Genomic DNA, 43730 nt, shown 5'->3' on the forward strand with positions numbered 1-43730 from the left:
TAAATGAAAATTTCAAAGTAGTATTCCAAAAACTATTTGGAGGAGGACATGGAGAGCTAAGGCTTACAGATCTTTCTAATATATTAGAATGTGACATAGAAATAACAGCTCAGCCTCCTGGTAAGAAATTAAAGAACATAAATCTTTTATCTGGAGGAGAAAAAGCACTGACAGCTATATGTATATTATTCTCTATAATACTTGCTAAGCCAACACCATTTTGCATACTAGATGAGATAGAAGCACCATTAGATGATGCTAATATATATAGATATGGAGAGTTCCTTAAAGAGTTATCTTCTAAGACTCAATTTATAACAATAACTCATAGAAGAGGAACTATGGAAGCTTCTAACTATATATATGGGGTTTCTATGCAAGAAAAAGGCATATCAAAAATAATAAGCTTAAAAATTCAAGATGCACAAAAATTCATAGATGAAGAAGTTATTTAGGAGGCAAAAATGATAAAAAAGATATTTGATAAGTTTTCAAGAAAAGACAAAGAAGTTGTAGAGGAAGTTGTCCAAAGTGAAACTGAAGTACTTGAAGAAGAAATTACAAAAGAGGAAGTTATAGAGCCTGCACCTGAAGAAGTGATTCAAGAAGAAGTTGTAGAAGAAAAAGAAGAAACTTCAAAAGTGAATTTATTCCAAAGATTAAAGGAAGGATTATCAAAAACTAAAAAAGGAATAACAGATAGAATAGACAATGTTTTAAAAGTATATGTTAAAGTAGATGAAGAATTATTTGAGGAACTAGAGGAAATATTAATAACTTCTGATATAGGTGTAAATACAACTATGAAAATAATAGAAGAATTAAGAGATAGAGTAAAATCTAAAAAAATAACAGAAGGATCAGGAGTTAGAGAAGAACTAAAAGATATTATTACAGAAATGCTTGAAGGTGAAGAAGAAAAACTAAAAGTAGATCCATCTCCTGCAATTATATTAGTTGTAGGTGTAAATGGAGTTGGAAAAACTACAACTATAGGAAAACTTGCTAACAAATTCAAAAAAGAAGGAAAATCTGTTTTATTAGCAGCAGGAGATACATTTAGAGCTGCAGCTATAGATCAACTTGAAATATGGGCAAATAGAGTAGGAGTTGACATAGTAAAGCACTCAGAAGGATCAGACCCTGGAGCTGTAGTATATGATGCTATAAAAGCTGCACAATCTAGAAAAGCAGATATACTAATATGTGATACTGCAGGAAGACTACACAACAAGAAAAATCTTATGAGTGAACTTGGAAAAGTATTCAAAATAGTTGAAAAAGAATACGAAAATGCGACAAGAGAAGTTTTACTTGTAGTTGATGCAACAACAGGACAAAATGCAGTACAACAAGCTAAAGTATTCAAAGAAGCTGCAAATATTACAGGAATAGTACTTACTAAATTAGATGGTACTGCTAAAGGTGGAGTAGTGCTAGCAGTAAAATCTGAACTAGATGTTCCTGTTAAACTTATAGGAGTAGGAGAAAAAATGGAAGATCTTCAAGAATTCAACGCAAAAGAGTTTGCAAAAGCATTATTTGAATAATAAATTAATAAAAAGGTTGACAAGATATATCATCTATTATAGAATACTTGTGTAAAGGTTAAACACTTTACACAGTATTTCTTCTTTCATAAAGACTTTTAGGAAGTGGTATCTTGGATATAGACAAGTTAGTAAAGATAAACATATTATTTGATTTTTATGGAGAGCTTTTGACTGAGAAGCAAAAAGAAGTAATAAGCCTGTACTATAACGAAGATTACTCCTTGAGTGAAATAAGCGAAAACTTAAACATATCAAGGCAGGCTGTCTATGACAATTTGAAAAGATCAGAGAAGATACTAATAAGCTATGAAGAAAAACTAAAGCTTGTAGAAAAATTTGAGAAAAAAAACAAGCAAATTGAAGAAATATATACAGGACTTGTCGAAATAGAAAAGCAAATTGTATCCAAACAATGTAGCGAATATGTCCCTAAGATTAAGAACTTAAAAGAAATTTGTAGGGAGTTGTTAAAATGATTTTTGAAGGATTATCTGAAAAGCTACAAAATGCCTTAGGAAAATTAAAAGGAAAAGGCAAATTAAGCGAAAAAGACGTTAATGATGCTATGAGAGAAGTAAAACTTGCACTTCTTGAAGCAGATGTTAACTTTAAAGTAGTTAAAGATTTTATAAGTAAAGTAAAAGATAGATGTGTAGGACAGGATGTAATGGAAAGTCTAACTCCTGGTCAACACGTAATAAAAATAGTTAATGAAGAGCTTACATCTTTGATGGGAACTGTTCAAAGTAGAATAAGTTTTGCATCTAAGCCTCCTACAATAATAATGCTTGTAGGACTTCAAGGGGCAGGTAAAACTACAACAGGTGGTAAGCTTGCTGGATACCTTAAAAAACACCAAAGCAAAAGACCTTTATTAGTTGCTTGTGATATATATAGACCAGCTGCTATAAAACAGCTTCAAGTAGTTGGTTCTAAATTAGATATACCAGTATTTGATATGGGAGATAAACAAAATCCTGTGGATATAGCAAAAGCAGGTATAGAACATGCAATAAAAAAAGGAAACGATCTTGTTATAATAGATACAGCAGGTAGACTTCATATAGATGAAGATTTGATGAATGAGCTTAAAGATGTTAAGCGAGAGGTTAAGCCTCATGAAATTTTACTTGTTATAGATGCTATGACAGGTCAAGATGCTGTAAATGTAGCTGAGAACTTCAACGAAGCATTGGGAGTAGATGGAATAATACTTACAAAGCTTGATGGAGATACTAGAGGTGGAGCGGCTCTTTCAGTAAGAGCAGTAACACATAAGCCAATAAAGTTCATAGGTATGGGTGAGAAGTTAGATGACTTAGAACCATTCCATCCAGATAGAATGGCATCTAGAATACTTGGTATGGGTGATGTACTAAGTTTAATAGAGAGAGCTCAAGATGCAATTGATCTTAAAAAAGCAAAAGAAATGGAAGATAGAATCAAAAGTCAACATTTTACATTTGAGGATTTTCTAGACCAACTAGAACAAGTTAAAAAATTAGGTCCATTGAATGAATTAATAGGAATGATTCCAGGCCTAGGAAATGCAAAAGAATTAAAAGATGTAGACTTTAATGATAAAGAACTAGTAAAAATACAGGCTATTATTCAATCTATGACAAGAAAAGAAAGAAATAATCCTGCTATATTAAATGCTAGTAGAAAAAGAAGAATAGCTAATGGTAGTGGAACTAAAGTTCAAGATGTTAATAGACTACTAAAGCAATTTGAACAAACAAAGAAAATGATGAAGCAATTTGCAGACATGGAAAAAGGCATGAAAAAGGGAGGAAAGTTAAAGCTACCTTTCTTTGGAAGATAAATATTAACTTTATGAGGAGGTGAAACAAATGGCAGTTAAAATAAGATTAAGAAGAATGGGTGCACACAAAAAACCTTTCTACAGAATAGTTGTTGCTGATTCTCGTTCTCCAAGAGATGGTAAGTTCATCGAAGAGATAGGATACTACAATCCTGTTTCAAATCCAAAAGAGATTAAAATAGATGATGAGAAGGCTGTTAAATGGTTAAATACAGGAGCTCAACCAACTGATACTGTTAAGTCTTTATTCAAGAAAAACGGTATAATGGAAAAGTTTGATGCTTCTAAAAAGGCTGAATAATTGTCCTTTTTTAGGAGGTGAATGTCATGAGAGAATTGGTAGAAAAAATAGCCAAATCTCTAGTTGACAACCCAGATGAAGTAACTGTTTCTCAAGAAGAAGAAAACGGCTCTTTAGTTATAAAACTTAAGGTTGCACCTTCTGATATGGGAAAAGTTATAGGCAAACAAGGCAGAATTGCTAAAGCTATAAGAACTTTAGTAAAGACTGCTGCAGTTAAAGAAGACAAAAAAGTAATAGTAGAAATTCTCTAATTGAGAATACTAAAAAGGATTAGGTATAGCCTAGTCCTTTTTCTATAATTTAAAAGTAGGTGATGTTATGCAAAAACATTTCAAAATAGGACAAATAGTAAATACTCAAGGACTAAGAGGAGAAATGAGAGTATATCCACTCACGGATTATAAAGAAAGATTTGAAGAGATACAGTGGGTATACATAGGAGACGATTTTAATAATAAGCATTTCATCGAAAAAGTAAGATACAAAAACAGCATGGTAATACTTAAAATAAAAGGTATAGATGATATAAATCAAGTTGAAAGACTAAAAAATAAGTACCTGGTAATACCTAGAGAAAATGCAAGAGAACTTGAAGAAGACACTTATTTTATAGCAGATCTTATAGGTCTTGAAGTATACACAGTTAATGGAGAGTATGTTGGTATATTAGAAGATGTAATGCAGCCAGGAGCTAACGATGTTTATGTAATAAAAAATGGATCGAAAGAATACCTAATACCTGCTATAAAACAATTTGTACCACACATAAACATGAATGAAAGAAAAATTATAATAGATCCGATAGAAGGAATGATATAATGAGATTTCATGTTATGACACTATTTCCAAGTATATTTGAAGCATATATGAATGAAAGTATAATGAAAAAAGCAATAGAGAGCGAAAAGATAGAAGTTAATATATATAATATAAGAGATTTTTCTACAAATAAACATAAGAAAGTAGATGATTATCCTTTTGGAGGAGGGGCAGGTATGGTTATGACTCCCCAACCTATATATGACACATACAAGCATATAGTACAAAAGTATAATATACAAAATCCTAGGGTTATATACTTAACTCCAAAAGGAAAAGTATTCAATCAATCTATGGCACAGGAATTTTCTAGTGAAGAAGATATAATACTTCTTTGTGGACATTATGAAGGAATAGATGAAAGAATAATAGACTTAATAGTTACCCATGAAATATCAATAGGAGATTATGTTTTGACAGGAGGAGAACTTCCAGCACTTATAGTTATAGACTCAATATCAAGGTTAATTCCAGGAGTATTAGGTCAGGAAGAATCATTCACTGAAGAAACATTTAAAGATAATCTATTAGAGTACCCTCAGTACACTAGACCAAGAGAATTTATGGGACATACAGTTCCAGATGTTCTTTTATCAGGTAATCATAAGATGATAGATGAGTGGAGAAGAAATAAGTCGATAGAAATAACGTTAAAGAGAAGACCAGACTTAATAAAAGAAGCAAAATTAACGGATAAAGAGAAAAAATATGTAGAAAAATTATAGGAATCTATTGCAAATTAATGGCATAAGTGCTATAATCTAATTTGTTGAAAATAACGGGCGTTCCTCTGGTATTTGAATATTTAAGAACGTCTAGGATCAGGAGGAGTAAAAATGGATATAATAAGAGCTATTGAAAACGAACAATTAAGAAATGATTTACCAAGCTTCGGAGCAGGAGACACTGTAAGAGTACACCTTAAAGTAAAAGAAGGTAAAAGAGAAAGAATCCAGATATTTGAAGGTGTAGTATTAAAAAGACAAGGTGGAGGAGCTAGAGAAACTTTCACTGTAAGAAAAATATCTTTCGGTGTTGGAGTTGAAAAAATACTACCAGTACACTCTCCAAAAATCGAGAAAATCGAAGTAACAAGAAGAGGTAAAGTTAGAAGAGCTAAGCTTAACTACTTACGTGATAGAGTTGGTAAGAAAGCTAAAGTTAAAGAAGCTATACTTCCTAGAGAAGTTAAATAATTTAAAAGATATTGGGGGCTGCTTTGCAGTCCCTTTTCATATATATTAAGGATGTGGTTGATATGCGTAAAAAGAAAAAAGTAAACAAAAGAGAAATAGATAAAGTAGAAAAAGTTCAGGATCCTAACTCAATGCATATTAATTGGTTCCCAGGGCATATGAAAAAAACCAGAGAGCTACTAAAAGAGAATTTAAAATTAGTAGACTTAGTTGTTGAACTTTTAGACAGTAGAATACCTTACAGTAGTAAAAACCCTGAAATAGACAAAATAATAGAAGGAAAACCTAAAGTAGTAGTTCTTAATAAGGCTGACCTTGCTGACCCTCAAAATCTTAAGTTATGGAAAGATTATTATGCAGATCATAACATAAAAGCTGTTGCGGTAAATACACTGACAGGAGAAGGAATAAATGCCCTTATAGAAGAGTGTAAAAATGCGACAAAAGAAAAGATGGAGGCTTTAGTTAGAAAAGGTAGAAAAGAAAGACCTATAAGAATTATGATAGTAGGAGTTCCAAACGTAGGAAAATCATCTATAATAAATAGACTAACAGGTAGAAAAAGTGCACAAACTGGAGATAGACCTGGGGTAACCAAAGGAAAACAATGGGTTAGATTAAAAGGGAATCTAGAACTTTTAGATACACCTGGAATACTATGGCCTAAGTTTGAAGATGAGAGAGTTGCACTAAACTTAGCATTTACAAGAGCAATAAAAGATGAAATACTAGATATAGAAACATTAGCACTTAAATTTATAGAAAAGCTAAGCAAAGTTGCTCCTGAAAAACTCATAGAAAGATATAAAGTAGAAATAGGAGAAACTCCTCTTGAAACTATGGAGAATATAGGAAGAAAAAGAGGATGTATAGTTTCGAAAAATGAGCTAGACTACACAAGAATAGCAAATATAGTTTTAAATGAATTCAGAGAAGGAAAAATAGGAAAGGTTACACTTGAAGTTCCATCTGATATAGAAGAGAAAGAATAATTCTTTCTCTTTTTTTTGAAAAAACACGTGAAAGTAGAGGATAAAACATGTTAGAAAAATTAAATGTAAAGCAAATAAACGAAATAATAAACAATCTAGAAACTCATGAATACCTAAAATATATAGATATATTAAAAAATGATAAAAGAGCATCAGTACAAAAAATAGCACTCAAACTTGCAAAGAAATTAGATGATATAAGAAAAGAAGAAATAAGAATTCAAAACATGAAGATATTTGAAAATGAGGGCTACAAAAGAGGATTTAGATACATTGGAGGAATAGATGAGGCTGGAAGAGGACCACTAGCTGGACCCGTAGTTGCAGCTGTAGTAGTATTAAGTGAAGATACAATAATAGAAGGAATAAATGACTCTAAGAAACTAAGCCTAACAAAAAGAGAAGAACTATTCGATATAATAAAAGAAAAGGCGATAGACTATGGAATAGGAATTGTAAATAGTGATGAAATAGACGATATAAATATATTAAATGCCACATATAGTGCAATGAAAAAAGCTATAAACAATCTAAAAAATACTCCTGACTACCTACTAATAGACGCAGCTAAAATACCATCTATAGATATACCTCAAAACTCAATAATAAAAGGAGATAGCAAATCTATATCTATAGCTGCAGCAAGTATTTTAGCAAAGGTAACAAGAGATAGAATAATGGAAGAATATGATAGTGTTTACCCACAATACGACTTTAAAAAGCACAAAGGGTATGGAACTAAAGAGCATTATGAAGCTATAAAGACATATGGAATAACCCCTATACATAGAAAATCATTCCTAAAATCTATAATAAACGGTGATTAATATGAAAATTACAAGCAATACACATTATTGCTTTATTCCAAATTCTAACATATCTACAGAAGATACAAAAGCATTAGTAGAAAAGCACAATTCTAATGAACAAATAGATTTAAGTCTAAATAAATTAATAAATGATCTTAATGTGCCAAATACAAAAGAAAATGAAGAAATCATAAAACAAATGATAAAAGAAAACATTACAGTTAATAAAGAAAATTTTAAAACAATAAAAGAAAATCTATCTTCATTTAAAGCTTTATCAAAATTCAGTAACGAAGAAATAAAACTTTTAAATGAAAGTATAGACGATATAGAAAACAAAGAAGTTAGACAAGTATTAAGAGAAATATACATAAACAAAAATGGCAAAAATATAGAAAATATATTAAGTGATTTAAAATCAATAAATTTAGAAGAAAAGGACTTAATATTTCTATTTAAGAACAATCTTAAACTAAATTACCAAAATATAAAAACACTAGATGATTTTCTTAAAAAAGGTGAGAATCTAGAAAAAACTTTAGATAAACTATACCAAATAGTAAGCAATTCTAAAGAAACTTCCAAATGTGAAATAAAAGCAATAATAAAAAACATAATAAAAGATTTATCTTACAGTAAGGAAATTAATTTAAATGAAATAAAAAACAACTTAGAACTGCTAGCTAAGAAAATAAATATAAAAGAAAGAATATACAGTGATAAAGAAGAATTAAGTCAAATAAACGACAGACTAAATTTCCTAAACACACTATCTAATGAAAGTATGTACTTTCAAATTCCATTTCAATATAATGGATACAAAAATTTAGCAGAAATTACGCTAAGTAGTAAAAAGAGCAAAACTTCAAAGAACAAGAAAGAGATAAGTATATTTATTTCCTTAAATACCCATAATCTAGGTAAAGTAGAAAGCTTATTAGGATATTGTGATAATAGATTAAATATAACATTTTCATCAGAAAATGAAAAAATAATAAATATGTTTAAGAAAAATGAGTCTAAACTAATAAATAATATAAATTCAATCGGAATAAAAGATATAAATATAAACTACAAAGTAAAGTTAAAGGATAGATTCAACATATTAGAAGAAACAAAAATAGACTACGCAAACTTTGATATACGGGTGTGATGATATGAACAAAAAAGATAAAATTGCAGCAGCACTAAAGTATGATATAGATAAAGACAGTGCCCCAAAACTTGTAGCTAAGGGGAAGGGGTTAGTTGCAAAAAACATAATAGAAAAAGGAAAAGAAAATAATATAACAATATACGAAGATGATAAACTAGCAACACAACTACAAAACATACAGCTTCAAGAAGAAATACCAATAGAACTATATGAAGCAGTTGCAGAAATACTAGTATTCATATCAAAGATAGACTCTCAAAAGGTGAAATCTAATGAATAACAAAGAAAAGGGTGCATTAGGAGAACAAATCGCAAGCAATTATCTTTCAAGATGTGGATTTGAAATTATAGAAAGAAACTACAAAACAAAATGTGGAGAAATAGACTTAATAGCAAAAAAGGAAGCTACAATATCATTTGTAGAAGTTAAATCTAGAAATAGCCTAAATTATGGATATCCTTGCGAAGGGGTAAATATAAAAAAGCAAAATAAAATAAAAACTGTAGCCAAAGAATACATACTTAGAAAAAATCTAAAAAACTTTGACTATAGTTTTGACATAGTAGAAGTATATCTAAAAGATAAAAAGATAAACTATATGAAAAATGCTTTTTAGGAGATGGTAATTTGTTCTACAAAGTTAGTAGTGCAGGAATATTGGGAATAGATGGGTTTATAGTAGATGTTGAGGTAGATTTAAGTAGAGGAATACCAATGTTCAGCATAGTAGGGCTACCAGACACATCTATAAGAGAAGCTAAAGAAAGAATAAAATCAGCAATACAAAACAGTGGATATGAATTTCCTAACAAAAGAATAGTTATAAATCTATCCCCTGCTGACATAAAAAAGGAAGGATCTCACTTTGATCTTTCAATGGCAGTAGGTATATTACATAATCAATATACAACCGTTGAAACTGATATCAAAGACATATTATTTTTAGGAGAATTATCTCTAGATGGAAAGTTAAAGAAAGTAAAGGGAATTCTCCCTATAATAATAGAGGCCAAAAGAAAAAACTACAAAAAAGTGTTTCTACCAGTAGATAATCTAAAAGAAGCATCATTCATAGAAGGAATAGACCTTTATGGTTTTGATACTTTAGATAAGGTTATCAAATTTTTAAACAAAGAAACAGATATAAGTCCATACAAAAGAGAAATAAATGTAACCATATCACAATATCAGACATTAGATATGGCAGATATAAAGGGAAACTATTCTTCGAAAAGAGGAATGGAAATAGCCTGTGCAGGAGGTCATAATGTTCTGATGATAGGCCCACCTGGATCAGGAAAGACAATGATAGCTAAAAGGTTAGAGACTATACTTCCACATCTATCACTAGATGAATCTATAGAAATAAGCAAAATATATAGTGCAGCAGGACTCATAGATGAAAATGAAGGAATAGTAAATAAAAGACCATTTAGATCACCACATCATACTACTACCAAAACTGCTTTAATAGGTGGTGGAGCTGATGCAAGACCTGGAGAAGTTGTTTTAGCACACAAAGGGGTATTATTTCTAGATGAGCTACTAGAATTTGATAAGAAGATACTAGAAACACTAAGACAGCCAATAGAAGATAAGTATGTCAATATTTCAAGAGTAAAGATGAATCTAAAGTACCCATCAGACTTCATGCTAATAGCGGCTATGAACCCTTGTCCATGTGGATACTACAAAGACATAACTAGAGAATGTAAATGCAAAATGAATGAAGTAAATAAATACCTAAATAAAATATCAGGTCCAATGCTAGATAGATTCGATATATTTATAGAAATGTCTGCATTGGATTATGAAGACTTTGATAGTCAAACTGATACAGAACCATCAATTGAAATAAAGAAAAGAGTAGATGCTGCAAGATATATTCAACAGGAAAGGTACAAAAACAGTAATATAAAAACTAACAATCAACTCAGCACAAAAGATATAGACAAATACTGCTACCTTGATAAGACTTGCAAAGATTTCTCAAGACAAATACTTAGTAAATATAAATTAAGTTCACGAAGTTACTACAAACTACTAAAAACTGCCCGAACAATAGCAGATCTAGACAGTAGCGAAAATATAAATATAAGTCATTTAGCTGAGGCTATATCCTTTAGAAAAGCATACTTTACTTACTGGGGATAAGCCTTGATATTAAATCCCTTACCATATCAGTAAGGGATTTAATGTCTTTCAATAAATCTAACCTCTCCCTTATCGTTAATTAGAGAAAACTCAACAAATGCCGTACTATGAACAACAGAGCCAGACTCTCCTGTATTATTACTTTTTATATCCCCTGAGAAAACTGCCTCAATCTTCTTTTTTTCTTTACCTTGTAATACAAATACCTTATCAGTTTTAAGGTCATATTCTTTAGCTACAAGCTCATTTTGTACGATTAAATACTGGTAATAATCTGGTATCGTTATTTTAAGATAGAACTGTTGTGGTATGTTGCTACAGTTTTCTAATTCTAATGTATAGCGTATAAACTCACCATCTTGCCCTGTCTGTATATCTAAAGTATTAGACTTATTTCTAATATAATATATTGAGTTTAGGTCAGTAGACATACTCTTAATAAACTTAACACTATAATTATTCAAAGGAATAGTAAGTTGAAAAATTAGTATAATAGCGATAAGCTTTGCACCCTCACTTTTAAACTTCTTAAATTGTATTCCTGAAAGTCCTACACTAATTAATATTATGCAAAGAATACCTCCATAATACAAGGTTCCTCCCTTGAAATTCACTGGCTTAAATATTCTATTGACAAAAGGAGTCGGATCATTATTTGTATTGAACGAAAGAACAACTCCAATTAGAATTAGCAGTATATATAGTAGTTGTTTATTCTTTCTAGATAAATTTATTTTCATATCATCCCTCCTAATCATGACTTAATAAAAGTATATTCATAAACTTCTACATAAGGTATACAAATCCTCCAAAAGTTAAATCACAAGTGTTTTTATCCTCCATTCTATTACACATATAGCATATAGTGAGAACTACAGTAGATTTATGTGTTTGAATATGCAAATCGGAGTGTATATGACAAAAAAATGAAAGAAATGACAATATCTAAAATGATAAGGACTACATCTGGCGAAGAATTGACATTTGGTGTAAAATTAAAGTATTAATTCATGAAATGAGGGGGTGGATATGTGTCTAATATAGGCTGTATTATTCCGCAAATAAATATTTATTATTGTCAAAAATGTAATGTGCCAGTATTAGTGGATGAAAGTCAACTGAGAAAAAGATGTCCTGATTGCAATGGTGAAATAAATTATGTGGGAACGGATGCAAGAGTAGTATATCCACAAGAAAGGTTGTTACTAGAGTGTGCTATAGGTAAACCTTTAGAATATATGGATAGAAGTGTATGGAATCTAAAGGGCAATAAGTATCTAGTAGATGGGAAAATACTTAATATATCAGTTAAACAACTGACATCTAAGAATCCAGACGAAATAAGACAATGCATAAGAGAATATAAGCATAGAAATAGCTATGAATTTTTTAGAGAGAACATAGAAAAGTTTATACAAGTTAATAAATATAGGCTTAACTTAATAACTGATGAAGCTTGTAGTTACATAAGAAATATATGTTCAGATTACACATTAGATAGTATGTTTGTATCTTTTAGTGGGGGAAAAGATTCATCAGTAGTATCAGACCTTGTTATTAAAGCTCTTGGAACAACTGATATACTTCATATATTTGGAGATACAACTTTAGAGTTAGGATCAACCTATGATTACGTAAAAAAGTTTAAACAGCAGAATGCTAATATATTACTCAGGAACGTAAGAAATAAAGAAAAAGATTTCATAGAGTTAACAAAAAATAGTTTTGGACCTCCATCTAGAGTAATGAGATGGTGCTGTACAATATTTAAAACAGGGCCTATAAGTAGGAAGATAGATGCTTTATTTAAAAATAAAAGAGAAGTTTTAACATTCTATGGAATAAGAAGAAGTGAATCTGTTGTTAGAAGTAAGTATGAAAGAGATTACGAGAGTCCGAAAATTACAAAACAAAGAGTAGTAGGGCCTATAATTGATTGGAAAGATATAGATGTATGGCTATATATACTTGCTAACAATGTGTTAATAAATGAAGCTTATGAATGGGGATACACAAGAGTAGGGTGTTGGTGCTGCCCTAATAATAGTTCTTGGTCTGAGTTTATGAGTAAAATATATGAACCAGAAAGATATAAAGAATGGAGAGAAGTTCTAATTGACTTTGCTACAAAGATAGGAAAGCCAGATCCAGAAGATTATATAGAAGAAGGGGGATGGAAGGCAAGGCAAGGTGGAAACGGCCTTGATGTAAGTCGTACTAAGCTTAATTCACAAAACTGCACTACAGAGCAAAATGCAAAAATATATGAATTAACAAGGCCTATAGAAGATGAACTATATGAACTCTTTAAACCTTTAGGAGTTATAGACAAAGATTCAGGAAGAAGGTTTATTAATGAAGTATTAATTATAGATAATAAAACTAGACAGCCTATAATATCTATACAAGGAAATATAGGAAGCAACAAACTTAAGATAGTTACATTAAGTAACAATAACCCAACTCTTTTAGAAAAGAGGATAGAATGTCAAATAACAAAATATCAAGCATGCATGGAGTGCCTAGCATGTGAAAGTATATGTAAATTTGATGCTATAAAAATAAGAAATAATAAGTATTATATAGATGAAAAAAAATGTACTCATTGTTTAGAGTGTGTTTCTCACTTTACAAACGGATGTTATGTTAAGAAGGTTCTATATACTAAGAAACAAGAGGTGTAGATATGAAAATTAAGGGACATCAAAGTTTTTATATTAGAAGAGGGTGGATTCACAAAGGTATTAAGAAAGTTAATGAGGATAAAAGTATATTTACTAATAAAAAATTAACTTTAACAGACGAATTTGGAATAGGAAGTAACATGGTTACTTCACTAAAATATTGGTTAGATACGTTAGGTTTAGTTGAAAGGAAAAGAAAAGGTAACGAACATTACCACGAGTTAACGCATTTAGGAAACCTAATATTAGAAAGAGATCCATATTTAGAAGAAATTAGCACATGGCAACTTCTTCACTATAATCTAGCAACTAACGAGAAGTTAGCAACTACGTGGTATTGGTTTTTTAATGAATATAACGGGAATAGGTTTAGTAGGGAAAATTTATTTAATAACTTAAATAGATTTATACAAGAAAAGTATGAAAAAGAAGTATCGGAGAGAAGTTTAAAAGATGATGTAAATTGTTTTTTAAGCTGTTATGTTAAAAAAAGAGATATAGAGTCTCCCGAAGATAATATAGAGAGTCCTTTTACAGATTTAGGACTTATAGAAATATATAATAAGAAAAACGGAGAAATAGTATATCAGAGAACTTCTAAAGTGAAGTTAGATGTAAGAGTTGCTTTTCATGTGATGAAAAATCAAGCTAAAGAAAATAAAGCTATGGACTTAAAAAATATAATTTATTCTCCTAATAATATAGGGAAAATATTTAGCTTAAATATGTATGAAGTTATTGATATATTAGAAAAATTACAAGACCTAGGATATATTAACTTCACCAGAACAGGGGGATTAGATTATATAACATTTGCCAAGAGTCCTAGCCTACAAGAAATAATGACAAATATGTTCTAGGAGAGATCAACTATGTTAAAAGATATTGTTAAATTAAATTCAGATATGCAGTCTTCTATAAATTTAAATCTTGATTATAAGGATGAGGGAAAAAAACTATCTTATATACCAACGAAATCATCAATAGAAGTTATAGGTAATATAATTGCATCTTTTAGTAATCCAAATAGAACTAAATCTAAAATACTGATAGGGCCTTACGGTAAAGGGAAATCACACTTAGCACTATATTTAATAGGAATGATAACAGATCACAGTAGAAGTGAAAAAAAATATAACATGATACTTAACAAGGCTTTAGAAGTAAGTAATAATGATAAAAAAGATAATCATTATAAAAGTATCAATAATTTTATTAATTCTAAGGATAAATATTTGCCTGTTATTTTAAACTCTACTCCTTATAATAACGGTTTTGGTGATTTACTTATATATGGACTTAAGAAATCTCTAGAGTTAAATGATTTAGGGAATATAAGACTAGATTTTTATTTTGATAAAGCTGTAGATAAAATAAAGTTATGGCAGAAAGATTATTTAGAAACATATAATTTATTTGAAAGGCTATTAGATGAAGATATAAACGATTTTATAGGTAAGCTATATTCCTATAATGAAGAAGCTTACAAAAAATTTGAAGAGCTATATAAGCAAATAACTTCCGGTGCGGAATTTGAACCTTTACTTTCTGCAAATCCTATAAGCATATATAAAGATGTAAATGAAAAAATAAAGCAATATGGATACAAAGGGATATTTGTATTTTATGATGAGTTTAGCAAGTATATAGAATACCTAGTTTCTAATGATGCGTTTCTAGATATCAAGTTATTACAAGACTTCGCAGAGTTTTGCAACAGATCTAAAGATCAACAAGTACACTTACTATTGATATCGCATAAAAATATAAGTCAATATACAGGAAATCTAGAAAAAAATAAAATAGATCAGTGGAAAGCTATAGAAGGAAGATTTGAAGAAATTCAATATAATGATTTTACAAATCAGCAATATGAATTAGCAGCAGGTAGTATAAAAAAGGATGAAAAATTATGGCACAAATTTAGACTAATGCATAAAGAAAAATTTGAAAATTTGAAAAGAAATATGATAGTCAGGAATTTATTTAAGGATTTGAGCGATGAGGAATTTGAAAATTGGATAATTTACGGAGCTTACCCAATGAATCCTATAACAGCATATTGCTTACCTAGAATATCTGAAAAAGTAGCTCAAAATGAAAGAACACTATTTAGTTTTCTGTGTAAAGATGAAACTAACAGTTTATCAGATTATGTTAAAAACAATAATCGGGAAGTAAAGTTAGATGTTCTGTATGATTATTTTGAGGATAATATAATATCTTTAGGATACACAGATGAAATATATAAAGTATGGAGAAAAGCATCTAATGCATTAGAAAAACTAGAAGAAGATCTAGAGAAGGAAATAGTAAAAACTATAGCTATACTTCATATAATAAATAATTTTTCATTATTAAAGCCGACTAAACAAATAATAAAGTTTCTTTATAATAACGAAGGCTTAAATGCACTAGAAAATCTCATAAGAAACAACATATTAATAGATAGAAAAACTACTTCAGCTTTAGATATATGTAATGATATAGATATTGAGATATTTACAGAAATAAAGAATATAAAGGAAAACTCTAAAAAGGAAATAAATGTAGTAGATTTTTTAAACCTTAATTTCAGCAATATATTTATAGAAAGCAGAAGACATAATGATGATAATTCTATTATAAGATACTTTAAAGTTAAGTTTGCAGAAGAATCTTTAAACGATAGCTATATACAGCAAGATTTAAGGGCCCAAAATAGTGATGGGATTGTTTATATAGTAAACTCACATAACATTATTTTAAACCTAGATAATGAAAGAGCTATATTCATATATGAAAAAATAGATAAACATGTAGAAGAAGATATATACGATTTATGGTCTATAAAGAAGCTTAAAGAGCTTAAGAAAGAGGATATATCTATAAGAAATGAACTAGAAGTAATAGAAAGATCTTATGAAGAAAAAGTTTCTGAGTATATAGATAATATACTTAATATATCAAAAGATAGCATTGTTTTATATAGAAATAAAGAACAGAATTTAAGTAATAAGAAATGCTTAAGAGAGCTTGCATCTAAAATAATGGATGATATATTTGCCAATACTCCTATAATAAATAGTGAAATCATAAATAAAAATAATCCTTCAAAGGTGGTAGAAGGGGCAAGAAAGAAGATAATAGCTGAAATATTGAATCCTTTGAGTAAGACAATAAATTTCAGGAAAGGTAGCTTAGAGTCAACTATACTTAGATCAATATTACTTAAGAGTGGATGTATACATGAATTAGAAAACGAGGGTACTTACAAGTTAAATTATAGTATTTTAAGCAAAGACACTACTTACAATAACTCATTTATTAAACTTGTAAAAGGAATAAATGAAATAATCATAAATTCCTCAGAAGAAGTGAGTTTTGCAAAAATTTATGACTTTATGATTTTACCTGAATATAAGTTTGGTATGAAAAGAGGTCCAATACCTATAATACTTGGATTTATATTAAATAAACATAAAAAATACCTTTTAATTAAGAAAGATGGAGTAGAAGTACAAATAAGTGCTGAAATATTGGAAGATATACATGAAATGCCAGAAAGGTTTGTATTTAGATTAGAAGAAATGACTTATGAAAAGGAAATATATATACAACAACTAGAAGACATTTTCAAAGAATATATAAATGAAAATGATACAGTTTATGATAACTTAACTTATTTAACAATGGGTATTAAAAAATGGTTTTTGTATTTAAGTAAGTATGCAAAAGATGCTAAAAATGAATACAAAGGAAGTTTAGAATCAGAAAGAATAAGTAAGGATATTATTAAATTTAAGAATAAACTTAGAATATTAAATGAAAATTCAATAGAATTTTTATTTAGAGATTTAAAATCTATATTTAACACTCAAGACTATAATGAATTAATATCTAAAATTAAATATGCCAAAGCTAAAATAGATGGTTTAACTAATAATCTATACGAAAAAGTAGAAAGCGATATAAAAAAAGTGTTAGGTCTGCCTGGACAAATATCCCTTAACAACGGGTTATATGAGTTAATAGGGGATATAGATAAATCTAAAAAGTATTCTGGTGGAATAGAAAGTACTTTAATAAATTTTGCTCACGACAAAAAACAATTAAATGACTCTAAAGAATATTTGGACAAACTATCATATATACTTATAGGAATATATATAGGAGATTGGAATGACGGAACACCAAATAATTTCTACAAAAAACTTAGTGAAATAAAATACAACTTAGAAAGCAAAAATGATACTTATAAGGAAGATAATGAAGATATACAAACATTAGAAATTGCTATAACATCAGTGGAACTTAGTGATAGAGGTGAGATGCTATTAAATGATCTAAGGGATACAATAGAAGATTATGGAAATTCTATATCTGAAGAAGAAAAGAGGCAAATATTAATAGAATTACTGAAATAGATAAGGGGTAAAGAAATGAGTAATATATATTTAGACAATGCTGCAACTACTTTTCCAAAGCCAAAAGAAGTATATGAATATATGATAAATATGTACCAAAATTATGGTGCTAATGTTGGAAGGGCAACAACTTCATATGATCAAGGTATAAATAGTATAGTTAAGGAAACTAGAGATATGTTGAAAAATCTAGTAAATGCAAAAGACGGTTATGAGGCTGTCTTTACACCTTCTGCCACTATAGCTTTTAATCAAATACTTTGGGGTCTAGACTGGAGTAAGATAAATAATGTATACATAAGCTATTTTGAACATAATGCAGTTCTTAGAACTTTAGAAGCGATAAAGAAAGATTATGATATAAATATTAAATTCCTAGAGTTTGAAAAAGATAATTGGAAATACGATTTCCAGAAAATAGAATATGAATTTGAAAACAGTTCTCCAGATTTGGTAATAATTAATCATGTCAGCAATGTTTTTGGTTATATATCTACGATAGAAGAAATATATGATTTATCTAAAAAATATAATCCTATTTATATTATAGATGCATGTCAGTCTATGGCATTAGTGGAGTTAGATCTATTAAGGTATAGATTTGATTTTGTTATATTTGCAGGGCATAAAACTTTATATGGGCCATTTGGCATAGCAGGATTTATTATGAATAAAAACATAGATTTGAAGCCGTATATATATGGTGGAACAGGTACTGAATCTATGAGTATGAATATGCCAAATGAACTTCCATCTAAATATGAAGCAGGAAGTTTAAATACATTAGCCATATTTGGTTTGTATAAAGCACTGAAGTGGATAAATGAAATAGGTGTTAAAAATATAAGAAAACAAGAAGAAATTATTACAAGAGAGTTAGTGAGTGTTCTCCAAAAATATGACTTTATTCAAACATATATACCTACTAACAATCATATAGGAATAGTTTCATTCAAAATCAAGGGGTACCCTGTTGATATTATGGGAGAGTGTATAGGCAAAAATTATAAAATAACATTGAGATATGGTCTTCATTGTGCACCCAATGCCCATATAGTAAGTAACACATTACCAGAAGGAACTATAAGAGTTAGTACAGGGTATTTTACAACGTTAGAAGATATAAGGAAACTGGATGATGCTTTAAGTGATTTAGAATACGAAATATAAATTATTAAGGAGAAAAGTATCATGAACAATATTGGGAGTGGATTTGTTAGTTACTTAAATACAATGAATAATGCTAGCAGTAACAATGAAAATGCACTAGCAGAATCTCAAGTTAAGAGTAAATATTATGATTATATAAAAGTAGATAGAAGACTAGGGAACTATATATATGGGGAACTATTTGAAAAAGAAAAGTCTAGTGCTGTAATACTGACAGGTCATGCTGGCGATGGTAAGACAAGCATACTTATACAGCTATTATACAAATTAGGGTATATGTCAAAAGAAAATAAAAAGCCATTAAAAGAAGAAGATCTTGTTTTAAATAAGTTTTTTTATGTTAAAGATATGAGTGAATTAAATGAAACAAAACAGCAAGAAATGTTAAAGGAGTTTTTAATACAACCTAGTAAAAACGTATCTTCACTTCTTATATCTAACACAGGACCTTTATTAAATACATTTAGAAAAGTAATTAATGATGATACAAAGTTTGAAGAATTTGAAGATAGGTTGTTAAAACAATTAGATAGTAACAATTTAGAAGATATACAAGTAGAAATAGGTGATAGTGTCCAAAGTTTTAAAATAGTAAATATGGCTAAGATAGATAACACATATTTAGTAAGAGAGTTGTTAACTAAAATTTTACAAGAGAATCTATGGGAAAAATGTATATATTGTAAAAATACAGATATGTGTCCTATAGCTTTTAATTATCGAACTTGCGTAAAGAATATAGATAGAATTATAGATTTTATAGAAAGAGCTTATACTTACCTTAAGGAAAATGAATCGAGATTAACTGTAAGACAAATGGTATCACACATATCTTTTGCTCTTACAGGAAATTTAACTTGTGAACAAATAAATGAGAAATTAACTCATGATAAAGAAGCACTGTTTGATTATGCTTTTCCTAACCTATTCTTTGGCTATAAGGGGATTGAATTTATAAAGGAAAGTTATAACATAAAGGCAATAAAAGAACTTTCTAAAATAGGTATAGATCAAATTTCGCTATCTAAAGACCATAGCTTATTTGTAAATGAAGATTTCGATATGTTCGATGATGAAGTTAGATATATATTAGAAAATAAGTTAAGAATTAATATAGAGAGCTTAGGAATAGAAAGTTACAATTCTATGCAGTTAAGAAGAGCGTTTAGAAGGTTCTATATGATATTAAGCAATATTAGTAGTGAAGAATTCAACACGATGATTTCAGAAATATTTTCTGATGCTTTCAAGGAATATTATAATTTAATGAAAAACAGAAATTTAAACTCCCTAGAAAGGAAGAAATTGAGAAATTTGATATTCGATGCTTTATACAAAATTTTCCTAGGTGTTTATAACAAAAATAATGATATTTTATATTTAACCGTCAAAAAAGATTTTGATGATATACAGAATGTACAGTTGATCCTAGGAGAATTCAATAGAAATAATATAAATGTATTTAATCAATCCAGTGAAGATACAATGAAAGAAAGCGGAGAAACAAATAAGCTGTATTTCAGAATTGGAAGTGATAAAAGAGATTGTTTTGAAATAACATACCAAATGCTTAAATATTTCATGAGAATAAATGAAGGTGAGATATTTACTAGTCTAAATCCAAGCTTTACATTTGGATTAAATAAAATAAAATCAAGACTTTTAAAACAGTGTAGAAATGAAAATTATGATAGTGAAGAAATAAAGCTACTATTCTTAAATAAAGATAATATAAGAACAATGAATATTCTTATAGAGGATTCAAAACTCTTTGCAGATAGTTAGGGGGGATGATGTATATGACATACTATAAAGGAGTTTTTCCGAATTTAAAACTAGAGAACAACGAAGTTCCTGAGGTCCAAAATCTCCAAATACAAGCATATGGAAGAAGAATAAGAAAAGACCAAACTGTACCAGAATATCTACTTGAATTTTTACTCATGTATATAGGTACAGGTTATAAGCTTGATCAACCTGAAAATGATGGAGTATATCATACTCAACTTAAATATATAACAAAACCTAATATAGGACTCAAAAGATTTATATTCTTTGAAAAAAGCAAGCTTGAAAATAGATTCGAAATAGATAGACATGCATATGAAAAGTTAAATAATTTACTTATGGAAAATATAGAGACATCTATACGTAGTAAAGAGGATGTACTGAAAGTTATTCAAGACTTATATTATGGGTTTTCAGCCGTTACTAAAAATAGGGGATGGTTTGCACAATCATTAATGCCGGTATGTGAAGAAACTGTGTTTGCAGAAGCAATGGGAAAGAAAACTAAAAGAAAAAATAAATTTAGGCATATAAATTCTTTAGATGATCTAAGTGGGAAAGAGATGCTTGAAGTTGAGAAAGGATTTGAGTTTGGAGAGCATAATTTCATGGCGAGAGGTGGAGAGGTATATTTTTTACATATTCTTCAAGGATTACGACAAAAACCTCAGTATAAGGAGAGTATTGAACAAAATTTAAATGCACTTCTTAAATCTTTTCCACAATTCTCTAGAATATCAAATTGGATAATAGATACATGGAGTAAATATCTAGAAGAAAAAAATGTTGATACAAGAACAAGTCTGAAGGTAGAAATGAAGTCTCAATGGATAACTGAAAGATATAAAAGAAGGTCAGAGTATACAATAAGAGAGCTAAATAACTTGCTTATGTGTGAAACTTCTGAGTTTGAAAAAATAGATCTATTAAACGTAGGGATAGTTTTGCAGGTACTGAGAATGATGGTAGAATCTGCTGTATGTATAGCTGAGGATAAAGCAGAGTCTAATCCTATGTGGCTAATTCACATCACCTCCAAATCAGATGCAGATCAAAAAATCAAAAAAGTAGCCTCTGAACATTATAAGGAACTAGAAGAAAAAATGGAAATAGCTATATATAAAATGCTAGAAAACAAGAAAAAATATCTTGAAGATAACGAGAAAGAAAGGAAAAAAAGTGAAAAAGAAAAAACTGACTTAGCCCTTTTAAAAGATGCTAACGAAGATTCATTTAAGCTGCTGAGAAAATTAGGTAAAGATATAGGACTAATAGTGCCTTTGAAAGGAGAAGGAATGAGATTCACATTATCTGATTCTTTAATAAGATTTCTAGTACTTTCTTTAATAGAACCAGAGCAAAAAATGACATTAGATTCTTTCTTAAAGAAACTATATAAGCATTATGGAATAGTTATAGGACCAAGGGAGTATGACTTATATGAAAGGGACAATAAAATAAATATTAATAAGGATATGTCATATTTAAGCGATAATTTAATAGAATTTCATAATTTATTAAGAAAGAATGGTTTTTTAAGAGAACTCTCTGACGCAACTTCTATAGTTGAAAATCCTTATATGAAATTGGAGGGAGATTCAAGTGAACTCGTATGTGAGCCTTGTTAAAGAACTTATACTTAATGAAATAGGAAAAGGGAATAAGATTAACATTATAAAGCTAGAAAACTTTATACATCCTAAAGTATATTACGAAGTATGCTTGTATTTTAGAGGGCTGCTAAAGAATAAAAACATAGACTTCAAAGCAAGGTTATCTAAGGAAAAATATGAATTTTGGAAAGGTAATCCAAACTTTTCTTTTGTTCTAAAGGAAATGGATAAAGAAGGATTAATTGAGAAGGAAGAACATTTAACTAAATGGAGAAATCACTGTTTTAATAATAATATAGAGAACTGCGTTGTATTTTTAATGGGAACAGAGTTAGTTGAGGATCAAGGAGGAATAGAAGACTTCTATAAAATAAATCCTCATATAATAGAAAACTATGTAGGAAACAAGTACTCAGTAATGTTCCAAAAAAATAAGTATATAGAATCATTGAATTTATCAAGTCAATACCTAAATATACTAGATAATATATACAAAAATATATTTATTCATATACCTAAAGATTTATTTAATTTAAGTGAGTTTATAGATTCTCTAGAGTATATAGAAGATAAGGATGAACTTGTTAAGTATATATTTGAAAATTTAAATGAATGGTGGGATTTACCTAATGTAAGGAATATTCTTAGTAATCCTGGTCTAGACAATTTAGAAAACAAAAAAATAGATTTATTAGACAAGGCGTATAAGTTTGTAAATAGAAGTATAATATCTAAATATCAAACAGATAAAAAAATATTGAGCTTGAGGAATACTGCTGATAAATATTACAAAAAACACGAAAATGAAATAATATCAGAATTTAACGAAAAATTCCCTGGATATAATGATTACTTCGAAGTTGTAGAAGATATTATAAATTATATCCAAGGTATAAAAATAGGTGAAGTAAAACAAAAATTATTTAAGTGCAACTTTACAGATATACTAGGCATATTAAATTATAAAGAAAGCACAGTTAAGGCGACACATAATAAGGTTCCTAAAATATATGGCGATCCATTTAGGGCTATATATCTTCCTATATTAATAGAACTTAATAATCTACCTGTTGATTTAAGAAATGATATAAATAAAATCAGGGTAAATATACAACAAATAAGCTTGGCAAATACAATATCAGAATCAGATAATGAAGATAGTGATCTAAAAATAAAATGGAAGAATATGTGCAGATTTTTAGGGGGAATAGAAACGTTATTTGAAGATTTAATGTTATCAAATTGTAATGGAGAAATTATTGAACTAGAAGTTTACTCAGAAATATCTTCAAATGAAGATACATATCCATTCGATATAAAAAATGCAGGAGATCTTCTAAAAAAAGGCATTCTTAAGAGTGCATCTGCTAGTGAACAAAGGTCGAAAATAACTATGGAATATGAATTCTATACTGAGGGAGATGAAGAAGCCATTGAAATATCAGAATATGAATGGCATATATTTGAGACTGATTTTTGGGCTAATACATATAATTTTATAGAAAGTAGTTTTGAAGATTTTATAAAACAAGATAAATTTGTACCTATAGGTATATGTAAGGAACTAAATAGTGTACTGGATATTACAAATGAAGAAGAAGTAATATATTCTATTAAGGATTTAGAAGTTAAATATAAAGATGTTATAGAAGAATTAAAAGGAGAAAATGACGAATTAATAGTAAGATTACATGATATAGGCGAGACATTTAATAATGTCATAAATAATATAAAAGAAAATGGATTGTTTAATTCAATTAAAAATACAGGAATGATACAATTCATAGGAAAATATAATGAATTGCTAGATTCTTTAATATGTAATCTAAGAAATGGGGAACATTTAGAGTTAGCTAGAATATTTTCTAAGTCTTTTCTATTAATAAATGAGGATAATATATACTCAGATCATACAACAGGAGCACTTATGATGCCATATCATCCTGTAATGATAGAAAAAATAATAGAAAGATATAATTATTTAGCGAATGGGTTTGCAGAAATATTTGAAGAACTAAAGCTGTCTAAAACGGACAAGTATAAAATAAATATAATAACGAATAAATTTGATAGACTAGATCAACTAGCTACTATAACATTTGGTTCTAGTATATTAATTGGAGAAGATAATAAATTTGTACCTTGTAACTCAACATACGGATTTTACTCGTTATATGGTAGTTCAAGAAGTGATGTTAGCTCTTCTAAGAGTGTGGATTTTGGTATTAACGATGAAGATTTTACTGGTACTGTGCAAAGTAACCCAGTATCTACTTATATATCAAGGGTTATTGGTGATTATTTAAATACTTACCCTTCTAAAATAGATGGAATAAATATATCATTCATAGAACCTAAACACTATAAGAATTTAATAAGTGGATTACATAATATAATAATCAAGCTTGAAAAAGAAAAATTAAATGTAAAAATAAATGTTCATATATACACTAATGACTATAAATGTAACAGCAAGAACTATATAAAGTATTGGTTAGAAAATAAATTTACAGAAGAAGATAACATAACTGTAAAAGCTCATATAAAATATATAGATTTTTCTAGTTCTATAGATAACATAAAAAATAGCATATCTAAATCAGATTTAATTTTTGTAGAGAATGTTCTTGATATGGAAGATATAAAAACTGAATTAGTTAATGATCCTGTAAAAAAAGATATATCTCAAAGTAGGTATCCTTCTGTGTATTTACCTATACCATGTAATGAGGCTAAATCAAGAAAAGTTTCTATAACCCAAACACAGTTTGAGGTAGAGTACAATCATACAAAATATATGACATATATGCAAAATAAAAATGTAAAAGATGGTCAATACAAAGCTGTGAAAAAAGTAGTTTTGAAAAGTAATATAGAACAATTAATAGAAGGTCTGCATGATATAGGTACATGGATAGTTATAATAGATGAAAATATAGATGTAGATATACTTAATCTTAAAAATAATAAGATAATAGGATTTTCAACAGGAAATGGATATTTTGGTGAATTGAATACCACAATATCAACTAAACAAGAATATCTAAATGATCTAAGGCAATTTTTAACAACTAGGTTAAGGCATAAATTTAGTAACTGGAAGGCAAAGCATATAGAAGATGCAGCACAAGAGTGTATAAATTACGCTAAGTATTTAGATGGATCTGAAATATTAAAAGCTATAAATCCTAATGATGAATCTATAAACAATTATTTAGCCTATCTATTAACATCAAAATTTGAAAATATATTTGAAAATAGTTCTGATAAATTTTATATAAGGAAAATTATAAGTTTAGATTCTCACAGTCATTTATTTGATAATCAACTTGAGCTATCTAAAGAAAAAAATATAAATTCAAGACCAGATTTTTTAATACTAGAAGTGGAGAAAGAAAATAATAATTTGTTAGATAATGAAAATATAAAAATAAAAGCTAAGATATTAGAATGTAAATTAGCCAAGGCCAACGACATCCACATACAAAAAGCAAAAGATCAAGTTTACGAGGGATATCGTAGACTATCTAATATATGGAACGCAGATAGTCATTCAGTTGAGAGAAGATTTTGGTTTAATCAGCTATATAGATTACTAGCATATAATAGCACCATAAATAGAATAGAAAATAAAACTGAAAGAGATTTATTAATAAATAAACTAACAGGAATTAATGAAGGGAATTTCGAAATAGAATTTTATAATTATGAGTACACCTATTGGGTAGATACGGATTTTGGTACCCATTACGAAGAAGAAATAGACAACGTTGACGATGTAGATATTAATATATTTAAGTTTAGTAAGAACTATATAAAAGAGCTTCTAATAGGAGTAGATCAGAATGATGAGGAGTTATCAGGAAAAGAAGAACAATTTGTACAAAGCAGTAATAAGATAGATGATATAAATGTACAAATAGGAACTTCTAGAGAAGAATATGATACCCATGATAACAGTGAAGAATATTATGATGTAGCTGTTGCTGAGAATGAAGAAGTTTTAAATCAAGATCCATTAATAATAGATACTGAAATATTAGAGTTATTTAAGACCGGAAGTAAAGAAGCTATTAAACAAGAAGAAGAATCTATTAAATCAAAACTAAATACGCTGAAAAACCAATTAGAAATTAGGAAAATTCGTATAATACCTCATGATTATATAATTGGCCCAGATATAGCTAGAATAAGAGTACAGTTGGCTGCAGGTGTTAATTTTAGTCAAGTTGAAAGATATGCTGAAGAAATGAAATTATGGTTAGGCATAAATGAACAACCGTTATTATTTATAGCAGATGGACATGTAAATATAGATATAGTGAGAGAAAAAAGACAAACTATAAGAATGAAAGATATATTATCTAAGATTAATAAAGCTTCAGATAAATATCAAGACATTAAGGATAAATTTTATATACTATTAGGTGAAGATGTGTTGGGAAATCCTAAGTTAGTAGATATGAGTGATTCTAATAGTCCACATCTTTTAATAGCAGGACAAACAGGAAGCGGAAAAAGCGTATTAGTAAATGTAATACTATCTTCTATTATGTCTATGTACACTCCGGAAGAAGTTGAGTTGATTTTAGTAGATCCTAAGTTTGTAGAACTTACTTTATTTGAAGATAGTGAATACACAAGAAATAGACAAGCTGCAACTGAACCTGAAGAGGCTGTAAACTTATTGGATGAATTAGTAAGTGAAATGGACTCCAGATATAGATTATTTAAGTCTAGCAGAGCTAAAAACATAACAGAATATAATAAGAAAAATCCAGATAATAAATTAAAGAGAATACTTATGGTATTTGATGAATATGGAGCTATGATAGAGTCAAGTAGTGAAGTTAGAGCTAAGCTAGAAAACGCTATAAAACAACTATCTCAAAAGGCTAGAGCTGCAGGTATACATATAATTATATGTACACAAACACCTAAGGCAGAGATAATAACTACGACTATAAGGAATAACTTAACAGCTAGAATAGCACTTAAGGTAATAGACTCTAATGCATCTAACTTGATATTAGATACAAAAGGAGCAGAGTCTCTTTTAGGTAAAGGGGATATGTTGCTTAAAACAGCGGATACTTCAAACTTAATTAGAATTAAATCACCATACATAGAGGAAGATGAAGTTGAAAGCGTTGTAAAATATTTAAATAATAAGTTTAAGGTGGAAGATAATGAGTAATACAACAAAAGGAAATTTAAATTTTCACGAAAGTTTTTGTTTGGAACTTGAATATATAGGGAAAATACTACAAATTGCAGATAACTATGGTTATTTAACAAAAGAAGAGGTATCAGAATTAACAGGAATACCTACAGGGGATAAGTCGGGTAAAGTTGAGCCGCATATATATTATGCTAACTATATGAATCTTATAGATGTAAATAAAGATGGGGGTAAGTACTTACTAAAAAAAACGGATTTAGGCAACTTAATATATAATGAAGATTTGTTTTTAGTTGAAAATGTAAGTAAAGCTATGTGTAATTACTTTCTAAATTCTGAACGATTTGGAGCCACTATGTGGTTTCAAATCTTTAGAATTATTACAGATAAGTATGGAGATGTAATAAATGAAGAAGTTTTAATAAATGAACTAAAAGATATGAATGGTATAAAAATAAATTTAACGCCGTTTAGAAGCACATACAGAAACGATAATTCATTGAAATCACTACATTTGCTTGAAATAATAGATGAAGATGCTAGGAAGGTTAAGTTTAACAAAAATAACATAAATAAAGATTTAATGTATGTATATAGTTATACATTATTGAAGGAATTAGAAGCTTTAGATGTAAATAGACAAGAATTTACTGTTAGTGAGATAATCGAAGATATAAAATGGCATAGGGGATTTTGTTGGGATGAAGAAGTTGCAATGAATGTTTTAGATGAACTAAGTGATATGAGGATACTTAGTCTAAATAAACAATTAATCCCTGTAACAGTTATAAAAAATATAAATAGTGAAGATTTACTTGATAAAGTATATTCTTTACTATCCTAAAGAGGGTATAGAATGGAGATGATCATATGGCGAAGATAAAAGATATTATATCTTTAAAAAAGGATATAGTATTTGGGGGAGCTGTTCAAACAGACTGGTATTACGATAAGAGCAAAGCAAAGACAATATCACAAAGCTTTATATTTCATGGACCGCAATTTTTTGGAGTAACACAAGATGATGTAGAATACAAAACTCATAAGCTAATGGATACATGTAGTTTCACAAATCTGATAGCTAATAAGTTAAATGATGATGAAGGAAATTCAATAGTTCTTACAATAGCAGGATATGGAACAGGAAAATCGCATTTAGCAGTAACCTTGGGTAATTTATTTTCTCATGAAAAAGAAAGTGATATTTATAAGGACATAGTTAGTAATTTAAGGTCAGCAGATATCGATATATCTGAGAATATAGAAGACAAAACTAGTAAACCAAACTTAGTTATAGTATTAAATGGTATGAAAGATTTTAACTTAAATTATGAGATATTAAGTACTGCAAAGAAAGTATTGAGTGCATATGGATATGGAGAGGAGATATTCTCTGAATACACTAAAGCCTATAATATAGCTCAAACATTCCTAGATAGAAACTTTGAAAATTTTAAAGATAAGTTTTTAGAAAGCACATCAAAAAGAGGCATAAATGTCATAAACCTAAAAAAGCATCTAATGGAAAATATATATAAAGATGAAATTTTTGATTCTATAAATGATGTATATAGTTACGTGACTGGAAGCCCTATAAGGTGGGACGAAGGCATATCTTCAGCCGATGTATTAGGAAAATTAGTAGATAAAATGTGTGGTACGAGTGGACATTTTAATAAAATATTGATACTATTTGATGAATTCGGAAGATATATAGAGTATGCATCGGATTATCCAAATAGAGCAGGAGATTCAGCTCTTCAACAAATATTTGAGGTAATTCAAGATAGCAACAACAATATATTATTTATAGGGTTCATTCAATCAGATTTGAAGACATATTTAGCCAGAGTAAACAAAACTTCAAATATAAGTAGATATATAGGAAGATATGAAGCTGGAGAAAAGATATATCTTTCTTCTAATTTAGAAACTATATTTGCAAATTTAATAAAACCTAAAGATATAGATTTATATTCTAATTACATAGAATCTAAACTAAGAAATGAAAAAGTAGAACAAAAAAATAAGGTCTTATTTAATAAGATAAATGAATGGATACCAGGAGCTAAAGGCAAGGGGGTATGGAATAATTGGGAGAAGTTTAGCAATGTTATATTAAAAGGAGTGTATCCATTTCATCCTATAACAACATGGATGCTTTCATATCTTTCTGACTGGTACCAACAAAGATCAGCTATAAATTTTCTAATAGGATGTTTTGAGAACATAGAAGAGAAAGAGATAACTGAATTTGGAGATTTGCCAGTAGTACTTCCTATAGATATCATAAAAGGAGATTTCTTTAAGGAGTTATTGCTAGCTGAAAGTGAAGGAAGACAAAAAAGTGAATACTGTACATTATACGATAGAATATATATAAAATACAAAGATAAACTAAACAAAACTGAATTAGATATTTTATCAGGAATATTAATATTAAAGCTTGGAAAATTTAGGACATCAAATAAGGAAGATGTACTGTTAGCTTTAGAATATATAACTAACATAAAAAGTGAATTATTAGATGGTATTTTAACAAATTTAGAAAACAATTATGGAATGATAGCATATGATGAAAAAACTGCTACTTTTGATTTTATAGAAGATGCAACAGGGATAAATGACTTTAATAGATTTATAAGAAGAAAAAAATCAAATCTAGAAAGTATTGATCTAGAACTATTACTAAACAACGATATAAAACAAAAATTAGGGATAAATAGTTATATACTAACTGATTTTGGAGCTAGAAATAATATAAAAACAAGTGAATGGCAATATGAACAAGATATAGTAACATCAAAGAGAATAGATAATGTGTATGTCCAAAACTTAATAAATGACTTTAATAATTCAACAAATCCGAGTAAACCTAAAGGCAAAATAATATATATATATAATAACAAAGATAACAATATAGACGAATTAAATAAGCTGAAGGATTTATATAATCAATATAATTTAGATAATTATCCTATAATATGGATACTACTAGATGACAGAGAAAATGACCTATATAACTTGTTAATAGACAGCAGTATAATACCTAAGTTTACTCAAGAAGAAACTATGAAGTTTGCTAAATTCATGATGATGTTTACTGAAAAAGTAAATGATGGATTAGTGCGTCAGTTTAATAATATGCTTCAAGAAAGAAATGTGTTCACTAATGAAGGACTAAAAAAGAGTTCGCTGAGAATAAAAAATATATGCAATAAAAGATTTGAGGATCTGTATAAAAGGATAATATCATTTCCATTTGAAGGGTTTGCAAATAAAAATTTAGGTGCTCCTAAAAAAATACATGCAGCTATCAGTAAAGGGATATTATCTGGACAGTTAAATTATCAATGGATACAGCTACAAAATAAAGATATAAAAAACAGAATAGATATAGTATTGAGAAATAAGATGGTTGGCTGGGGTGTTCTAGATGATGAATTCAGAATAATTACTCCTAAGAATATAAATTTAAAAAGTATTTATGATGAAATAAGGAGTATGTTTGATGGGAATGAGGTTAACTTATATGATTTATATAAAAAATACACTCATCCCCCATATACCTTTAATGACTATTCATTCGCGTTAGCTATAGCAATATACATAGCAGTAGAAGGTATAGAAATAAAGATATTCAAAGGAAACAAACCTATAAAGACTATAGACTGGGTGACTGAGTTTTACAAAGAAAAGGATTTAGATTTCAAATATCTTAAAGATTGTAAGTTAGTAAAAGTTGATTTAGGTGAGTATTTAACTAGGTATAAAGTTATATGTGATAAGATAGAAAGAAATACTGATATAGATATATGTATAAAGTTAAAGTCTGAGTTATACCAGTTGTTATCTGAGGAAGAGCCACCAGAGGAATTTAAGTTAAAGGTGGAAGGGTGTAAGATGTTAATAAACCAAGGTGAAAAGCTATACAATAAAACTAAAATTTTTATAGGTGAGATGAAACATGATCTAGAAAAAGGGATAAGAGAATTAGATTTTAAGCACATAAACAAAGTTGCTTTAAAGTGTGAAAAAATAACTCCAACCATAGAGGAGGGATTATCTTATCAATATAGTGAAAAGTATATGACTATATTCGGAGATTTACTTGATAAGGCTAGAGATTTTATAGAGAAAGAATATGTAAATTTCTTAAACAAAAATGCTAAATGCTATAGTATTGCTCAGGTAACGGGGTATGAAAAGTGGATGAAATTACTCGCTGAGGATTTAAGAAGTTTAGGATACGATGATTATGCTAGACTTACAATAAATAAGCTTGAAGAGCAATTAGATAATCTAGATAACATTAAGAAAATACAAACCATAAATGAAAATGTGAAAAACTATTTAGATATAGTAAAGCCTAGTGAATATTCAACCCAGGAAGAACTTTTACAATGGAAAAAACAGGGTGAAGAATTAATAGATATAGTAAGATATCATGATGTATTAGATAAAAATGATAAAGAAGCTTATATAACAAGCTTAGAAACAAGATTAGAAACTAATAATAAATTTTTACACAATATAAACAACAGCATAATGGATATAATAGATAGAGCTCTTGAAGTAACTTCTATTAGAGAGGCTAAGAACATTATAAATGAAATACAATATGTTATGTCTAAGAAGTTAAGACCTATAGACAGGGAAGAAATAGAAACTATAGGACAAGTTGTTCAAAACCTGATTAAGGACATAGAGGAAATGGATAACATAGATAAGTTTAATATCAAGATTGATGAAGCAAAATTATTAAAAGGTAAGTATGAAGAGTTTGAGGATATTGTAGCTGTAGAAAGTATAATAAATAGTTATATACAAAGTATAAATGACAAAATAGATGAACTAAATATCAAGTGGATAAATATGCATTTAGGATTTGATATAAAAGATATAGATAGTTGGGACTCTGACATGTGTTTTAGATGGATTAAAGAAACAAGGGGTACTCCAGAATATCTTATAGATAGTACTGTGAGTCAATATAATGAGTATAAAAACAAGGTAGATAATAGAATAAGCAGTTTAAATATGGATAGTATATTAAGTATGTTTAGAGATCTCTCTTTAGAAAAGAAAGAAGAATGTATAAGTTTGTTATCTAATATATTAGAAGAATTGAGTAGTAAAGTAAATTAATGTTAGATTATATTCTTTAGGCACTTACTAATAGATATTAGTAAGTGCCTTTGCTAGATAGATTCGATATATTCATAACTAGATTATGAAGACTTTGATAGCCAAACTGCTACAGAACCATCAATTGAAATAAAGAAAAGAGTAGATGTTGCAAGATTTGTACTGCTATTTTGATAAGACTTGCAAAAGATTTTTCAAAGCAAATACTTAGTAAATACAAACTAAGTTCACGAAGCTATTACAAGACGAAGGACAGTTTTATGGATATGTTTGAGGTGGTTATTTAAAATATGACTTAAAGGGGGATAATGTCGTGAAGACAATCTTGAAAAACGGCAAGATATATGTTGAAAAAAACAATTTCAAAGAAGCAATCCTTATAGAAGATGGAACTATAAAAGAAGTTGGTAGCAATGATGAAATACTTAAAAATAACGCTGATAATATAGTAGACCTTAATGGCAAAACTGTTTTGCCAGGATTCAATGACAGTCACTTACATATCACATTAGTTGGTGATGGAATGAGCTGTTGCGATTTAACAAAGGCAAGATCAATAAATGACGTTATTGAGCTAGGAAAGAAATTTATACGTGAAAATGAAGGAATAAAGGCTTTATATGGTCGTGGGTGGAATCAAGACTATTTTACTTGTGGTGAAAAGCGTATACTCAATAGATTCGATCTAGACAAAATATCCACCGAAATTCCAATTGTATTTGATAGAGTATGCATACACCTTGCAGTAGGCAACACAAAGGCACTAGAGATATTAGGTGTAGATGAAAATACTGTTGTAGATGGTGGAGTTATTGATACGCTAAATGGTATATTTACTGAAAATGCTACTAGCTTACTCCGCTCTGTTATACCAAAAAAAAGTGATGAAGACATAGAAAGAGAGTTTTTGATGGCTGCAAATTATGCACTCAGTCTTGGCATAACTTCAGTACAGTCATGTGATATTATGGGCGAAGATTTTGAGAGAATGTTTAGGATTATAAATAATATCTACAAAGATAAGAAAGTAAAGTTAAGATATGGACATCAATATAATTTTCAGGATATAGATGACTTTAGATCTTATATTGAAACTGAACATAAAACTGGTAAATATGATGAAAAGTTCTTATCAAAAGGTGCACTAAAACTATTTAAAGATGGTTCATTAGGTGCTAGAACTGCTTTAATGCTAGATGATTACAAAGATGATCAAGGGAATAGGGGTGTGGCAGCACTAAGTGATGAGCAGCTACAAAAGTTATGTGATTTAGCAACAGAAAATGGAATTAGGGTAATAACTCATGCTATAGGTGATGGAGCTATAGAAAGTGTAATAAATGCTTATGAAAGTACTATGAAAGATGGCGTGAACCTTCTTAGACACGGTATAGTTCATTGTCAAATAACAAGTAAGAAGCAACTTGAGAGAATTGCTAAATTAAATATTCCTGTTATGTATCAGCCTATTTTCTTAGATTACGATATGAATATTGTCGAAGATAGAGTAGGAAAGGAACTTGCAAGTACATCTTATGCTTTCAATACTTTATACAAATTAGGAGCTCCTGTAAGTTTGAGCACAGATGCTCCCGTAGAAGAGTGTAATCCATTTTCAAATATCTACTGCGCTGTTACAAGACAAAGTATATCAGGCAAGCCTGTAGGAGGATTTTATCCAAATGAAAAGATGGAGCTTGAAGATGCTATTGATGCATATACATATGGAAGTGCTTTTAATGAGTTTAAAGAAGAATTTAAAGGAAGATTAAAACCAGGGTATGTAGCAGACTTGATAGTATTAGACAAAGATATATTTACTATAGATGAAAAGTATATAAAGGATATCAAGGTTGAAAAAACAATGGTTGATGGAGAGTTTGTTTATGATTTGTAAGAGCTAGAAAAGAAGAAGTATAAAAGATATTGACATGACGTTTGAAAATATGATATATAAGAATTAGTTATTAGCACTCTGTGAAAATGAGTGCTAAATGCATTTAAAACATTATTGGAAGGGAGAGTTTAAATTGGAGAAAAAACAGTTTAAGGCAGAATCTAAGAGACTGCTAGATATTGTGGTTAATTCAATTTATACTAATAGGGAGATTTTTTTAAGAGAACTTATTTCTAATGCTAGTGATGCAATTGATAAAATCTATTATAAGACTTTAGTAGATGATTCTTTAGTTTTTGAGAAAGACAATTACTATATAAAGGTAGTTCTGGATAAGAAAAATAGAGTATTAAAAATTATAGATACTGGTATAGGTATGACTAAAGAAGAATTAGATGAAAACCTTGGAACTATAGCAAAGAGTGGGTCTTTACAATTTAAAAAAGAAAATACATTAAAAGATGGATACGATATAATTGGGCAGTTCGGTGTAGGATTTTATTCAGCATTTTTAGTAGCTGATAAAGTTGCTGTTATAACTAAGGCATTTGGTAGTGACAAAGCTTATAAATGGGAATCTCAGGGTGTAGACGGATACACTATTGAAGAATGTGAAAAAGACTCTGTTGGTACAGAAATTATACTTAATATAAAGGATAATACTGAAGATGAAAATTTTGATGATTATTTAGATGAGTATAGATTAAGATATATAATTAAGAAATATTCAGACTTTATTAGATATCCAATTAAAATGGATATGAATAGAAAAAGACTTAAAGATGGCAGTGAAAATGAATATGAAGATTATATAGAAGAAGAAACTATAAATAGTATGGTTCCTATATGGAGAAAAAATAAAAATGAGCTTACTGATGAGGATTATAACAATTTCTATTTTGAAAAACACTATGGATTTGATAAGCCAATAAAGCATATGCATCTGAGTATTGATGGAGCAGTAAGATATAATGCAATTTTATATATTCCAGAAAAAATTCCATATGATTTTTATACTAAGGAATATGAAAAAGGTCTAGAGTTATATTCTAATGGCGTTTTAATTATGAATAAGTGTGGAGATTTACTTCCTGATTACTTTGGATTTGTTAAAGGTATAGTAGATTCAGAGGATTTATCTCTTAATATATCTAGAGAGATATTACAGCATGATAGACAGTTAAGATTTATAGCTAAGAATATAAAGAATAAAATCAAAAAAGAATTAGAAAATATGCTAAAGAATGAAAGAGATAAGTATGAGATTTTCTATAAATCATTTGGAAGACAACTAAAATATGGTGTATATAGTGATTTTGGGGCTAACAAAGAGGATTTACAAGATTTATTAATGTTCTATTCTTCAAAAGAGAAAAAGATGGTTACTTTAGATGAGTATATTTCAAGAATGCCTCAAGAACAAAAATATATCTATTATGCAGCAGGGGAGTCAATTGAAAGAATTGACAAGCTTCCACAAACAGAAATTGTATCAGATAAGGGGTACGAAATACTGTACTTTACAGACGATGTAGATGAATTTGCTATAAGAATGATGATGAAATACAAGGATAAGGAGTTTAAGTCTGTATCAAGTGGGGATTTAGGTATAGAAAGTGAAGAAAAAACACAAGAATCTGATGAAAAAGAGAATAAAGAATTGTTTGAAGCTATGAAAGATATATTATCAGAAAAAGTAAAATACGTTAAGTCATCAAAGAGATTAAAAACTCATCCAGTATGTTTATCAAATGATGGTGATTTGACAATTGAAATGGAAAAAATACTAAACTCTATGCCTACAGGTCAGAAGGTTGAAGCAGATAAAATATTAGAAATAAATGTAAATCACGATGTATTCAAATCTTTAAAAGAAGCTTATGAAAGTGATAAAGATAAGTTTAAATTGTATACAGATATACTATACAATCAAGCATTACTTATAGAAGGATTAACGATATCTGATCCTGTGGAATTTACGAACAACATATGCAAAATAATGAAATAACATTTATTAAAGAGCAGGAATTTCTGCTCTTTTTTTATGTAGAATAATAAATGTTTTAAAACAAATAATAATAGTAACTAGTATAAATAAAAAGAGGTGTGTATTGTGAAAAAATTACTTTATATTACTTGTAACTCTAAACCAGAAAGCATTTCAGCAAGTAAAACTGTTGGTAGAGAATTTATAAATGCATTTCTAGAGATAAATAGTAACCTAGAATTTAAGGAATTAGATCTTTATCAGATGCATATTCCAAGGCTTAAGCACACGTATTTTGACTGCAAAAATGGTGTAGTCGATTCAAAAAATAATGATAGCTTATCACAAGATGAAAAAAGAGAAATAGATAATATAATCCAGCTTGCGACAGAATTTAAAGATGCAGATATTTATGTAATAGCAGCTCCTATGTGGAATCTAATGTTTCCTGCACCACTAAAAGAGTATATTGACTGTATAATACAAAATGATATTACAGTAAAAATAGATGCAGATAAAATTAGTGGCTTACTAGATGATAAGGAAAGAAGCATGATTTACATTCAATCTTCAGGAGGAGGAATTCCTTGGCTTTTAGATGGAAAGATAAATCATGGTGGAAACTATCTAGAGGATTTATTTAAATTTGTAGGTATCAAAAATTTCCATGAAATTCTTGTTGATAAAACAGGATACACAGGTGATAAACAGCATGAAGCTGTTGAAAAAGCTAAAGAACAAGCAAGAGCTCTAGCACAAAAGCTTTCATAGATTAAAGCCCCTATCATAGGGGCTTTAATTGTGATTTAAAATACTATTACATAATAAATATATTTTACATTGATATAGTTTATAAAATATGTTATAAAACATATGTATATAGATTGTCTATAATATTGTAGTGCTAATCACATTTTATTAAATATTAATAAAGTGGATATGAAATGAAGGAGAGAATAAAAAAAATATGGCTGCAAAATACAGAGTAATAGTAGATACTTTAGAAAAAGAACTTATAGAAGGGGTTTATATTGAAACGAAGAAGATACCAACAGAAGAAGAACTGATGAGTAGGTTTGGGGTAAGTAGAAATACTATAAGAAAAGCTATAGAAGTTTTAGTAAGCAGAGGCTATTTGTATCAAGTTCAGGGAAGTGGAATATTTGTAAGAGAAGCAGCTTTTAAAGGATATGTTAATCTTGAAAGACTTAAAGGATTAACTACAGATTTTCCTACTAACAAAATTGAAACTAAAATAATTGATTTTAAGCTGACACATGCAGATAAAGATTTAGCCCAAAAAATGAGATGTGAAGAAGGAAGCTCAGTTTATTTTGTTAATAGATTAAGAATGGTTGATGGTAAGCCGTTTGGAGTGGAGTATTCATACTTTAATAAAGCTATAGTTACATACCTAAATGAAGAAATTATACAAAAATCTATATATGATTATATTAGGTATGATCTTAATTTAACTATAGGTTTTGCTGATAGAATAATATATGCAGATATAATAAGTGATAAAGATGCTAAAATTTTAGGATTACCTAAAAATAGTCCAGCTTTAATAAATGATAATATAGTATTCTTAAATAATGGGGAAGTTTTTGATGTATCTAGGACTATACACCATTATAGAAATGTTAAATTATTAAAATTATCTAATTTTAGAGAGTAGATGAATAAAAAAGGATCTTAACTAAAAAACTTAGTTAAGATTCTTTTTTTAGTTGTGTCGAAAAAAAGTGTTTACAAAACGGGAAAACGATAGTACAATAATATCAAGAAATATTTGTACCAATAAATTTAATACATACCAATAAATAATCAAGCATACATTAATAAAAAGGAGGAGCTAACATGTCACAAAATATATCAATGGAGCAAATATTCACAATAATAGGTCTAGCAGGAGATGCTAAAAGTGGGTTTTATCAAGCATTCGAATTAATTAAGAATAATGAATACGAAGAAGCAGAAAAACTAATAAAGGAAGCAAATGAAACTTTAACACAAGCACATAGAATACAAACAGAATTAATAACTTTAGAAGCGCAAGGGAATAAGTCAGAAGTAGGTGTTATTCTTATTCACGCACAAGATCATTTGATGAATGCTATTTTAACAAAAGAATTAATAAATCACATGATATCAATGCAAAAGCAAATTAATGAATTAAAAAAATAATATTTAAGGAGGATACCAAAATGATAAGAATAGGGTTATTTTGTGCAGCTGGAATGTCTACAAGTATGTTAGTTGAAAAAATGAGAAAAGTAGCAAAAGAAAAGGGCGTAGAAGCTACTATAAATGCTTACCCAGAATCTGAAATGGAAAAAAGAGTGGAAGAAATAGATGTAGCTTTATTAGGTCCTCAAGTTAAATTTATGCTATCTAAAGCACAGGGCATATGTCAGCCAAAAGGAGTGCCTGTTCAAGTAATAAATACGATGGATTATGGAATGATGAATGGAGAAAAAGTTTTAAATGAAGCTATAAAAATGGCAAATAAATAAGGCAGCATAGGAGGATTACAAAATGAGATTTCCAAAAGACTTTTTATTCGGAGCAGCTTCAGCAGCTTATCAAGTTGAAGGTGCATGGAATGAAGATGGCAAGGGTGTTTCTAACTGGGATGTATTTTCTAAGATACCAGGAAAAACTTTTAATGGTACAAATGGAGATGTGGCAGTAGATCACTATCATAGATATAAAGAAGATATAAAGTTAATGGCTGAAATGGGATTAGAGTCATATAGATTTTCAATTTCTTGGCCAAGAATAATACCAAATGGAGATGGTGAAGTAAATCCAAAAGGAATAGAATTTTATAATAATGTAATAAATGAGTGTTTAAAGTATGGTATAGTTCCTTTTGTAACTCTTTATCATTGGGACTTACCTCAAGTGTTAGAAGAAAATGGTGGATGGACTAACAAAAAAACTATAGATGCCTTTGAAAGATATGCACAGGTTTGTTTTGAAAGCTTTGGAGATAGAGTTAAACACTGGATAACTTTCAATGAAGCTGTTGTATTCTGTTCTTTAGGATATTTAACTGGAGCTCATCCTCCAGGTATAGTAAATGATGTAAAGAAGTATTTCCAAGCTACACATAATGTATTCTTAGCTCATGCTAAAGTAGTAAACAATTATAAAAAACTAAAGCAATACGGAGAAATAGGAATAACTCATGTATTCGCTCCAGCTTTTAGTGTAGATAATGAGCCAGATAACATATTTGCAGCAAAACATGCTAATGAGTACAATACTAATTGGTATTATGATCCAGTATTAAAGGGAGAATATCCATCTTATGTAGTAAATCAGTTGAAAGAAAAAGGATGGCTTCCAGATTGGACTGAAGAAGAACTAGAAATTCTAAAAAATTCTGCAGATAAGAATGATTTTATAGGGCTAAACTACTATCAGCCAGGTAGAGTTATGAAAAACTACGAGCCTGTAGTAGAATGTGAGCATACTAGAGAAAAGTCAACAGGAGCTCCTGGTAATGCATCATTTGATGGGGTTTACAAAACTGTAATGATGGAAGATAAAAAATATACTAAGTGGGGATGGGAAATATCTCCTGAAGGATTATTAGATGGACTAAGAATGTTAAAAGAAAGATATGGAGATGTAAAAATATACATTACAGAAAATGGACTTGGTGACGAAGACCCTATAATAGAAGGAGAAATAGTTGATATTCCTAGAATTAAGTATATAGAAGAACACTTAAAAGCTTGTAAGGAAGCGATAAAAATAGGAATAAACTTAAAAGGATATTACGCTTGGTCAGTGATAGACTTATTAAGCTGGCTAAACGGTTACAAAAAGCAATATGGATTTATATATGTAGATCATAATGATAACTTAAATAGAAAGAAAAAGTTGTCATTCCATTGGTATAAACATATAATCGAGACGAGGGGAGAGGAATTATAATGAATAAGATAGAAAAAGTATTCGAAAAACTGATGCCTTACTTCTTGAAATTTGCTAATTCAAAGCCAACATTGGCTATAAAAGATGGATTTTTATTAACGATGCCTCTTACATTAGTAGGATCTATATTCTTACTAATAGGTTGCATGCCAATACCAGGATGGGATAATATAATGACTAACACATTTGGTGCTGGTTGGGCTGATCCTATATGGCAAGTAGTAGGATCTACATTTGATATACTCGCACTAGTAGGGGTTTTCGGGGTAGCTTATACTTATGCTAAAAATGAAGGTGTGGAAGGTATTTCAGCAGGAGTTTTAGGAATAGTTTCTTTATTAATAGTAACTAATAGTTTTGTAATAACTGAAGCAGGAGAAAGAATAGGTGGAGTTATACCTAAAGCATACATGGGTGGAAAAGGTATGATATCTGCAATAATTATAGGTATATCAGTTGGATATATTTATAGTTGGTTTATTAAAAGAGATATAAGAATAAAAATGCCAGAAGGAGTACCACAAGGTGTTGCAAACGCATTCTCAGCACTTATACCAGGTTTTGCAATAATAACATTATCTTCAATTGTATTTTTAGTATTCGATAGATTAGCAGGAGTTTCTTTCATAGAAGTAGTTTATGATGTTTTACAAACTCCAATACAAAATATGACAGATTCACTAGCAGGAGCAATACTAATACCACTATTAATATCTTTATTCTGGTGGGGAGGTATACATGGTTCAGCTATAATAATGGGAATCATGGGGCCTATAGTTACAGCTAATGGACTTGCTAATCAAGCAATAATTGACAGTGGAGCTGCTTTAGTAGTGGGAGAAAATGCAAAGATAGTTACAGCACAGTTTGTAGACCAATATTTAACATTTGGTGGTGCTGGATTAACTTTAGGTCTTGTTTTAGCTATGATTTTGCGTGCTAAATCAGCACACTTAAAACAACTTGGGAAACTATCTATAGTACCAGCACTATTCAATATAAATGAGCCAGTGTTATTTGGTATGCCAATAGTATTCAACCCATTAATGTTAATACCATTTATAGGTGCACCATTATTATCAAGTTTAATACTATATACTTCAATATCATTAGGATTTATGCCTCCATTTGGTGCAGTAGTTGTACCATGGACAACACCACCAATTATAGGAGGATTTATAGTAGGTGGATGGAAAGGTGCTTTAATGCAAATTATAATAATTTTAATGTCTGCAAGTGTATACTATCCATTTATGAAAATGCAAGACCAAATATCTTACTCAGCAGAGTTAGAAGAATCAGACGCTACTAAATAGATTATATAATATTAACAAGTATAGAATAGATTTATGTATGACCTACATAAGTCTATTCTATTTTTCAAAGGAGGACAAAATGAAACAGTATTTAGGAATAGATATCGGTGGAACTTACATTAAATACGGAATATATAGTAGTGATGGAGTTAAAATAAAAAGCTCAAAGGTAAAAACGTGTCTAGAAAGTTTAGACAGTTTTATAGATACATTAGTAGGAATAATAGATGATAACAAAAATGTTGATGGAATAGGTATAAGTATGCCAGGTTTTGTAGATGTAAATACTGGATTTATCTTAGATGCAGGAGCAATAAAGCCTTTACACGGAAAAAACCTAAAAGAAATCTTACTAGAAAGAACAAATAGATATGTAGATATAGAAAATGATGCAAACTGTGTAGTACTAGCAGAAAAATGGATGGGAAATGGTAAGGATTACTCAAATTTCTTGGCTCTTACAATAGGAACTGGAATAGGTGGAGGAATAATAATAGATAATAAGCTATATAGAGGCCATAAATTTATGGCAGGAGAATTTGGTTATATGATAGTTGATGGAATAAATGAAGATGGACGTGAAAATTCAACAGCAAGCTTAGTAGCATCAACTCAAGCTCTAGTTAAACAAGTAGCAAAAGTAAAGAATATTCCATTTGAAAAGTTAAGTGGAGAAAAGATATTTGAACTATTAGAGCAAAATGATACTGATGTAGTATGTGTTTATAACAAATGGATAGAAAGACTTGCTTTAACTATATATAATCTAGTATATAGCTTTAATCCACAGGCAGTATTAATAGGTGGAGGAGTTAGTTCTCAAGCAAAATTGCTTGAGGATTTGAAAAATACTTTAGACAATTTAGATAGTAGAATTAATAATTTTGTAAAGATAAATACTTGTAAGTTTAATAATGAATCAGGACAGATAGGAGCTATATATAACCACTTAGTTAATAATAAAATACTTTAAATACAGTTTTCAAAACGCCTAGAGTTTAATTTTTATTCTAGGCGTTTTTGTTTGCTAAGATTAAATTGAAGAAATACGTTGATACAATGCATATAAAACCTTAAGAAAACAGTTTTTTCTGATTCTTGAAAGATAGTTTTAAATATATACTAAGGTTTATGATTTACTTAGATATTAACTTAATAAGAGAATACTTAGATACATTAGTATTTAAATCTAAGTTGATTAGTAAAAATAAATAATTGAAGTTAATATGGAACATGTAGAATGATGTAGAAAAAAATGGAAAAAATATTATTGACGATATATATATATATATATATATAATTGATATTAACGATACTGTCTTAGGCATATGAAAATCCTTGACAGTACCTTGTTATAGTAGGAGGTGTTATTATGAGATTACCATTGTGTAACAATACATTTTCTATAAAAATTGATTGCAACAATGACATTATTAGCAGAGAAGTAGATGAACTAAATAAAAGAAGTTCTGCACCATCGGCTTTTAATAATAATGCATTAGCTACAAGTATGGCAACATCTGATATAATTCAATACATGGATGGGAATTATCAACAAATAAAATCATTAAATGCTCGATTTGGAGTAAATAATGTTACCTTTGAAACGTATAAAATTGATACATATATTGATAAAAATTGTGAATATTGTGGAAGTAATGAAAATAGTAGTAGAGCCACGTATTAAAAAAAATATATATGTCTATTACGTTTCATTGGTACTTCTTACAGTTGCTATTTCATTACCACATTCTGTATTGACAGTTTTACTATTGTCTAAAG

35 protein-coding genes (1 of these 35 cut by a window edge) are annotated in these 43730 nt (G+C 28.9%); 34 read left to right on the top strand and 1 reads right to left on the bottom strand.

Features of this window, described 5'->3' with window-relative positions:
- The 15 genes from smc to CLOTH_RS06925 all read left to right on the top strand — a co-directional run.
- On the top strand, positions 1 to 455 hold the 3' portion of the coding sequence (gene smc / locus CLOTH_RS06855; RefSeq protein WP_079412423.1) for a chromosome segregation protein SMC. It extends 3106 nt beyond the left edge of the window; the window shows 455 of its 3561 coding nt (coding positions 3107-3561); the start codon falls outside the window, past its left edge; it ends in the stop codon at positions 453 to 455.
- Positions 456 to 464: 9 nt separating this feature from the next.
- Entirely contained in the window at positions 465 to 1550 is a 1086-nt protein-coding gene (gene ftsY / locus CLOTH_RS06860) for a signal recognition particle-docking protein FtsY (protein ID WP_079412424.1), read from the top strand.
- A 113-nt stretch (positions 1551 to 1663) separates the two neighbouring features.
- Entirely contained in the window at positions 1664 to 2029 is a 366-nt protein-coding gene (gene ylxM, locus CLOTH_RS06865) for a YlxM family DNA-binding protein (RefSeq protein WP_079412426.1), read from the top strand.
- Positions 2026 to 3378, top strand: a complete 1353-nt coding sequence (ffh, locus tag CLOTH_RS06870) for a signal recognition particle protein (protein ID WP_079412428.1) — start codon at positions 2026 to 2028, stop codon at positions 3376 to 3378. Before ylxM ends, ffh begins: the two co-directional genes overlap by 4 nt.
- 28 nt (positions 3379 to 3406) lie before the next feature.
- The gene (rpsP, locus tag CLOTH_RS06875; RefSeq protein ID WP_079412430.1) at positions 3407 to 3679 is read left to right on the top strand and encodes a 30S ribosomal protein S16; all 273 of its coding nucleotides are present in this window, start codon (positions 3407 to 3409) and stop codon (positions 3677 to 3679) included.
- A 26-nt stretch (positions 3680 to 3705) separates the two neighbouring features.
- Entirely contained in the window at positions 3706 to 3933 is a 228-nt protein-coding gene (locus tag CLOTH_RS06880; protein ID WP_079412432.1) for a KH domain-containing protein, read from the top strand.
- A gap of 67 nt (positions 3934 to 4000) precedes the next feature.
- The gene (gene rimM / locus CLOTH_RS06885) at positions 4001 to 4501 is read left to right on the top strand and encodes a ribosome maturation factor RimM (RefSeq protein WP_079412434.1); all 501 of its coding nucleotides are present in this window, start codon (positions 4001 to 4003) and stop codon (positions 4499 to 4501) included.
- Entirely contained in the window at positions 4501 to 5226 is a 726-nt protein-coding gene (gene trmD / locus CLOTH_RS06890; protein ID WP_079412436.1) for a tRNA (guanosine(37)-N1)-methyltransferase TrmD, read from the top strand. The genes rimM and trmD overlap by 1 nt, the downstream gene beginning before the upstream one ends.
- 111 nt (positions 5227 to 5337) lie before the next feature.
- Positions 5338 to 5697, top strand: coding sequence for a 50S ribosomal protein L19 (gene rplS, locus CLOTH_RS06895; RefSeq protein WP_079412438.1), 360 nt, complete (start codon positions 5338 to 5340; stop codon positions 5695 to 5697).
- A gap of 62 nt (positions 5698 to 5759) precedes the next feature.
- Positions 5760 to 6689, top strand: coding sequence for a ribosome biogenesis GTPase YlqF (ylqF, locus tag CLOTH_RS06900; RefSeq protein WP_331722048.1), 930 nt, complete (start codon positions 5760 to 5762; stop codon positions 6687 to 6689).
- A 47-nt stretch (positions 6690 to 6736) separates the two neighbouring features.
- The gene (locus CLOTH_RS06905; RefSeq protein WP_079412440.1) at positions 6737 to 7516 is read left to right on the top strand and encodes a ribonuclease HII; all 780 of its coding nucleotides are present in this window, start codon (positions 6737 to 6739) and stop codon (positions 7514 to 7516) included.
- 1 nt (position 7517) lies between these two features.
- Positions 7518 to 8651, top strand: coding sequence for a flagellar hook-length control protein FliK (fliK, locus tag CLOTH_RS06910; RefSeq protein ID WP_079412442.1), 1134 nt, complete (start codon positions 7518 to 7520; stop codon positions 8649 to 8651).
- A 4-nt stretch (positions 8652 to 8655) separates the two neighbouring features.
- Positions 8656 to 8934, top strand: a complete 279-nt coding sequence (locus CLOTH_RS06915) for an EscU/YscU/HrcU family type III secretion system export apparatus switch protein (RefSeq protein ID WP_079412444.1) — start codon at positions 8656 to 8658, stop codon at positions 8932 to 8934.
- Positions 8927 to 9271, top strand: coding sequence for a YraN family protein (locus tag CLOTH_RS06920; RefSeq protein WP_079412446.1), 345 nt, complete (start codon positions 8927 to 8929; stop codon positions 9269 to 9271). The genes CLOTH_RS06915 and CLOTH_RS06920 overlap by 8 nt, the downstream gene beginning before the upstream one ends.
- Before the next feature lie 11 nt (positions 9272 to 9282).
- Positions 9283 to 10809 (top strand): YifB family Mg chelatase-like AAA ATPase, encoded by a 1527-nt coding sequence (locus tag CLOTH_RS06925; protein WP_079412448.1) that lies wholly within the window; start codon positions 9283 to 9285, stop codon positions 10807 to 10809.
- Between the two features lie 38 nt (positions 10810 to 10847).
- Here the strand turns inward: CLOTH_RS06925 and CLOTH_RS06930 are convergent, their stop codons facing one another.
- Positions 10848 to 11549 (bottom strand): hypothetical protein, encoded by a 702-nt coding sequence (locus CLOTH_RS06930; protein ID WP_079412450.1) that lies wholly within the window; start codon positions 11547 to 11549, stop codon positions 10848 to 10850.
- Positions 11550 to 11840: 291 nt separating this feature from the next.
- Between CLOTH_RS06930 and CLOTH_RS06935 the strand changes: the two genes are divergently transcribed.
- The 19 genes from CLOTH_RS06935 to CLOTH_RS07025 all read left to right on the top strand — a co-directional run bounded on the left by CLOTH_RS06935 (position 11841) and on the right by CLOTH_RS07025 (position 43635).
- On the top strand, positions 11841 to 13493 hold the full coding sequence (locus CLOTH_RS06935) for a phosphoadenosine phosphosulfate reductase domain-containing protein (RefSeq protein ID WP_331722049.1): 1653 nt from the start codon (positions 11841 to 11843) through the stop codon (positions 13491 to 13493).
- 2 nt (positions 13494 to 13495) lie between these two features.
- A complete protein-coding gene (locus tag CLOTH_RS06940; RefSeq protein WP_079412452.1) occupies positions 13496 to 14353 on the top strand; it encodes a DUF4007 family protein in 858 nt (285 codons plus the stop codon).
- Between the two features lie 12 nt (positions 14354 to 14365).
- Positions 14366 to 17899: a hypothetical protein gene (locus CLOTH_RS06945; protein ID WP_079412454.1), complete on the top strand. Its 3534-nt coding sequence runs from the start codon at positions 14366 to 14368 to the stop codon at positions 17897 to 17899.
- A 15-nt stretch (positions 17900 to 17914) separates the two neighbouring features.
- Entirely contained in the window at positions 17915 to 19069 is a 1155-nt protein-coding gene (locus tag CLOTH_RS06950) for an aminotransferase class V-fold PLP-dependent enzyme (RefSeq protein WP_079412456.1), read from the top strand.
- Between the two features lie 21 nt (positions 19070 to 19090).
- Positions 19091 to 20854, top strand: coding sequence for a hypothetical protein (locus tag CLOTH_RS06955; protein WP_079412458.1), 1764 nt, complete (start codon positions 19091 to 19093; stop codon positions 20852 to 20854).
- Between the two features lie 14 nt (positions 20855 to 20868).
- Positions 20869 to 22485: a hypothetical protein gene (locus CLOTH_RS06960; protein ID WP_079412460.1), complete on the top strand. Its 1617-nt coding sequence runs from the start codon at positions 20869 to 20871 to the stop codon at positions 22483 to 22485.
- Positions 22460 to 27667: a DNA translocase FtsK gene (locus tag CLOTH_RS06965; RefSeq protein WP_079412462.1), complete on the top strand. Its 5208-nt coding sequence runs from the start codon at positions 22460 to 22462 to the stop codon at positions 27665 to 27667. The genes CLOTH_RS06960 and CLOTH_RS06965 overlap by 26 nt, the downstream gene beginning before the upstream one ends.
- Complete coding sequence (locus CLOTH_RS06970; protein WP_079412464.1) at positions 27660 to 28496, top strand: hypothetical protein; 837 nt, start codon at positions 27660 to 27662, stop codon at positions 28494 to 28496. Before CLOTH_RS06965 ends, CLOTH_RS06970 begins: the two co-directional genes overlap by 8 nt.
- A 26-nt stretch (positions 28497 to 28522) precedes the next feature.
- Positions 28523 to 32800 carry a hypothetical protein gene (locus tag CLOTH_RS06975; RefSeq protein ID WP_079412466.1) on the top strand — a complete coding sequence of 1426 codons (4278 nt, stop codon included), beginning with the start codon at positions 28523 to 28525 and terminating at the stop codon, positions 32798 to 32800.
- A 313-nt stretch (positions 32801 to 33113) separates the two neighbouring features.
- Positions 33114 to 34697: an amidohydrolase gene (locus CLOTH_RS06980; RefSeq protein ID WP_079412468.1), complete on the top strand. Its 1584-nt coding sequence runs from the start codon at positions 33114 to 33116 to the stop codon at positions 34695 to 34697.
- Between the two features lie 133 nt (positions 34698 to 34830).
- On the top strand, positions 34831 to 36705 hold the full coding sequence (gene htpG, locus CLOTH_RS06985; RefSeq protein WP_079412470.1) for a molecular chaperone HtpG: 1875 nt from the start codon (positions 34831 to 34833) through the stop codon (positions 36703 to 36705).
- A gap of 105 nt (positions 36706 to 36810) precedes the next feature.
- Positions 36811 to 37455, top strand: coding sequence for an FMN-dependent NADH-azoreductase (locus tag CLOTH_RS06990; protein WP_079412472.1), 645 nt, complete (start codon positions 36811 to 36813; stop codon positions 37453 to 37455).
- Between the two features lie 196 nt (positions 37456 to 37651).
- The gene (locus tag CLOTH_RS06995; RefSeq protein WP_079412474.1) at positions 37652 to 38362 is read left to right on the top strand and encodes a GntR family transcriptional regulator; all 711 of its coding nucleotides are present in this window, start codon (positions 37652 to 37654) and stop codon (positions 38360 to 38362) included.
- 182 nt (positions 38363 to 38544) lie between these two features.
- Positions 38545 to 38871, top strand: a complete 327-nt coding sequence (locus tag CLOTH_RS07000; protein WP_079412476.1) for a PTS lactose/cellobiose transporter subunit IIA — start codon at positions 38545 to 38547, stop codon at positions 38869 to 38871.
- 20 nt (positions 38872 to 38891) lie between these two features.
- Positions 38892 to 39200: a PTS sugar transporter subunit IIB gene (locus tag CLOTH_RS07005; protein WP_079412478.1), complete on the top strand. Its 309-nt coding sequence runs from the start codon at positions 38892 to 38894 to the stop codon at positions 39198 to 39200.
- A 22-nt stretch (positions 39201 to 39222) separates the two neighbouring features.
- Positions 39223 to 40632 (top strand): glycoside hydrolase family 1 protein, encoded by a 1410-nt coding sequence (locus CLOTH_RS07010; protein WP_079412480.1) that lies wholly within the window; start codon positions 39223 to 39225, stop codon positions 40630 to 40632.
- Positions 40632 to 41948: a PTS sugar transporter subunit IIC gene (locus tag CLOTH_RS07015; RefSeq protein WP_079412482.1), complete on the top strand. Its 1317-nt coding sequence runs from the start codon at positions 40632 to 40634 to the stop codon at positions 41946 to 41948. Before CLOTH_RS07010 ends, CLOTH_RS07015 begins: the two co-directional genes overlap by 1 nt.
- A gap of 79 nt (positions 41949 to 42027) precedes the next feature.
- A complete protein-coding gene (locus CLOTH_RS07020) occupies positions 42028 to 42921 on the top strand; it encodes an ROK family protein (RefSeq protein ID WP_158080483.1) in 894 nt (297 codons plus the stop codon).
- 399 nt (positions 42922 to 43320) lie between these two features.
- Positions 43321 to 43635: a hypothetical protein gene (locus CLOTH_RS07025; RefSeq protein WP_079412486.1), complete on the top strand. Its 315-nt coding sequence runs from the start codon at positions 43321 to 43323 to the stop codon at positions 43633 to 43635.
- Positions 43636 to 43730 lie beyond the last annotated feature (95 nt).

The organism is Alkalithermobacter paradoxus (assembly GCA_002029295.1).
In the GTDB taxonomy this organism is placed as follows: domain Bacteria; phylum Bacillota; class Clostridia; order Peptostreptococcales; family Peptostreptococcaceae; genus Alkalithermobacter; species Alkalithermobacter paradoxus.

What these genes read in the sequence shown, in the direction of transcription:
- CLOTH_RS06905 (WP_079412440.1), top strand. Translation starts at nt 6,737, where the DNA reads ATGTTAGAAAAATTAAATGTAAAGCAAATAAACGAAATAATAAACAAT.
- CLOTH_RS06945 (WP_079412454.1), top strand. Translation starts at nt 14,366, where the DNA reads ATGTTAAAAGATATTGTTAAATTAAATTCAGATATGCAGTCTTCTATA.
- CLOTH_RS07020 (WP_158080483.1), top strand. Translation starts at nt 42,028, where the DNA reads ATGAAACAGTATTTAGGAATAGATATCGGTGGAACTTACATTAAATAC.
- CLOTH_RS06995 (WP_079412474.1), top strand. Translation starts at nt 37,652, where the DNA reads ATGGCTGCAAAATACAGAGTAATAGTAGATACTTTAGAAAAAGAACTT.
- rpsP (WP_079412430.1), top strand. Translation starts at nt 3,407, where the DNA reads ATGGCAGTTAAAATAAGATTAAGAAGAATGGGTGCACACAAAAAACCT.
- CLOTH_RS06915 (WP_079412444.1), top strand. Translation starts at nt 8,656, where the DNA reads ATGAACAAAAAAGATAAAATTGCAGCAGCACTAAAGTATGATATAGAT.
- fliK (WP_079412442.1), top strand. Translation starts at nt 7,518, where the DNA reads ATGAAAATTACAAGCAATACACATTATTGCTTTATTCCAAATTCTAAC.
- CLOTH_RS06880 (WP_079412432.1), top strand. Translation starts at nt 3,706, where the DNA reads ATGAGAGAATTGGTAGAAAAAATAGCCAAATCTCTAGTTGACAACCCA.
- rimM (WP_079412434.1), top strand. Translation starts at nt 4,001, where the DNA reads ATGCAAAAACATTTCAAAATAGGACAAATAGTAAATACTCAAGGACTA.
- ffh (WP_079412428.1), top strand. Translation starts at nt 2,026, where the DNA reads ATGATTTTTGAAGGATTATCTGAAAAGCTACAAAATGCCTTAGGAAAA.
- CLOTH_RS06940 (WP_079412452.1), top strand. Translation starts at nt 13,496, where the DNA reads ATGAAAATTAAGGGACATCAAAGTTTTTATATTAGAAGAGGGTGGATT.
- CLOTH_RS07010 (WP_079412480.1), top strand. Translation starts at nt 39,223, where the DNA reads ATGAGATTTCCAAAAGACTTTTTATTCGGAGCAGCTTCAGCAGCTTAT.
- CLOTH_RS06950 (WP_079412456.1), top strand. Translation starts at nt 17,915, where the DNA reads ATGAGTAATATATATTTAGACAATGCTGCAACTACTTTTCCAAAGCCA.
- CLOTH_RS06970 (WP_079412464.1), top strand. Translation starts at nt 27,660, where the DNA reads ATGAGTAATACAACAAAAGGAAATTTAAATTTTCACGAAAGTTTTTGT.
- CLOTH_RS06960 (WP_079412460.1), top strand. Translation starts at nt 20,869, where the DNA reads ATGACATACTATAAAGGAGTTTTTCCGAATTTAAAACTAGAGAACAAC.
- trmD (WP_079412436.1), top strand. Translation starts at nt 4,501, where the DNA reads ATGAGATTTCATGTTATGACACTATTTCCAAGTATATTTGAAGCATAT.
- ylqF (WP_331722048.1), top strand. Translation starts at nt 5,760, where the DNA reads ATGCGTAAAAAGAAAAAAGTAAACAAAAGAGAAATAGATAAAGTAGAA.
- rplS (WP_079412438.1), top strand. Translation starts at nt 5,338, where the DNA reads ATGGATATAATAAGAGCTATTGAAAACGAACAATTAAGAAATGATTTA.
- CLOTH_RS06920 (WP_079412446.1), top strand. Translation starts at nt 8,927, where the DNA reads ATGAATAACAAAGAAAAGGGTGCATTAGGAGAACAAATCGCAAGCAAT.
- CLOTH_RS06955 (WP_079412458.1), top strand. Translation starts at nt 19,091, where the DNA reads ATGAACAATATTGGGAGTGGATTTGTTAGTTACTTAAATACAATGAAT.
- CLOTH_RS07025 (WP_079412486.1), top strand. Translation starts at nt 43,321, where the DNA reads ATGAGATTACCATTGTGTAACAATACATTTTCTATAAAAATTGATTGC.
- CLOTH_RS06975 (WP_079412466.1), top strand. Translation starts at nt 28,523, where the DNA reads ATGGCGAAGATAAAAGATATTATATCTTTAAAAAAGGATATAGTATTT.
- CLOTH_RS07005 (WP_079412478.1), top strand. Translation starts at nt 38,892, where the DNA reads ATGATAAGAATAGGGTTATTTTGTGCAGCTGGAATGTCTACAAGTATG.
- ftsY (WP_079412424.1), top strand. Translation starts at nt 465, where the DNA reads ATGATAAAAAAGATATTTGATAAGTTTTCAAGAAAAGACAAAGAAGTT.
- CLOTH_RS06930 (WP_079412450.1), bottom strand. Translation starts at nt 11,549, where the DNA reads ATGAAAATAAATTTATCTAGAAAGAATAAACAACTACTATATATACTG.
- CLOTH_RS07000 (WP_079412476.1), top strand. Translation starts at nt 38,545, where the DNA reads ATGTCACAAAATATATCAATGGAGCAAATATTCACAATAATAGGTCTA.
- CLOTH_RS07015 (WP_079412482.1), top strand. Translation starts at nt 40,632, where the DNA reads ATGAATAAGATAGAAAAAGTATTCGAAAAACTGATGCCTTACTTCTTG.